Genomic DNA, 55,944 nt, shown 5'->3' with positions numbered 1-55,944 from the left:
GCAGTTTGCTGATCGTGTTCAGTCTGTTGGCCGTCTGTGCCGACTGCCTGTTCTGGCCATCGCTGCTCAAGGCCATCCGCAATCTGGGTGACGATCAGGAGCAAGGCCGGTTGTTCGGCCTGCTGGAAGGCGGGCGCGGCGTGGTTGATACGCTGGTGGCCTTTTCCGCACTGGGCGTGTTCGTCGCCATGGGCTCGGGGGAAGCCGGCCTGAAATCGGCGATCCTGTTCTACTCGGTCATCGACATTCTGGCTGGCACCCTGACCTGGGTCCTGCTCAAGGGCGGTAACGCGCAATCGGCCACCAAGCCGAAAAACGGTCTGGCAAACCTGATGGAGGCTATCAAGGTACCCGGTATCTGGTTGGTCAGCCTCAATGTGTTCATGGTCTACATCGTCTACTGCGGCCTGACCTATTTCATCCCCTACCTCAAGGAAATGTACGGGTTGCCAGTAGCGTTGGTAGGCGCCTACGGCATCATCAATCAATACTTCCTGAAAATCCTCGGCGGGCCTGCCGGCGGTTTCATTGCCGACAAGCAGTTCAAGAGCACCAGCCGTTACCTGAAGTGGGCATTTCTGGCGCTATTGCCGCTGATGGCCGTGATCATGCTGATTCCTAAAAGCCCGGGCTTCATCTATGCGGGGATGGCGGCCACCCTATCCTTCGCGCTGATTGTTTTCTCGATGCGCGGCGTGTTCTGGGCACCCATGGGCGAAGTCGGCATTCCCCAGCACATCACCGGCTCGGCCTTCGGCATCGGTTGCCTGATCGGCTATGCCCCCGGCATGTTTGCCTACGTCATCTATGGCGCGATCCTCGACCACTTCCCTGGTCAACAGGGCTACAACTATGTGTTCATTCTGATGAGCGTGCTGGCCATTGCAGGCTTCATGGTGTCCAGCCTTCTCTATCAAGCGGTACGCAAAAAATCCGTGCTCTCTGGCGGGGCCGACGCGGTACAAGCCTGATCGTCGTCACGGTTTACAGGAGGAGTCGTCCATCATGCCGACTCCTCCTCCGCCCACTCGACGAAATGCATTTTCATCCTGGAACGACGCGGCTGGAACCTCGGAAATGGCCAAATCCATTGATTGATAGTGACCGTTTTCGATCTGCAAGCGACGTCCAGAGCATTCTGCGTCGGTGACTGCGTCATAACCTGACACTCGGAACGAAACGCACTACTCCTTGCTTGCGCGGCCGGAGTGCCGCCTCGCCATGGACTCGCTCCAATTCGGAGCAAAAGCTGCAGCTCGGTGCATAGCGCGCCTTTTTTTGTTTCACGATGACTCCAGCCTGGTAGTTCGCTGGACTGCGCCGTAGCTAGATACAGCAGGTTTATCAATAACTTACGCGCGTCCATCATATGCCGGTGCTTTCTGAAACTTGACCCGGTTTTCCCTCGCGCCGCTCCTATCTGGCTCCTGGAATCCGGGTTGTTCCGAGGAGTCATCATGGCAAAGATCAAGCTCACTAAGACCGCCGTGGAGTCGGCCCAACCCCAGGCCAAGGATGTTGAACTGCGGGATACCGTGGTGCCCGGCTTCCTGTGCAAGATTACCCCGACCGGCCGCCGGGTGTTCATGCTCCAGTACCGCACGAACTCCGGCCAGCCCCGCAAGCCCTCGCTGGGGCTGTACGGGGAGCTGACCGTCGAACAGGCACGAGTCAAGGCACAGGACTGGCTGGCCGAGGTTCGCCGGGGCGGCGACCCCGGCGGCGCCAAGGCCGAGGCGCGCAAGGCGCCCACGATGGCCGAGTTGTGCAAGAAGTTCATGGAGGACTACTCCAAGAAGCGCAACAAGCCCAGCACGCAGGACGGCTATCAGGGCGTCATAGACCGCAACATCATCCCGCTGCTGGGCCGCAAGAAGGTGCATGACGTGAAGCGGCCCGACATTGCCGGGCTGATGGAGAAACTGGCCTACAAGCCGACCGAGGCGAACAAGACCTTCGGCGTGCTGCGCAAGATGTTCAACCTGGCCGAAGTGTGGGGCTACCGCCCGGACGGCACGAACCCGTGCCGCCACGTCCCCATGTACCCGCCGGGCAAGGAAACCCGGCTCATCGTGGACGAGGAAATGGTGCGGATCTTCCGCCAGTTGGAGAAGCTGGAGGCGGAGGGGCTGGAGAACTACGTCATCCCGCTGGCGATCCGGCTGCAATTCGAGTTCGCCGCCCGGCGCTCCGAAATCTGCCCGCTCGAATGGAGCTGGCTGGACTTCGAGAACCGGCGCGTGGTGTGGCCCGACAGCAAGGTCGGCGGCATTTCCAAGCCCATGAGCGAGGAAGCCTATCGGCTGCTTTCGACGGCGCCGCGCCGGGAGGGCTGCCCCTACGTCCTGCCATCGCCGAACGACCCGGCCAAGCACCTGACCTTTGGCGAGCACTATGGCGGCTGGTGCCGGGTGCTCAAGGCCGCCGGCGTCCCGCACGTCGGCACGCACGGCATCCGCCATCGCTCGACGACCGACATTGCCAATTCGGGCGTGCCGACCAAAGTGGGCATGAAGCTGACGGGCCACAAGACCGTAGCGATGTTCATGCACTACGTCCACACCGAGGACAAGCCGGTGCGCGATGCGGCCGAACTGGTGGCCAGCCGGCGCCAGGCCATCACGGGCGCGCGCCAGCTTGCGGAGGCGGCGGCATGAACACGCGCCGGTCATCCGCAGCATCGTCCGCAGCGCCTTCGGCGCTGCTGGGCGACATTCGGGCACTGATCGAGGCGGCGCGCAAGCGCGCCGCCTCGACGGTGAATAGCGAGCTGACGATGCTCTATTGGCGCATCGGCCAGCGCATCCGCACGCAGGTCTTGGACGGGCGCCGGGGCGCTTATGGCAAGGAAGTCCTGCCCACCCTGGCGGCGCAGTTGGTGAAGGAGTACGGCGGCAGCTTTGCCGAGCAGAACCTGCGCCGCATGGTGCAGTTCGCGGCCACCTTCCCCGACGAGCAGATTCTCGTATCACTGATACGAGAATTGAGCTGGACGCACTTCATCGCCCTGATCCCGCTGAAAGACCCGCTCCAGCGGGACTACTACGCACAGATGGCGAGCGCCGAACGCTGGAGCGTGCGGACGCTGCGCGAGCGCATCGACTCGATGTTGTACGAGCGCACGGCGCTGTCTCAAAAGCCGGGCGAGACGATCGCACAGGAGTTGGCGAAGATGCGCGATGCGCAGCGCATGTCGCCCGCCCTGATCATGCGCGACCCCTACATCCTCGACTTCCTGGGGCTGCGGGACACTTGGCAAGAAGGCGACTTGGAGGCGGCGATCATCCGCGAAATGGAGTCGTTCTTGTTGGAGCTGGGCGCGGGTTTCAGCTTCGTGGCCCGGCAGAAGCGCATCCAGATCGACGGCGAGGATTTCCACCTCGACCTGCTGTTTTACAACCGCAAGCTGCGGCGGCTGGTGGCAGTGGAGTTGAAGGTCGGCGAGTTCAAGGCAGCTTTCAAGGGACAGATGGAGCTTTATCTTCGCTGGCTGGACAAGCACGAACGGGAGCCGGAGGAAGCCTCGCCTCTGGGGATCATCCTTTGCACCGGCAAGAAGCGCGAGCAGATCGAATTGCTGGAGTTGGACAAGTCGGGCATCCACGTCGCCGAGTACCTGACCGCCTTGCCGCCGAGGGGCGTGCTAGTGGAGCGGCTGCAACAAGCAACGCAACGGGCGCAGTTGCAGATCGAGCAGCGCAAGACCGACAACGAGTAGTCCTGTCTCAAGCAGTCGGGCGTCCCGGCGTGCCGCCGTCGCGCTGTCGTGCTGCGCATCGAGCCTCGCTGCGCGAGTCTCGCCCCTGTCGGGCTTCCATCACTGACGCCTCCGGCCCGGCTCGCTGATCCGCGCCTGCGCGCTTCGCTTGCCAAAAACCCGCGTGCGTGGGGTGGTGTGAGGGGGCGGTCTTGCTGTGTCCCTTCACCGTATCACGGCGTTCTCGCCGTGCAAGGGCTGCGCGCGCCTTGCGCGCTTGCGTCCTGGCGGCCGTCTGCGACCCCTGACTGCTGCGCTGCGCCGTGAGGGCGACGGTTCCGGGCAATTCCGCCCTTGCAACCGGAGAACCGTCATGAACGACAAATCACACGTTTCCCTCGAACAGCACGTTTGCCTGGTCTGCGGCACGGCGTTCGACACCGGCGCGATCCTGCTGGACAAGCGCCTGCGCGCGAGCATGGAGCGCCACACGGCGACCGGCTGGGGCCTGTGCCCCGAGCATCAGAAGCTGGCCGACGATGGCTTTGTCGCGCTGATCGAATGCGATCCGCAGCGCAGCGGCTCGCAGGCTGGCGGGCGCATGAAGCCCGAGCAGGCATACCGGACGGGCCGGCTGGCCCATCTGCGGCGCACGGTGTTCGCGCAGGTGTTCAACGTGCCGATCGCGGACGAGCAGGCTTGCGTGTTCGTTGAGCCTGGCGTGATCGAGCAGTTGCAGTCGATGACAGCGCCGGCGGCGGGCTGATTGCGTCGTGCGGCCTTCGGTGCGTCGCTCCTTCGCGGGCGGCGCACTTTTTCATATCCCCCCAGGGGGGATACAATTGCCACATGAACGCGACACACAAGCACTCAACCCATCCCGATCTCGTGAAGCGGCTGAAACGCGCCGATGGTCATCTTCGGCACGTCATAGGGATGATCGAAAGTGGCGAATCCTGTCTCGACATCGCCCGCCAGCTCGCGGCGGTGGAAAGCGCGGTGACGGCCGCAAAGCGCGTCCTGATCCACGACCACATCGACCATTGCCTGGCCCATGACGAAGACTCCGTTTTGACCGAAATGAAGGCACTGACCAAACTGCTCTGAGGCCCGCCGATGCTCTCCGTCCTGAAGAACCGTACCTATCGTCACCTGTTCGCCGCTCAGGTGATTGCGCTTGTCGGCACCGGCCTGATGACGGTGGCCCTTGGCCTGCTTGCCTACGATCTGGCCGGGGCGAATGCCGGCGCGGTACTCGGGACGGCACTCGCAATCAAGATGCTGGCCTATGTCGGAGTCGCCCCGGTCGCGCAGGCGTTCGCCGACCGGCTGCCGCGACGGTCGTTGCTCGTTGCCCTTGACCTAGTACGAGCATCCGTTGCGCTCTGCTTGCCCTTTGTCAGCGAAATCTGGCAAATCTATCTGCTGATCTTCGTCTTGCAGGCGGCGTCCGCAGGCTTCACGCCGACCTTTCAAGCCACTATCCCGGACATCCTTCCCGACGAAGACGAGTACACGAAAGCACTGTCGCTTTCCCGGCTGGCCTACGATTTGGAAAGCCTGATCTCCCCGATGCTGGCCGCCGCGCTACTGACGGTCATCAGCTTCCACAACCTGTTTGCCGGAACGGTTCTCGGCTTCCTCGTGTCAGCCGCGCTTGTGGTCAGCGTGAGGCTTCCCACAACCGTTCCCGGCCCGCGTCGTGGCATATGGGATCGCACTACGCGGGGCACGCGCATTTACCTCGCCACGCCGCGCCTTCGGGGTCTGCTGGCGATCAGCCTCGCTGTGGCAGCAGCGGGGTCAATGGTGATCGTGAACACGGTGGTCATCGTGAAGGCACGCTTCGGGCTGGGCGAATCCGAGGTAGCGTGGGCGCTGGCGGCCTTCGGAGGCGGGTCGATGGTTGCGGCCTTCGCGCTGCCTCGCCTGCTCGACAAGATTGCTGATCGACCTGTCATGATTGCGGGAGCGGCGATGCTGGTTGTGGGAACGGCAGCCGGGGCAATGATTCCGACCTATGCCATTCTGGTGGTGATCTGGTTGGTGGTCGGCTTCGGCTACAGCGTGGCGCAAACACCTTCCGGCCGGCTGTTGCGCCGCTCCGCTCATCCCGAGGATCGCCCCGCGGTCTTTGCCGCGCAATTCGCCCTGTCCCATGCGTGTTGGCTCATTTGCTATCCCTTGGCCGGTCGCTTCGGCGCTGCCTTTGGGCTGCAATCGACCTTCATCATCATGTCGCTGATTGGTCTTGTCGGAGTGGGACTGGCGCTGTGGCTCTGGCCCGCTAGTGATTCTTCCGACATCGCCCACGATCACCCTGATCTACCGCCAGATCATCCTCACTTGCGCGAACATGCAGACCGAGGCGGGCATCGTCATCCCATGATCGTTGACGATCTGCACCGGGACTGGGCGCGCATTTAAGAACTGCCCGCCTTTCACATCGCTGATGCCTCCGGCCCGGATTGCTATTCGGGCCTGCGCGCTTCGCTTGCCAAAAACCCCGTGCGTGGAGGTGCGAGGGAGGCCGTCTTGCTGTCCCCTTCATCGTGCCACGGCGTTCTCGCCGTCAAGGGCTGCGCGCCGATGGCGCTTGCGTCCTGGCGGCCGTCGTTGACCCCTGACTGCTTGCGCTGCGCCGTGCCCCGGAAGGGTCGGGCAATTCCGCCCGGCAACCTTTCAGGAGTTCACCATGAACAACGCACTCATCACTGACGAGCAGCGCATCGTGCTGCTGGCCAACGGCCGCGAATCCTTGGAAAACGCGGACTTCGATCCGGCGCCCGTGGTCAAGCTGTTCACGCCGGACGCCGGCGCGACCTGGCTGCTGACCGAGATTGATCCCGACGACCACGACCACGCCTTTGGTCTATGCGACCTGGGCCTGGGGGCACCGGAAATCGGCTGGGTCAGCCTGGGCGAGCTGGCGACGGTGCGCGGCGGGCTGGGCCTGCCGATCGAGCGCGACCTGTCTTTCCGGGCCGAGAAGCGATTGAGCGCCTACGCGCGCGATGCGCGGCTGGCCGGACGAATCGTTGTCTGACCCGGCCCTGGGAGCGCCGCAAGGCGCTCCTCAATGCCATGAGCAGCCACCACGACTACATCATCGAAATCACGGCGCAGCACGATGCGCTCAAGCCGTTCGCACCGGAGAACGGACAACCCTTGCGCTTCAAGATCGGCGACGCGGTGATCTACACCAACGAATACGGCGCACAGTTCCGGCACCGCGTCACCGGGTTCTACCGGCCCACCGGGCTGTCGGGTCTGTACGCGCGCGGTGCGCGCTACCTGCTGGACTCGTCATCGCCGTGGATGCCGGCTGCGGAATCCAGCCTGCGCCCTGACGACTCGGCGTGATGCCTTCGCGCGCCTTCCGGGGCGCTGCGCGCTTCGCTTGCCTCCAGGGGAAAGCCCTGCGGGCTATCCCCGCCGCGCAATGCTTGGCGCCCCTCAAAGACCGCCGAACCGGCTGCGCCGGATCGGCCAGACCACGGCAGTCGCTGTCGAACCTGTTTCCCGATGACTGGCGCATGAGCTTGTGCATCGAGCCTTGAAGTCCGGACGTCCCCGGCCAAGAAACATGGCCGGTCGCGCTGTCGTGCGCGTAGCGCATCGAGCCGCCTGCGGCGTCTCGCCCCATTCGGGCTTCCATCGTTCCCTCGCTCCGCTCGGCTGACGCCTCCGGCCCGGATTCCTAGATCCGGGCCTGCGCGCTTCGCTTGCCGTGCGATCGGCGTGTTGAGGGGCCGTTGCCATGTCCAGCCGTCTCCCCTGACTTCATCACCTTGTCCGCGACTGTAGCCCGCGCCCGTGCGCCGTCAAGGCGCGCAGGGCCGTGTCCTCGCTTCGCTGCGGGCCGCACCAACCCTGCGCTTGCCTCCTTGACGGCCCCCGTCCGCGCGCTCCTGACCGTCGCGGGCGATGAACTCAGGAAAGACGGTGGCAACAGGGCCAACCGGGTTCCTCGTGCCGACCGCACCAAACAGCCGAAAGGCTGGGCTCCGAATCTAGGAATCCGGTGTGCGGTGAACAGCAAACCCTTTTTTCTTTGTCAGGAGAAATGCCATGCAACTCGCATCCCGCTTCGCTTCCCGTTCCCCGGTGCTGCGTTCGGAACGTCCCTTGTCCGATGACCAAATCCGGGCAGTGGCCCCGTCCATCTTCGCGGAGGCACCACACGAAAGCCGCTCCGAGCGGTACAGCTACATCCCCACCGCGACCGTGCTGCAAGAACTGCGCGGGGAAGGCTTCGAGCCTTTCATGGTGACGCAAACCCGCGTGCGCCACGACGACCGCCGCGACTACACCAAGCACATGATCCGGCTGCGCCACGCCAGCCAGATCAACGGCCGCGAGGCCAACGAAATCATCCTGCTGAACTCCCATGACGGCACCAGTAGCTATCAGATGCTGGCCGGGATGTTCCGCTTCGTTTGCAGCAATGGCCTTGTCTGCGGCGACACCGTGGCCGACGTGCGCGTGCCGCACAAGGGCGACGTAGCCGGGCACGTCATCGAAGGCGCTTACGAAGTCCTGCACGGCTTCGACCGGGCGCAGGAATCCCGCGATGCCATGCGCGCCATCACGCTCGACGCCGGGGAATCGGAAGTGTTCGCCCGCGCTGCGCTGGCGTTGAAGTACGACGAGGACAAGCCCGCGCCCATCACGGAATCGCAAATCCTGATGCCGCGCCGCCACGACGATGACCGCCGCGACCTGTGGAGCGTGTTCAACCGCACGCAGGAGAACTTGACCAAAGGCGGCTTGTCCGCCCGCGCCGCGAATGGCCGCCGCCAGACCACCCGGCCCGTGCAGGGCATCGACCAAAGCGTGCGCCTGAATCGCGCCCTGTGGCTGCTGGCCGATGGCCTGCGCCAGTTGAAAGCCTGAATCCCCACGCGGCAGGGGCAGGCAGCAGCCCTTGCCGCTTCTCTCGCTGCTGCATCCCTAACCGCAAGGAGTTATCACCATGAACGCCGTACTCAAAACCGAAATCGCCGCCATCGAAACCGCCGCACCGCTGGAAATGGCCGACCCGTCCAAGAACCTGATTCTGGTTCCGCTGTCGCAGTTGCTGCCGCGCCGCTCCAAGCGCAACGCCCGCAAGATGCCGCGCCTGTCCATCCCCGAACTGGCCGCGAGCATTGCCCGCATCGGCCTGCTGCAAAACCTGATCGTCATCCTTTCCGCCGATGGCGAGGCTTACGAAGTGGTGGCCGGTGATCGCCGCCTGACCGCCTTGAAGCTGCTGGCGAAGAAGAAGCGCATCCCCGCCGACTACGAAGTGCCGTGCCTGCTGGTGCCCGATGCTTCGGCCCGCACCGTCAGCCTCGCGGAAAACCTGATGCGCGAGCAGATGCACCCCGCCGACCAGTTCGAGGCGTTCGCCGCGCTGGTCAAGGAAGGCCGGCCCATCGAGGACATTGCCGCCGACTTCGGCGTGTCCCCGCTGGTGGTGCAGCGCCGCTTGAAGCTGGCCCACATCGCGCCGCGCCTGATGGCCGACTATCGCGCCGGAACCGTCACGCTGGAACAGTTGATGGCCTTGACCATCACCGACGACCACGCCGCGCAGGAAGCCGCGTTCTATGGTGCGCCGGAATGGCAGCGCAGCCCGTCCAAGCTGCGCGAGCGCCTGACCGAGCGCGAAATCGACGCCACGCACGCGCTGGTGCGCTTCGTCGGGCTGGACACCTACCGGCAGGCAGGCGGCGGCATCCGCCGTGACCTGTTCGCGGAAGGCGATGCCGGAACCTACCTCACCGATACCGCAGTGCTGGAAACGCTGGTGCGCGACAAGCTGGCAACGCTGGCCGAGGACGTGCGCGCCGAGGGGTGGGCATGGGTGGAGGCCGTGCCGCATCTGGCCTACGAGGAACGGCAGGCGTTCCAGAACGCCCCGCGCCATCGTCGCGAGCCGACCACCCGTGAGGCCCGCCGCATCGCCTCGCTGGAAACCCGCCTCGAAAAGATCGACGGCGAACTGGAAGAAGCCTGCGACGCCGAGGACGAAGCCAAAGCCGAGAAGCTGGAACAGCGGCGCGATCAGGTGGTCGGGGAACTGCAAGACGCGGAGGACGCCTTACAGGGCTACACCCCCGAAGTGCGCGAGGTGGCCGGTGCCATCGTCACCATCGACCGCAACGGCGAAGCCGCCATTCATCGCGGCCTGCTGCGCGAAGCCGAGGCCAAGGCGCTGCGCACGCTGGAAAAGCTGCGGCGCGGTTTCGACAGCACCGAAGGCGAATCCGCCAACGACGAGCACGAGGACGCCGACGCGCCCAAGGCCGCAAGCCTGGCCGATGGCTCGGGCTGGATGCCCGCCATCTTCAAGGCCGCTGGCCCGCAGGATGCCGCGCAGGAAGAAGGCTCGGAGCAGGACGCCACGGAGGATGCCGAGGCAATGGCGGATGAACCCGCCGAGGCGCTGGCCGCTTGACCCGCGCCGAAGGCAAGCGCCCCGGCCTCGACCGGGGCGCTTCGCTGGAAGGAGAAGCCCCCATGACCCGCACCACCATTAGCCGCCCGCGCATGGCGGCGATCTACGCCGCTGGCACGGTACGCGCCCGCCGTTGGAACGGCGATGGCGACGTGCGCGGCTACCGCCCGCCCTCGGGCTGGACGGCCTGCGCCGACCTCACCGACATTCACCCCATCACGGGCCGCGCCTTGCCGCCTGCCGTGTGGTGGCTCATCGAGACGAAGGAATAACCGCGATCAGCACCGCAAAAATCCGGGCGCGGCAGTGGCCGCGCCCGGTGTTCAAGGCCACCAGCCGAATCGGCACGCCGCCGCCCTCGCGGCAGCTCAGACGGCGGCGTTGACGTGACCGGGCTTCCCGCCCGGTAATGGCAGGCCCGTATGGGTCTGCAAGCCGTAGCGCCCGCCGTGCGCGGGAATCACCAGCGGTTTTCGGCTTGCCGCGTGCATACCTCGCAGCGTAGGGCCGCGCCCATTTCATCAGAGGCATGTCCGCGTTTCCTGCTTAGAAATCTGGAACGGCCTGGGCGTGTCGGCGCATAGCGCCGCCGGGCTTTCGGGCTACGCCCCGTGCCGTCTTTGCCGTCACGGCCATTCGGCTTCAATCCCTCACGCCTTCGCGCCTGCGGCGCTGCGCGCTTCGCTTGCCTCCAGGGGAAAGCCCTGCGAGCTATCCCCGCCGCGCGATGCTTGGCGCCCCTCGATGCTGCCGAACCGGCTGCGCCGGATCGGCCCGCCCAACGTCCCGCCGCGATGGACGGGACGCTGGCGAACACGCTGGCGCTTGCTGCGGCAGGTTGTGCAGGTGCGTGCCGTCCTCAACGCTGGCGGTTCCTGCCCATCACGTCACGAAGGACGGTTCACGGACAACCCGCCCGGTATCGCTATGGAGCTTCCACGCCACGCCTCAAGACCGGCGCCGCAAGGTATGGCGGGGGCGTTCTCGCCTGTCGTTGCGGGGTTGACCTGGCCCGCGTCAGCGGGCGAGCCGGAGAAGCCTTCGGGCGGGGATGCCGAGTCGGCCCCATCTCCTTTCGGAGCGGTTCGGCCCAAGGCGTCCTTGTCTCGTTGTGAATCCTGGCGGGGGCGCGGCTGCGCCTCGGGCTTCATGGCTGCAACCGTCCGGCGAAAACAATTTCCCCGCCGCTGCGCGGCTTCCTCGCGCAGCAAATTCTTTTCGCCTCCCGGCTCTCCACTGCGTTTCGACCGCAAGCGGTGCAGCCAGCCCGTCCCCCGCCGGCCGGATCACAACAAGGACGCGATGGGCGCGAACCTTGTTCAACCGAAAGGAGAAATCATCATGGCCAACATCGGCACCTTCACCGCAGACAAAGACGGCTTCACCGGCACGCTGCGCACCCTGACGCTCAACGTCAAGGTCAAGCTGGTTCCCAACGACAAGGGCAGCAGCGAGAACGCCCCCGACTTCCGCCTCCAGGCCGCCGGCCACGACATCGGCGCGGCGTGGAACAAGACCAGCGAGGCCGGGCGGGAATACAAGTCCGTGACCCTCGACGATCCTTCGTTCCCGGCTCCGGTCTATGCCCGCCTGATCGAAGGCGAGGACGGTACGCACGACCTGATCTGGTCGCGCAGCAAGCCCCAGGCGGCGTGACCGCCGCAGCGCCCCGCCCATCGCGGCGGGGCGCTGTGCTGCTGTTCGCAGCACATCACCACGTCACGCGCGCGGCTTCGCCGCGCCGCGCTCCTTCAGCACCGCCTCCAGCTCCCGGCGCACCTGCGCCAGCAGCTCGTCGGCCTTGTGCGGGCTGTCGCCCGCGTAGGCCAGCGTCAGCAGCGTGAGCGGGTGGATCTCCATCACCTCGCACAGCTCGGCCAGCTTATGCAGGGTCGGGCTTTTCAGGTCGCGTTCGAGGGTGCTCATATAGGTGCGGCTGGACACGTCAGAGAAGGCTTCCTGGCTCAAGCCACGCGCCTTCCTGACTGTCTTCAACGCCTTCGCCAATGAGTTCCCAGCCGCCACCTATGGTTTCCCTCGAAAAACCAAGATGACAGCCCATTGCGCCCTATAGGGCTACAATCTATAGTGTTCATTTGGTGTTCTACGTTTTCGTGCCTTTACGGAAATCCGCATTTGCTGGTTCCAGCAAAGCCACGCAAGCGCATCCGTGCTTGCACACGAAGGCGTAAATCCGGTTTGGCGGTTCTGCGCTTGGGCGTGAAACCGCATCCGTGCATCATTGGATTTGTGGGATTGCCAACCATGCCCCAGCCACTCGCCACCGTCCCGGAGCGCGCGCAACTGCTCGCCAACGGCGAGGCTCGTGCCGCTGGCCAGGCCATCGACCCGGTGCCCGTGGTGCGGCTGTTCACGCCGGACGCGCATGTGACCTGGCTGCTGGCCGCACTCGATCCCGCCGATGGCGACACCGCCTGGGGCCTCATCGACCTGGGAATCGGAATGCCGGCGCAAGGAACCGTCAAGCTGTCCGAGCTGGCTGGCATCGTCGGGCCGCATCAGCAGCCCGTGATGCGCGACCGCTACTTCCGGCCCACGCGCACGCTGTCGGAATACACCCGGCTGGCCGAGCGCGACGGGGCTATCCCGGACTGAACACAGCCTACTGTGACTTTTTCAGTCTGGTGTCATACCGGGCAGGTCTCAATCGAGATTCTTGCGGCGTAGCCGCGCCAGTCTGATCCAAACGGACATGATGCCTGACGCGGACTGCGGCAGGCTGGCCTGTACGGCGTCCCACGGGAGGGACGCTGCCGCCGCAGCATTGAGACGAATACCGCAACGCATCGGAGCCAGTCGGACTTGACAGCCCAACTATTCCCTTAACCCATTTCGTTCTGATGACACCGATGTAGCACGTAGTTCTTCTGTCGCGGCCAGTCCTGTTCGCAGGGAGGTTGCGTCATGGTCGATCGCAGCGCCGAGCACTGGTATCCGACTGCCGCGTATCTGTACGTGCTGCACTTGGACGACCTTGGGACGGCCTGGGAATATCTGCGCAGAAACCCCGATTACCGGCTCGACTGGCTGCGCCATCATCGCCGGCCGAAAGCCGCGCAGCAGGCGGCGCATCGCTGGGGCTTGCGCCTGCTGGAAGATCCGGCGTTGGATGCGCGCGACGCTCATCCAGCCTGGTTGCCCGGCCATGTGGCCGTGGTGCAGCTCTATCCCGACGCCGATCCGCCGCAGTATGCTCCCGCGTTCACGTTTTGGCGCATTGCCGGGCACAAGCAACTGCTCCATGACGGCAAAGGGCTGGCGCTGATGGCGCACAGCCCAGGTCATTGCCTGCGCTTCGCGCTGGCGCCCGGCCTGGAAGACGGGATGGCTGTCGCCTATGCCCGCCGCGGCGGCGCCGCCGCACCTGCGCGCAACCGTGCGCTCGGCGCGGCCCTGGCTTCTGCGAAGCCCAGGCCGGCACCCGCCGCGCTGCTTGAGCTACACACCTTGCAGGCGCTCGACGCAACCCTAGCGGGTGCGTCCTTGCGCGAGGTGGCCGAAGGCTTGTTCGGCGGCGATGCCGCAGCCGATTGGTACAGCGACGGCGGCCTGCGCTCCAAGGTACGCCGCTTGGTACGGCGCGGCGATGCGCTGATGCGCGGCGGCTATCGCCGCCTAGCACAGCTTCCGCCGCTTGAGAAGGGTCGTTTTGAGGACGACGCAAAACGGCCCTGAGCAGGACAGCTTGGTTTTCTGAGACTGCCTCCATCCGGTTGCGCTGTGTGGCCGGAGCTTTGAAAGCTATGGAGGTTCACACCATGCGTCCCGCTCCTTTGCGGCCTGCCGCCACTGTCTCGACCGCTGCCGCGCAGCCCCAACGCTATCTCACCAACGACGAAGCCGCCGAGTACCTGCGGCTGTCGCCGCGCACGCTGGAAAAGCAGCGCGTGATCGGTGGTGGTCCGCGCTTTCGCAAGTTCGGCCGGCGCGTCATGTACGCCGTGGCCGACCTCGATGCCTGGGCCGCCGACCGCAGCTTCGAGACGACTTCCGATCCCGAGTACGCCGAGCACCACTCGGCCGACAGCCGTGCGCGCTGATCGGCGGCGCGCGGCAGGCCATCACCATGTCCAGCTCCGCGCTGCCGTTCCGGCAGCGGTCGTTGCAGGAGCGCGAACAGCTCGACCTGTTCCGCGCCTTGCCCGGCGACATGGCGCCGCGCGACAGCCAGGACTTGATGGCCTATCCGTTCTTCTCGCTCGGCAAGTCCAAGCGGGTCAAACCCATCGACTTCCGCGCGGGCAACGTGACGATCCGCGTAGAGGGCACGCAGGAGCACGGCATCGCCACGATTTGGGATGCGGACGTGCTGATATGGGCGGCCTCGCAGATCGTGGAAGCGAAGGACGCGGGCCTGCGCCCGTCGCGGCTGATGCGCGCGACGCCCCACGAGATCCTGCGCTTCATCGGACGCGGCAAGTCGCTGCGCGACTACCAGCGCCTCAAGGCCGCGCTGGATCGCCTGCAATCGACCACGGTGGCCACGTCCATCCGCGAGACAACAGGCCGGCGCCTGCACCGCTTTTCGTGGATCAACGAATGGAAGGAACTGGCCGATGCCAGCGGCACGCCGCTGGGCATCGAGCTGATCCTGCCGGACTGGTTCTTTGCCGGCGTGCTCGACGCTGCGCTGGTGCTGACCATCGACCCGGCGTATTTCCGGCTCACCGGCGGCATCGAGCGGTGGCTGTACCGCCTGGTGCGCAAGCACGGCGGCAAGCAGGCATACGGCTGGCAGTTCGACTTTCGCTATCTGCACCAGAAGTCCGGCAGCACCGCGAAGCCCTACGACTTCGCCTGCGATCTGCGCGCGCTCGTCGCGCGGCAGTCGCTGCCCGGTTACGTCCTGGGCATCGAGCGGATGCCCGACAACGGCATGGAACTGCTGACGTTCCGGCCCGTGCCGCAGACGGCACGGGGATAACTCCGGGAAAGCCTGTGAATGGTGTCGTGCTATCAGGCGTGCGGGGTATCGTGCTATCAGGCGTGGGACTATCGTGCTATCAGGCGTGCCGATCGGCCGCAAACCCGCGCCAGCACTGGGCTTGCGCGTCCTCTAACTTCCCTAACTTAGTTTCTCTAACTTTTAGTAGGGAAACGCCGCTGCGGTGGACAACCACCCCGCGGCCACAAACGCAGCAGCAAAAGCCCGGCTTTCCAGCATGGAGGGCCAGGCCATGATCGTCGCACTGCTCAACCAGAAAGGCGGCGTCGGCAAGACCACGCTCGCCACGCACATCGCCGGCGAGTTGGCGATGCGCGGCCAGCACGTCGTCCTGCTGGACGCTGACCCGCAGGGCTCATCGCTGGACTGGACGCAGCGCAGAAGCCAGCAAGGCTTGCCACGGCTGTTCAGCGCCGTGGGCCTCGCACGCGAAACGCTGCACCAAGAGGCGCCGGAACTCGCCAGGCGGGCCGATCACGTCATCATCGACGGCCCGCCGCGCATCGCCGCCTTGGCGCGCTCCGCGCTGCTGGCGGCCGAGCGCGTGCTGATCCCGGTGCAGCCCAGCCCCTACGACTTGTGGGCCAGCGCCGAGATGGTGGCGGTGATCCGCGAGGCGCAGGTATTTCGGCCTGCGCTGCGCGCGGCCTTCGTCATCAATCGGCGCGTCAGTACCACCGTGATCGGGCGCGAAGCACGCCAGGCACTCGCCGACCAGCCGCTTCCTGCGCTGCGCGCGGAAGTGCATCAGCGCATCGTGTTCGCCGATAGCGTGGCCGCTGGCCGGCTTGCACGCGAGACGGCACCCGACAGCGCCGCCGCACGCAAAATCACTGCGCTGGTGGACGAATTGCTGCGGTGGCCGACATGACCGCGAAGCCGCCATCGAACAGCAAGCGCACGGCAAAGCGCGTCGGCATCGGCGCGCGTCCGCCCGCGAATCCGCACGCCGAGGCGTGGATTCGCCAGGGCGACGCCGATGCGCTGGGCAAGGGCGACCTCTACACCGCCCGTCTGACTCTCGACATCACGCCCGCGATGCGGGCACGCATCAAGGTGTCGGCCTTCACGCAAGGCGTGACCGTGGCCGACCTGCTGCGTGGCCTGTTGGAGCGGGAGTTTCCAGAGCACCGCAGGGAGAACGCACCATGACTGCATCCGCTTCGCCTGCCGCTGGCGCGGCTACGGCTGCACTTGCCGGCCAGCCTGCCAGCGCGCCGCTGACGCGCGTGGCGCTGGCCTACATCGAACCACGCTTCAAGCTCTACCTGCGCTTCGGCGAACCTGCGCGCACGCACCAGCTCGACCGCTGGCGCCGTTGCGCGGTGTTCCTGCCGGGCGCCATGTTGTGCCGTATCCGCTGGCAGGCCAACGACTACGGCACTGTGCGTTGGCAGCTCATGGTGATGCAGGCTTGCACGCCGCTGGATGCAGCGCAGCGCATCCCCGGCGTGCAGCCCGGGGGCGCGCTTGCTGCTCCACGCCGAAGGGGAGAACCAGGTGCGCGCGGTGCTGGAGTGCATCGACGCCATCGAGGCGCTGGGCATCGCGCCCGCCGCTGTCTCGCCCGCGTACTGGCGCACGCTCGCCAACCGGCTCGCTGCACGCCTGCCGCTGCCCGAATACACCGCCGAGCGGCACGCTGCCTGGCTAACCGGGAGGACGCTGCCATGACGCTTCCATCCGCCGTTGCCAGCGCAACCGGCATCCCGCCGCATCCTCGCTCGCGCCTGCGCGCTCGCCTCGTGTTGGCGGGCCTGTCCGCCTGCGGCCTCGCTGCGCTCGCCTGGGCGTCCTTCGTGCATCCGCTGCCGCGCCTGATCTACAACCCGTCCGACAGCGTGGCGGTCGGCTGGTATCGCGTCGATCCGCAAGGCCACGGCACCGACTCGCCGCCACGTCCCTTGTCCGTGGGCAGCATCGTCCTGACCACGCTGCCGCCAGACGCCGCCGCGCTGGCCGCGCAGCGCGGCTACCTGCCGGCGCGCGTGCCGCTGCTCAAGCGCGTGGGCGCCGTCGCGCCGCAGGAGGTGTGCAGCACTGGCCGCGTCGTCCGCATCGACGGCGTGCCTTCGGCCGCCGTGCTGCCTGCCGACCGCTGGGGCCGGCCGCTGCCATCCTGGCAGCAATGCCGCCGCCTCGAATCCGGCGAACTGTTCCTCTTGAGTGTGACCAACCCGGCGTCGTTCGACAGCCGGTATTTCGGGCCGGTCAGCGCATCCGCCGTGATCGGGGTCGCGCATCCAGTCTGGCTGGAATCCCGCCCATGATGGCCGCCGACTCGCTGCACGTTGCCGTGCATCTTGTCGTGCCATCGGGCGTGTCGCTCTGCTGGCCGTCGCCGTGTCGTCGCGCGTGCAGTGCGGGTGCATTCGCACCGCACTTCGCGCTGCCTTCGGCGCAGCCGTCCAACGTGCAGGCGTCTTGCCTCGAACGCGCCCGGCCTATGGCCGTCGCCGCGTTCGCCGGCGCGCTGGCTGCTCGCGCAGCAGCACCGCCGGGCCGCCGCTGCCCGGAGCGCCAGCGAGGGGCAAAGGCGGAAGGCAAGACAAAAGGACGCGGCACCGGGCCGCGTCGAAAGCCAGTCTGCACATGGGGTGGCGCGGCACGGAGCGGCTTCGCCGCCGTGCCGCTTGGGGCGCGAGGCCCGCGCCAATGCAGGGCTGTCCGCGTGCTTCACACGACCGGACACGCCAGAGCTTGCAGGGAGCGCAGCCATGACCGACCGCCGCGACGATGATTTCCGCATCCGCCCCAGCGCACCGAAGAACCGGGGCCAGAGCTTCGTTTCCAAGGTGCTCAAGCAGGCAGGCAAGGCCAGTAGCGGCAAGTCGTCGGTGCGCCGTCCTGGCGCTGCCAGCGGCTCCGGGAGGGGCAACGGCCAGCGGCCCGGCTCGCGCCTGGGGCGCGGCCACACGGCCGCGCGCTTCGCCGGAGCGAAGCTGACGCCCATGTCGCGGCGCGTGACCATCAAGACGCTGCTGGTCAACCAGCGCCAGGCCAGCCCGCAGTCGCTCGCCAAGCACCTGCGCTACATCGAGCGCGACGGCGTGGGCCGCGATGGCGAGCCGGGCCAAGCCTACGGGCCGCAGACCGATGCCGCCGACCTCGACGCTTTCAAGGAACGCTGCGCCGACGACCGACACCATTTCCGCTTCATCCTCTCACCCGAGGATGGCCCGGAACTCGAAGACCTGCGCACCTACACGCGGCACCTCATGGGCCGCATGGAGGCCGACCTGGGCACGGGCCTCGATTGGGTGGCGGTCAACCACTGGAATACCGACAACCCGCACACGCACATCGTCGTGCGCGGGCGCGATGACACCGGCAAAGACCTCATCATCGCGGGCGACTACATCGCCGATGGCTTCCGCCATCGTGCGGCCGAACTGGCGACCGAGTGGCTGGGGCCACGCACCGAGCTGGAGATCCAGCAGACCTTGCAGCGCGAGGTGGAACAGGAGCGGTGGACGAGCCTGGATCGCACGCTCAAGCGCGAGCTGGGCGACGATGGCCTGGTGCATGTCGAACGGCTCAACGAGCCGAGGTTGCAACGCCAGCGCCTGCTGCTGATCGGCCGGCTGCAACGCTTGCAGCGTCTGGGCCTGGCCGACGAAACGCAGCCGGGCACCTGGGCGGTCCATACCGACGCCGAAAAGACCCTGCGCGCCCTGGGCGAGCGTGGCGACATCATCCGCACCATGCAGCGGGCCATGAGCGGCCAGCCGCGCGAGCTGGCGGTGTTCGAGCCGGGCGAGGATGGCCGAACCATCCTCGGCCGCGTGGCCGCGAAGGGGCTGGCCGACGAACTGCGCGACCGGGGCTATCTGGTCATCGACGGGGTGGATGGCAAGGCCCACTACGTCGCGCTCAACGCCCGCGACGAGCTGGCGAACTACCCAGCCGGTGCCGTGGTGGAGGTGAAGGGATCGGCCGACGTGCGCGCCGCCGACAAGAACATCGCCGCACTGGCGAGCGGTGGCCTGTACCGCACCGATCATCACCTCGCCATCGCGCAGGGTCAGGCCGTACCGGGCCGCGATCCGCAGGAAGTCGTCGCGGCCCACGTCCGCCGGCTGGAAGCCCTGCGCCGCGCTGGCATCGTGGAGCGCGTGGCCGAGGGACTATGGAAGGTGCCGGACGACTTGGCCGAACAGGGCCGCCGCTACGACGCGCAGCGCCTGGGCGGCGTGGCCGTGGAACTGAAATCGCACCTGCCCATCGAGCGGCAGGCCCGCGTTATCGGGGCCACCTGGCTTGACCAGCAGTTGATCGGCGGCGGCTCGGGCCTGGGCGACCTGGGCTTTGGCGGCGAGGCCAAGCAGGCAATGCAGCAGCGCGCCGACTTCCTGGCCGAACAGGGGCTGGCCGAGCGGCGTGGGCAGCGCGTGATCCTCGCGCGCAACCTGCTGGGCACGCTGCGCAATCGGGAGCTGGCGCAGGCCGCCAAGGACATTGCGGCCGAAACCGGCTTGGAACATCGGCCTGCGGGTGACGGTCAGCGCGTGGCCGGTATCTACCGGCGCAGCGTCATGCTCGCCAGTGGGCGCTACGCCATGCTCGATGACGGCAAGGGGTTCAGTCTGGTGCCGTGGCGGCCGGTGGTCGAGCAGCGGCTGGGCCAGCAGCTTGCCGCTACGGTGCGCGGCGGCGGCGTGTCCTGGGAGATAGGACGGCAGCGTGGGCCTGCCGTTGGTTAACTTCCTACGATAGCAGTGTCCGGCACGGGGTCGCACAATAAACCGATTGACGGTCGGTTTTTTGTGGTGGATACTCTTGAGTTCGAGTCAAAGCTCGGAGCCGACAACATTGACCAACCACAGCGTACCAACACTTGGCGATCTGGAAATCGCCGTGCTCGAAGACATCTGGCGCTTCGGCCCGTCCGACACCAAGGCGGTGTACGCGCGCATTGGGCAGTCTCGCTCGATTTCCTTGAACACCGTGCAATCCACGCTAGAACGTCTGTTTCGCAAGGCCATGCTCCAGCGCGAAAAGATCAGCCATGCCTACGAATACTCGGCACGAGTATCTCGCCGGGAACTGATCCAGAAGCTGGTCGAGTCCACGGTGCGTCGTGTCGCAGGCCCGCAGCCGGATGCGTTGTTGAGCGCCTTTGTCGATCTTGCTGCAAGGGCGGATGATGACCAGCTCAAGAGGCTGGAGGAGTTGATTGCCCGTCGTCGCGCTGAATTGGATCAGCCGTGATGACGAGTTATGGCCCACTACTTCAGTTCGCATTGCTATCCGGCTTCGTGCTGGCAGTAACGCTTACCCTGCTGATTGGAGCCTGCGAGCGCCCATTACGCCGTGCGCTGTCGGGAAAGACCCCCTATCAGCGAGCAAGAGTGTCTTGGTGGATGCTGGTAACACCCGCATTGGCGGGTATTGCCTATACGGCCATGACCATCGCCATGCCGTCGATGTTTGATGATTCGGCCAGATTTGCCGCTGCCTGCTCTGCGCACGCTGACACGCTGCTGCACCTGTGCGTTTGGCACCCGAGCGGCAATGGGCAAAGTGCCTGGCTATGGGGAGCATTGGCATTGTTGGCGGGATACGCGGTTTGGCTGGCTTTACGGGCCGCAGTTGGCCTTTGGCGTGCTCGTCGAACCCTTGCCTCGATGGTGCGCCTGAGCTGGCGTCCGGGGCATCCAGACAAACTTCGCGTGCTTGATGTCGATCAGCCTATGGCGCTGGCTTGTGGCGTCGGGAATGGCCACATCCTGCTTTCAACCTCGTTGATGCGGCGACTCGACCCAACGCAATTGCGCGTGGTGCTGGCGCACGAACAGGCTCATATCGCCAATCGAGATGTGCTGCATCGCCTGATCGCTGTCGTCTTGTCGAGCATCCAGTTGCCGGGCACTCGTCGCCGGCTGTTGCGCGATCTGGAACTCGCCTTGGAACAGCGTTGTGATTTCGCTGCTGCAAACGAAGTGGGATGCCCTGTCGCCGTAGCCGAAACCATCGTTGCAGTAGAAAAGATATTTCGGCAACACGCCAAGAAACAGATGCCTTTGGCTATGGCGTTCTTTTCCGATTTCGTCCCTGAGCGTGTCGAGGCGTTGCTGTCGTCCAAGCACTCGTCTGTCTCATACCTGGGGCCGATGCTGGGCATTCTTGTTCTGGCGTTTTGCAGCCTATCTACCGGCTGGCTGCATTCCGTGACCGAATCTCTCATCACTGTGATGACGAGGTAAGTCCATATGCGCGCGTGCTGTGTTTTTTTGCCTGAAAAACCGATGGATGATCGGTTTTATGACGACTCCACTCAGGCGTGTGCGAGCAGCCATGACGCGGAATCGTTTGCTCGCCACCTGTCGTCGTCGTGAGGATTTTCATGAATTTGATCCGCTTAGTAGCCTTGGTGTTTGTCGGAGCCTGCGGTACATCCGCAGCCCTGGCCGCCGAACCCCTGCGATTGGAGGAGGCAGTCTCCCGAGCACTGGCCGCCCACCCATCCATCGCCGCCGAAACGGCGCAGCTCCAGGCCGTCCGAGCGCGCACACAGCGCGAAGCCCTGCCACCGCCTTACACCATTGGCGGCGAGGTTGAGAACGTCGCTGGGAACGGCAACCTGCGAGGTATCCGCTCGGCTGAAACGACATTGCGCATCGGTCGGGTCATAGAACTCGGCGGCAAGCGTGAGGCTCGCCAAACGCTAGGACAAGCCGAGCTGAGAGAACAAGAGCACCAGGCCACCAAAACGCGGATAGACCTGGCTAGTTCAACGACGGCCCGCTTCATTGAAGTGCTCGCCAGGCAACAGCGATTGACCTATGCCGAGGAACGCATCAAGCAAGCGGAACGCACGCGGCAAGAGGTTGCTGCGTGGGTAAAAGCCGCACGCAATCCTGATTCAGATTTGCAGGCTGCCGATATTGCAGTCGCTGAGGCCCAACTGAATCGGGAGAGTGCTGAACACGAACTGGCAAGCGCCAAGATGACTTTGGCCGCAAGCTGGGGGGCAACGATCCCCGACTTCGGCGAGGTCGTCGGCGACCTCCAAACCTTGCCGACCGTGGCGCCATTCGAGACGCTGGCCGCCCGTTTGCCCATGACGCCGGAACTGTGGGCTTCGCGTTTGCGGGCCGACACCATCGGCGCCCGCCGCCGGCTCGCGGAGGCCGAAGCCAAACCCAACATCGACGTCAGCTTGGGCATTCGGCGTTTGGAAGCCTACAAGGATCACGGCGTAGTGATGTCGATCTCGGTGCCGCTGGGCAGCCCGACGCGCTCTGGATACGCGGTATCCCAGGCCAATGCGGAGCTTGCTGCGCTTGAAGCGAGGCGTGACGCCGAACGTTTTGAGCGCCATCAGGCGCTGTTCGACAAGTATCAAGAACTCACGCGCGCACGGACAGAGGCTGAGTCGCTACGCGCACGAATGCTGCCTATGGCTGAAAGCGCCCTGGCAACGACTCGTCGCGGCTTCGAGCAAGGCCGATTCTCCTATTTGTCGTTGGCTCAAGCGCAGCGAACGCTATTCGACCTGCGTGCGCGAGCTGTGGAAGCCGCCACCCGCTATCACCTTCTGCTGGTCGAGGTGGAACGCCTCACCGCCACCGTTGAGGACACCGCACCATGATTCGCATTCTTTCCCTGCTGCTCCTTTGTGTACTTGCCGCCGCATGCAGCCCTGGCGGCGACAAGCCCAAAGAGGCGGCCAGTGCCCAAGCCAGCGGAAGCTATGAGCGCGGCCCAAACAATGGGCGGCTACTCCGCGACGGTGACTTCGCTTTGGAGGTCACCATCTACGAAACCAACGCCCCCCCGCATTACAGGCTCTACGCCTATCGTGACGGCAAGCCAGTTGCCCCCGCTGATGTTGCCGCAACGATCAAGCTCTCCCGTTTGGATGGCGAGGTCAACCAATTCACGTTCAGGCCAGAAGGCAACTATCTGGTCGGCAGCGGTGAAGTGACCGAGCCGCATTCTTTCGATGTCGCCGTGACCGCCGAACACGCCGGAAAGAAGTCCACTTGGTCTTATGAATCCTATGAGGGTCGCGTAAGCATTCCGGCTGGTATCGCCAAGGATGCTGGCATCAAGACCGAATCAGCGGGGCCGGCAGTCATCCGAGACGTTGTGCGGCTGATGGGAACCGTTGTTCTGGATGCCGACAGACACGCAGCGGTTCGCGCACGCTTCCCTGGCATCGTGCGGTCAGTGAACGTGCAACAGGGCGAGCGAGTCCGCCGCGGCCAGACGCTGGCCATCGTGGAGGGCAACGACAGCATGCGCACCTACCCGATTACCGCACCGTTCGACGGCGTGGTGCTCGCACGCAACACGAACGTCGGTGATGTGGCTGAAGCAGGTGCGCTGTTCGAGTTGGCTGACCCGTCCTACGTATGGATCGACCTGCGCGCCATCGGCACCGATGCCGAAGCCCTACAGCCAGGGCAGCCGGTACGAATCCGGTCAGCCACCGGGAAGACCGAAGCCAGCGGAAAGATCCAGCGATTGTTGCCGGTGGCTGGCAGCGGCCAAAGCGTCATTGCCCGCGTCAGCATCCCGAACCCGGAGGGGCGCTGGCGCCCTGGCATGACCGTGGCGGCCGAGGTCACAGTAGGCACGCGCAAGGTATCACTGGCGGTAAAGGAGTCCGGGTTGCAGAGATTCCGAGACTTCACCGTGGTTTTCGCACAGGTTGGCGAGACATACGAAGTCCGAATGCTCGAACTTGGCGAGCGCGATGGTGAATACGCCGAAGTGACTAACGGACTCAAGCCCGGCACAAACTACGTGGCCGAGCAAAGTTTCCTGATACGCCAAGACATCGAAAAGTCTGGCGCAAGCCACGATCACTGAGGGCGCGGATATGCTCGAACGTATCATTCGCGCGTCCATCGCGCATCGCTGGCTCGTGCTTCTATTGGTGCTGGCCCTGTCCGGGCTGGGCATCTGGAACTACAGCCGCTTACCGATCGACGCGATACCGGACATTACCAACGTCCAGGTACAGATCAATACTGAGGCGCCGGGCTACTCGCCAATGGAGGCTGAGCAGCGCGTCACTTTTCCGGTTGAGACGGCGCTAGCTGGCCTCGCCCGGTTGGAATACACCCGCTCGATTTCCCGCTACGGCCTGTCGCAAGTCACTGCGGTCTTTGAGGACGGTACTGATATTTACTTTGCCCGCCAGCAGGTCGCCGAACGCTTGCAGCAGGCATCTTCGCAACTTCCGGCGGGCCTGAATCCTTCTCTCGGGCCGGTGGCAACCGGCCTGGGCGAGATATTCATGTATACCTTGGAACCCGAAAAGGGCTACGAGGAAATATGGACACCGACGGCGCTGCGCACATTGCAAGACTGGTCGGTGCGTCCGCAGCTCCGCAATCTGAAAGGCGTCACCGAGGTCAACACCATCGGCGGTTACGTGCGTCAGTTCCACATCACACCCGATCCGGTCAAGCTACTGGCCTACGAGTTGACGATGAACGACGTGCTGAACGCCGTTGCGCGGAACAACGCCAACGTCGGTGCCGGCTACATCGAACGTCACGGCGAGCAGTACCTGATCCGCATCCCCGGACAGGTAGGCGACATCGAGCGACTGCGGAAGATTGTCGTGGCAACGCGCGATGGGCTGCCACTCCGAATGTCCGACGTGGCGGAAGTTCTGGAAGGTAGCGAACTGCGAACCGGCGCGGCCACAAAAGACGGCAAGGAGGTCGTGCTGGGAACAGCATTCATGCTGATTGGCGAGAACAGCCGAGCGGTTGCACAGCGCACGGTAGAAAAGCTCGCTGAAATCGACGCGACACTTCCCGAGGGAGTCCGAGCGCACGCGGTTTATGACCGCACTCAACTCGTTGATCGCACCATCGCAACCGTGCAGAAGAATCTTCTGGAAGGCGCGTTGCTGGTGATTGCCGTGCTGTTCATGTTGCTAGGCAACCTGCGCGCAGCCCTGATAACCGCAGCGGTCATTCCGCTCGCCATGCTGCTGACGATCACCGGCATGGTGCAAAACCGAATCTCGGCCAACCTGATGAGCTTGGGCGCACTGGATTTCGGCCTGATTGTCGATGGCGCGGTCATCATCGTGGAGAACTGCTTACGCAGGTTCAGCGAACGACAGCACCAGCTCGGTCGGCTGTTGACCCGCGATGAGCGTTTCTCGCTGGTTTCGAGCGCCAGTGCAGAGGTCATCAAGCCTGCCCTGTTCGGATTGTTCATCATCACGGCGGTTTACCTTCCAATATTCGCGCTATCGGGTGTGGAAGGAAAGATGTTCCATCCGATGGCTCTTACCGTCGTGATCGCATTGACTGGTGCGATGGTGTTGTCCCTGACTTTCGTGCCCGCTGCGGTCGCGTTGTTTGTCACCGGCAAGGTTTCCGAGAAGGAAACCAAGGTGATGCGGGGCATCAGCCGCTTCTATGCGCCACTTCTCCAGAAGGCAATCAGGCTGAGAGTCGCCGTCGTCGCGGCGGCAGCGGTGTTGGTAGTGCTGTCTGGTTTGCTTGCAACGCGCCTTGGCACCGAGTTCATCCCTAATCTGGATGAAGGCGACATCGCCTTGCACGCGATGCGGATTCCCGGAACGAGTCTGACCCAGGCGATTGGCATGCAGCGCCAGTTGGAAGCGCGGATCAAGGAGTTTCCAGAGGTTGAGGAAGTCTTTGCCAAGATCGGTACTGCCGAGGTTGCGACTGATCCCATGCCGCCTTCGGTAGCTGACACTTTCATCATGCTCAAGGATCGCAGCGAATGGCCCGATCCGCGCAAACCGAGAGCCGTATTGCTTGCCGAGCTGGAAAAGGCGGTGAACACCATTCCCGGCAACAACTACGAGTTCACTCAGCCCGTGCAGATGCGCATGAATGAGTTGATCGCGGGTGTTCGAGCCGAGGTGGCGATCAAGGTGTATGGCGATGACATGGAGCAACTGGCCCAACTAGGCTCCAAGCTTGAAGCCGTGGCCGAGAGTATCGAGGGATCTGCTGACGTGGCGCTCGAACAGATTACGGGCCTGCCGCTGATGACGATCACGCCGAACGTGGATGCACTGTCTCGATACGGTCTGGCGATCGCTGACATACAGCAGACGGTGGCAATCGCTCTTGGTGGTGCCGTCGCTGGTCAGGTGTTTGAGGGCGATCGCCGCTTCGATATTGTGGTTCGGTTGCCCGAAGCGCAGCGCCAAGACCCTAAAGCACTGGCGACACTACCCATTCCCGTCCCGAGCGGCACTGCTGCCGCACCGGGCCAAGCCGGTTACGTACCGCTTGGCCAGCTTGCGTCAATCGAAGTGGCACCCGGCCCCAATCAGATCAGCCGCGAGAACGGTAAACGCCGGATCGTCATTACCAGCAATGTGCGCGGACGCGATTTAGGGTCGTTCGTGGAAGAACTGCGTGAGCGCGTAAGCCGCGAAATCACACTGCCAGAGGGCTATTGGGTCAATTACGGAGGCACGTTCGAGCAACTCATTTCGGCGAGCCAACGGCTGTCCGTCGTCGTGCCGGCTGTACTGGTTCTGATCTTCGGCCTTCTGTTCATGGCCTTCGGCTCGGGCCGGGACGCCACAGTCGTCTTTAGCGGCGTGCCATTGGCACTGACAGGCGGCGTTGCCGCATTGTGGCTACGCGATATTCCGCTTTCGATTTCGGCAGGGGTTGGATTCATCGCCCTATCCGGTGTGGCGGTGCTCAACGGCCTGGTGATGGTGAGCTTCATTCGCAAGCTGCACCACGAAGGCACGCCGATTCACGATGCCATCGTGAACGGCGCGATGACGCGGCTACGCCCGGTACTGATGACTGCGCTGGTTGCAAGCCTTGGTTTCGTCCCGATGGCCGTCAACGTCGGAACGGGTGCGGAAGTGCAACGACCCCTTGCAACCGTCGTCATTGGCGGCATTGTTTCCTCGACGCTGTTGACGTTACTGGTGCTGCCGGCCCTGTATCGCCTCATCCATCGGCGCACCGATAGCCAGGACACCGCGCCGGCGTAAGCAAGACGCCAATTTCAACGGTTCGCATGGCGCGGCGAACGAGAAAGACGCTTGCCGCACCCGAACCACATGGATTCTTAGGTGAGTAATTGAGGTATGAAATTCATGCGTGAAAGATCACTTGAAGTAATGCCGGATCGCCATCGACCGACCTGGCAACGGACTTCCCTGTTTCTTATGGCGACGACTATCCTGCTGTTCGCGTGCGCGAATCAGGCACTCGCCCATGCCGTTGCCGAGGGCGATAAGGGCTACATCCAGGAAATATCCGGCGTCAACCTCATCCCTTTTATGTATCTAGGGGCGAAACATATGGCGACGGGATACGACCATATCCTGTTCCTGCTTGGCGTAATCTTCTTCCTGTACCGGATGAAGCATATCGCCCTGTATGTGACGCTATTTGCCATCGGCCACTCAACCACGATGCTGCTTGGCGTGTATTTCAACGTCGGGATAAACAGCTACATCATCGACGCGATCATCGGTCTTTCGGTGGTTTACAAGGCGCTCGACAACATCGGCGCATTTCAGCGTTGGCTCGGCTTCCAGCCCAACACGAAAGTCGCAACAGTCGTATTCGGACTCTTTCACGGATTCGGCCTGTCAACCAAGATCATCGAATACAACATCTCGCCCGATGGCCTGATTCCAAATCTTTTGGCATTCAATGTCGGCGTTGAAATCGGGCAGTTGATCGCGCTCGGCACTATTCTGATCGCAATGAGCTACTGGCGCCGAACAGCTAGTTTCTGGCGCCATGCGTACACCGCCAACGTAGCGATGATGTGTGCCGGTTTCATCCTGATCGGCTATCAGCTCACCGGCTATTTCGTTTCCTGAATCAAACACGGAGAAAATTCCATGTACAACGTATCCAAGCCAACCCTCGACGACCTTCCATCGTCGAAACAACTGCTGCGCTCGACGCTCATTGCACTCGTCGCCGCCATCGCAATTTTGGTCGGCATCGTCCTTCCCTCCGAGTACGCGATCGACCCAACAGGGATTGGTCGCGTCCTCGGCCTGACGGAAATGGGGGAGATCAAGACGCAATTGGCCGAAGAAGCCGCTGCGGATGCCGCGAAGGATGCAGCCATGCCCGCTGCCGCGACGACAGGGAATGCAGGCACCGCCGCGCCTGCACAAGCACAGAACGCCGCGCAGGCGGAGAACGGCGCCGCCTGGCGCGATGAAATGCGCGTCGCACTCAAGCCCGGCCAAGGGGCGGAGGTGAAGTTGAGTATGAAGGCCGGCGAGCAGGTCGAGTTCAGTTGGGTTGCCGAAGGGGGCGTTGTGAACTTCGATACCCACGGCGATGGTGGCGGCCAGTCCATCAGTTATGAAAAGGGTCGCGCGGTGCCCGCTAGCAATGGCGTGATCCAGGCTGCCTTTAGTGGAAATCACGGTTGGTTCTGGCGGAACCGTGGCGACGCTGACGTGACGGTGATTGTTCGCACTCGCGGTCAATACATGGAAATGAAGCGCGTCTTGTGATTGGCAAATTGGTTACGGGCACATGCCCATGCACTCCGGCTCCCCCCCCCCATGCCAATTGCATGGCAGGAAGCCGAAGTTTCCCGCCCTGCCACATAGGCCGGGCCTCATCCCAGGAGATATTGAAAAATGAACATTCGTCCGGTTTTGATTGCAGCTCTAGCCAGCGCCTCGCTCGCTTCGCCATTCGTGATGGCCCATACCGGCGGGCATGACGACGATGCGAAGGCGATACCGAAGACATGCGAGCAATTGGCAGATACGAAGCGGTATATCAGTGACGTGGCTTATCCCGAAGTAAAGAAGCTGAAAGAGCAATGCGACGCCGCGAAGAAGAAGCCAAACGCGGCGCAATCTTCTGCGGAACGCCGCCCGTCCAACGGCGGCAACTGATTGTTTAGGGCGTAGCCGCGACTCACAGGTCGCGGCTACCGCCTGCGATGCGCACTCGTGGGAGCTATTCGTCTATGGAGTTGAGACATCTAAAATACTTTCTCGCCGTGGCGGAGGAGCTTCACTTCGCTAGAGCTTCGGAGAAGCTGCACATTGAACAATCTCCACTTTCTCGCGCCATTAAGGAGCTAGAGGAGGAGCTAGGTGTTGTACTGTTTGCCCGTACCACACGCAGCACTCGCCTAACACGTGCAGGTAAGTTGTTTCTGGAGCATGTCCGCCGGGTATTTGCTGTTCTGCAACAAGCGCGCGACAGCGTAAAAGCAGCGGCCAATGGATTTCACGGTCAGTTGCGGGTGGCCTTATCGGACGGCATTACACCGTCGCGCCTTCCGGCGGTGCTCGCTTTGTGCCGACAGGAAGAACCTGAAGTCGAGATTCGCTTCTCCGAAGTGCCGTTGTCGCAACAAATCAAGGGGCTACACGACGATCTTTATGACGTAGGATTCGCGCAATCAGACGAAGTGGGCGAAGGCATCGTCGCTATACCCGTCTGGAGCGATGCGCTCATGGTGGCTGTACCTGCTCGACATCCTCTGCTGGTGCATAAGCGCATTCCGTTGGAGGAACTGCTCCGCTACCCTCTGGTTCTGTGCGATCCACAGGTTTGCGAAAGCCACGCGAAACACGTTGATCGGGTACTGCGCCGTGCGGACATGGAACCCCTGATCGCGGAGCGCGTGGCCTCCTGCGATTTGATGATGGCGCTTGTATCGGCCGGCTTCGCGCTTGGGCTTACGGGTGCAGCACACATTACAGCTAGCAGACAACCGGGCGTGGTGGCCCGCCCCTTGGCATCACGTGTCCCACCCCTGACAACCTATCTGCTGCACCCTATAGGCGAACCATCGGAGGTTCTGGCTCGATTCATTGAGCGCGTACAGGCCATCGAATCTCTGGAATCTCCCAGGCCCATGCTGGGCCGCAATCTTGATCCCCCGGAGGAACCTGCGCCATGACGAAGATCATCCATTTCTTGCTGGTGCCGGTGTTGACCGCCTGCGGCCAATCCGAAACGCCTCAGAAGGCCAACACATCGGAAGCGAATATCCCAACGGTGGAGGAACTGGCAGCCAATCCCGAACGGTTGAAGGAACTACGCCAACAGTGCAAGACGGATCGGCCCAAGCGGGGTGACGTGCTCTGCAATCGGGTGGCCGGGGCCACGCGCAAACGGTTCTATGGCGACGGCGAAACGCCCTACACGCCGCCGAAGGAATCGCCCAAGTTCTGATCGTTGGCAGTTCGCCGCATCGGCTTCAATTTTCTGTTCGACACGCCGCAATGCGCTATCGCTTGCGGCGTTTTTCTTTGATTCGACGCCGCGCGAATTCTGTCTTTTTGCTCGACCTTTCTGCTCGAAACGGTCTTTGACCGGCACTGACCTGGCACCGATCCTGACGCTAGCGGCACGTCCTTGTGCCGCGCTTTCCATGAGGAAGAAGCGCAGGGGAAATCGGAGGCCAGGTAATGCAAGGGACGAACGTGCTGTTCGGTCAGATCGCCGTGGTATTCGGCATCGTGATCGCCGGCGTGTGGGGCGCCACACAATGGACAGCAGCCGCCCTTGGTTATCAGCTACGCCTTGGCTCGCCCTGGTTCGATCTTCTTGGCACACCGATCTACCACCCGTGGAAGCTGTTTGAGTGGTGGTTCTTCTTCGATGCCTACGCGCCGCGCGTGTTCGATACCGGCGGCGCCATCGCGGGTGGCAGCGGCCTGCTGGCGGTGGTGGTCGCCATCGGCATGTCGATCTGGCGCTCACGGCAATCGCGCCTGGTCACGACCTACGGCTCGGCGCGCTGGGCGAACGCGGATGACATTCGCAAGGCGGGTCTGACGCAGCCGGCCGGCGTATTCCTCGGCCAGCACGACCGCCAGTACCTGCGGCATGAAGGCCCGGAACACGTCCTGACCTTCGCTCCCACACGCTCGGGCAAAGGTGTCGGCCTGGTGGTGCCGACGCTGCTTTCCTGGCCTGCGTCCGCCGTCATCCACGACATCAAAGGCGAGAACTGGCAGATCACTGCCGGCTGGCGTAGCCGCTTCAGCCACTGCCTGCTGTTCAACCCCACCGATGCAAAGTCGGCGACCTACAACCCACTGCTGGAGGTGCGGCGCGGCGCGCATGAGGTGCGCGACGTGCAGAACATCGCGGACATTCTGGTCGATCCCGAAGGTGCGCTGGAGAAGCGCAACCATTGGGAAAAGACCAGCCATGCGCTGTTGGTCGGCGCCATCCTGCATGTGCTCTACGCGGGCGAAGACAAGACGCTGCGCGGCGTCGCCAACTTCCTGTCCGACCCGGCCAGCCCCTTCGAGCTGACCTTGCACCGGATGATGACCACGCCGCACCTCGGCGATGGGCCGCATCCTGTCGTCGCTTCGGCGGCGCGCGAAGTGCTCAACAAGTCGGACAACGAGCGTTCCGGCGTGTTGAGCACCGCCATGTCGTTCCTCGGCCTGTACCGCGACCCCACGGTGGCCGAAGTCACATCGCGCTGCGACTGGCGCATTGCCGACCTGATCGCGGCAGAGCATCCGGTGTCGCTGTATTTGGTGGTGCCGCCCTCGGACATATCGCGGACGAAGCCGCTCATCCGCCTGATCCTCAACCAGATCGGCCGGCGCCTCACCGAATCGCTCGATGGCTCCGATGGCATCGAGCGCCGCCACAAGCTGCTACTGATGCTCGATGAGTTCCCCGCGCTGGGACGACTCGACTTCTTTGAGACGGCCTTGGCCTTCATGGCGGGCTACGGCATCCGCAGCTTCCTCATCGCGCAGTCGCTCAACCAGATCGACAAAGCCTACGGCCAGAACCATTCGATTCTCGACAACTGCCATGTGCGCGTGACGTTCGCCACGAACGACGAGCGCACGGCCAAGCGCATTTCCGAGACGCTGGGCACGGCCACCGAACTGCGCGCCCAGCGCAACTACGCGGGCCACCGGCTCGCGCCGTGGCTGGGCCACCTGATGGTGTCGCGCCAGGAAACCGCGCGCCCGCTGCTGACGCCGGGCGAAGTCATGCAGCTTCCGCCCGACGAGGCCGTGGTGATGGTGTCCAGCGTGGCGCCGATCAAGGCCAAGAAGCTGCGCTACTACGCGGACGCCAATTTCAAGCGTCGCGTGCTGCCGCCGCCCGCGCTGGCGGACGGGCAGTACGCCGACGCGCCGCCGTCGCGGCCCGACGACTGGAGCGGGCTGGCGATTCCTGCCGTGCCCGCTGCACTGGCCGCCGCATCCGCCGATGGCCTGGAGAACTTGGGTTCGACCGACGACGGCGGCCCGCGCCGTCAGCCCGAACTCTCCGAAACCGTCGCCTACGACCCCGAGCTGGCCGCTCCCGCGGCCGACCTTGGGCTGCTCGATGACGACGACGACCTGCCGCTTCCCCTTCCTCGCCAGCTCGATCCAGCCATGCAGCGCACGGCCCGGCTGGCTTCCCTCGACCCCAACGACGGAATCGAGCTATGAGCCACTACCGCCTCAACCTGTTCATCCAGCCGGAGCACGCCAAGCGGCTCGATGAGCTGGCCGCCAAGAAAGGCGTGTCCAAGTCGTCCATCGTCGCGGCGGCGCTCGCATCGTGGCTTTCGCCCGATGCTGCCGACCAGCGCGAGGCGGCCATTGCCAAGCGGCTTGATCGCCTGTCGCGCCAAGCCGAGCGCATGGAGCGCGACCAGAACATCGCCATCGAAACGCTGGCGCTGTTCATCCGCTACTACCTGACCGTGAGCACGCCAGTTCCCGAGGCGCACCAAGACGCGGCACGCGCGCAGGGCAAAGCGCGCTTCGAGCAGTTCACCGAGCAGCTTGGCCGCCACCTGCTGCGGGGCCGCAGCCTGGTGCGCGACGTGGTGGAGGAACTGCATCCCGACCCGATGCGGATGGAAGACGCGGCGGCAGCCGCGCAAGCGCAGGAGCGTGCGTCATGAGCGCCATTCCGCAGTCCATGAGTGCCACGTCGCTCGACCGCCGCATCCAGATGCTGCGCACGGCGATGGGGCCACTAATCGCCGCTGCGCTCGAAGACCCGGACGTGGTGGAGGTGATGCTGAATCCCGATCGCACCCTTTGGGTGGATCGGCTTTCCAGTGGGCGTGCGCCGATGGGCGTGGAACTGCCCGAGGCGGATGGCGAGCGAATCATCCGCCTGGTCGCGGCCCACGTCGGCGCGGAAGTCCATCGCGGCCAGCCGCTGCTGTCCGCCGAGTTGCCCGAGACGGGCGAACGCTTCGAGGGCATCTTGCCGCCGGCAGCGCCAGGGCCGGCCTTCGCGCTGCGCAAGCGCGCCATCGGTGTGATTCCGCTGGAGCGGTACGTCATCGACGGGATGATGACCAGCGCGCAGGCGGGCTTTCTCGTTCGTGCCGTGCGCGAGCGGCAGAACGTGTTGATTGCCGGCGCCACCAGCAGCGGCAAGACCACGCTCGCCAATGCTTTGCTCGCCGAAATCGCCGCCACCGGCGACCGCGTGCTGGTGCTCGAAGACACGGTGGAACTGCAATGCGCGGCCCGCGACCACGTTCCGCTGCGCACCCGCGCGGGCGTGGTGTCGATGACCGAACTGGTGCGCTCGTCCATGCGCTTGCGCCCTGATCGCGTCGTCGTCGGCGAGGTGCGCGGTGCCGAGGCGCTGGATCTCATCAAGGTGTGGGGCACGGGCCACCCCGGCGGCATCGCCACGATCCACGCCGGCTCCGCGCTCGGCGCGCTGCTGCGCCTGGAGCAACTGATTCTCGAAGTGGCGGTGAATCCGCCCCGTGCGCTGATCGCCGAGGCGGTCAACGTGGTGATCCACATCGCCGGACGCGGGCGCAAGCGCCGCATCGAGAGCATCGCCCGCGTCGTCGGCTTCGACGGCGTGGGCTACCAACTGGCGGACGCGCTGGAAACGCCGTTTCCCGAGCTGCCGCCACGTCCCGATGCCGCACCCGCTGCGGCGACATCCCCATCCCCTGACTCACTTGGAGAACTGCCATGACGCAGATGACCATTCCTGCTTTCCGTTTTTCTGCAAATCCGGCTTTGCGTCTTGCGCAGCTGCGCTGCCTGGCCCGCCCTGCGGGGCAAGGGCTGTTGCTGGCCGCGCTGCTGCTGTTCCTGGCCGGAACCGCGCAGGCCGCCGGTTCCTCGATGCCGTGGGAAGGCCCGCTGCAATCCATCCTCGAATCCATCCAGGGGCCGGTGGCGCGCATCGTCGCGGTCATCATCATCATCGCCACGGGCCTCGCGCTCGCGTTCGGTGACACGTCCGGCGGATTCCGCAAGCTGATCCAGATCGTGTTCGGTCTGTCCATCGCCTTCGCGGCGTCGAGCTTCTTCCTGTCGTTCTTCAGCTTCTCCGGCGGGGCCGTCGTATGAGTGCCCCGGACACCTTCGCGGACGGCTTCGAGGTGCCGCTGCATCGCTCGCTGACCGAGCCGATTCTGCTGGGCGGTGCGCCGCGCACCGTGGCGATCGCCAACGGCACGCTGGCCGCCGCTGTCGGCCTGGGCCTGCAACTGTGGATTCCCGGCGTGGTGCTCTGGATCGTCGGCCATTCGCTGGCGGTGTGGGGTGCGCGCGTCGATCCGCAGTTCATGCAGGTCTTCGCCCGGCACATCAAGCACCGCCCGCTGCTGGACGTGTGAGGGGAGGACGCCGCGATGCTGAACCTCGCCGAATACCGCCAGCGCCCGGCCTTGCTTGCCGACTGGCTGCCCTGGGCCGGGCTGGTCGCACCGGGCGTCGTCTTGAACAAGGACGGCAGTTTCCAGCGCACGGCCCGGTTTCGCGGGCCTGACCTCGACAGCGCGACGCAAGGCGAGCTAATCGCCACGTCGGCGCGGTTGAACAACGCGCTGCGTCGCATGGGATCGGGCTGGGCGCTGTTCATCGAGGCCGAGCGCCGCGCCGCCGCCGACTATCCGCGCTCGGAGTTTCCCGAGCCGCTTTCGTGGCTGGTGGAGGAAGAACGCCGGGCCGCCTTCGAGGAATCGGGCAATCACTTCGAGAGCGGCTATCACCTGACGCTGCTTTACCTGTCGCCGGAAGAATCCCGCGCCCGTGCAGCCACGATGCTCTACGAGAACACGCCGACGACCGGCGTGGACTGGCGCGGGCGGCTGCAAGCCTTCGTCGCGGAAACGGATCGCGTCTTTGACCTGCTCGACGGCGTGATGCCGGAGATCGCCTGGCTCGATGACAGCCAGACGCTGACCTACCTGCACGCGACCATCTCGACGCGGCGCTATCGCGTGGGCGTGCCCGAAGTGCCGTTCCACATCGACGCGCTGCTGACCGACTCGCCGCTGGTCGGTGGCCTGGCGCCCATGCTGGGCAACCAGCACCTGCGCGTGGTGTCGGTGCGAGGTTTCCCGACCTCGACCTGGCCGGGGATTCTGGATGACCTCAACCGCCTTGGCTTTGCGTACCGCTGGAGCACGCGCTTTCTCTGCCTCGACAAAGCCGAGGCGGAGAAAGAACTTTCCCGCCTGCGCCGCCAGTGGTTCGCCAAGCGCAAGAACGTCATCGCGCTGCTGCGCGAAGCGATCTTCCAGCAGGAAAGCCCGCTGGTCGATACCGACGCCAACAACAAGGCCGCCGATGCGGACGCTGCCTTGCAGGAGTTGGGCAGCGATCAAGTCGCCTTCGGCTACCTGACGGCGACCGTCACCGTCATGGACGAGGACGCCGCCGTGGCGGACGAGAAGCTGCGCATGGTGGAGCGCGTCATCCAGGGCCGGGGCTTCGTGACCATTCCCGAAGCGCTCAACGCCGTGGATGCGTGGCTGTCGTCCATTCCGGGCAACGCCTACGCCAACGTGCGCCAGCCCATCGTCTCGACACTGAATCTGGCCCACATGATGCCGGTGTCGGCGGTATGGGCGGGGCCGGAGAAGAACGACCACCTCGACGGCCCGCCGCTGATCGTCACGCGCACCGATGGCGCGACGCCGTTCCGGCTGGTGACGCACATCGGCGACGTGGGCCACACGCTGGTCGCAGGCCCGACCGGCATGGGCAAGTCGGTTCTGCTCGCCACGCTGGCGATGCAATTCCGCCGCTATCGCGGTTCGCGCATCTTCGCCTTCGACATGGGCCGCTCGATGCGGGCCACGATCCTGGGCCTGGGCGGCGAGCACTACGACCTGGGCACGGATGGCGAAATCGCCTTCCAGCCACTGGCACGCATCGACCGCGAGGGCTACCGCACCTGGGCCGCCGAATGGATCGAAGGCCGCTTGCTGCACGAAGGCGTGGCGGTCGGCCCCGACGAGAAGGCGGCTATCTGGTCGGCGCTGGGAAGTCTCGCCGGGGCGCCGGTGGAGCAGCGCACGATGACGGGGCTTTCCGTGCTGTTGCAATCGAACACGCTGCGGCAGGCGCTGTCGCCTTATGTGCTCGGCGGTGCCCACGGCAAGCTGCTGGACGCCGACCACGACCGGCTGGGCACGGCCGACGTGCAGTGCTTCGAGATGGAGGAGCTGATGCACAGCAAGGCCGCCGTCATGGCCGTGCTGCATTACCTCTTTGCGCGTTTTGATGAACGCTTCGACGGGGCGCCCACGCTGCTGATCCTCGACGAAGCATGGCTGTTCCTCGATGACCCGGTGTTTGCCGCGCGTATCCGCCAGTGGCTCAAGACACTGCGCAAGAAGAACGTCAGCGTCATATTCGCCACGCAGAGCCTTGCCGACATCAAGGATTCGAGCATCGCACCCGCGATCATCGAAAGCTGCGCGAGTCGGATTTTCTTGCCCAACCCGCAGGCGACCGAGCCGCAGATTCGCACGATCTACGAGGGCTTCGGCCTCAACAGGCGGCAGATCGAAATCGTCGCCACCGCGCAGCCCAAGCGCGACTACTACTACCAATCCCGCCTCGGCAACCGCCTGTTCGACCTCGACCTGGGGCCGGCGGCGCTGGCCTTCGCGGGCGCTTCCACGCCGCAAGACCAGCGCGACATTGACCGCGTGCTGCTGGACGCCGGCGTGCCCGGTTTCGCGGGTGCCTGGCTTCGCCACCGCGGCCTCGATTGGGCGGCCGACCTGCTGCCCTCGTTCCCCGGCCTCGCGCCGGGTGCTCGCTGACCAACCCCTGGAGAACCTGCCATGAAGAAGCGCCTTGTCGCGGCCGCCATCGCGGCCATGCTTTGCACCGCCACCGCCCATGCGCAATGGGTCGTGGTCGATCCCACCAACCTCGTGCAGAACACGCTGACCGCGATCCGCACGCTGGAGCAGATCAACAACCAGATCCAGCAGCTTCAGAACGAAGCGCAGATGCTGATGAACCAGGCGCGCAACCTCGCCAGCCTGCCGTCCAGCGTGGTCGGCCAGTTGCGCGCCAATTTGGCGACCACCGAGCGGCTGATCGACCAGGCCCGAGGATTGGCCTACGACGTGACGAATCTGGATCGGGAGTTCGCGCGCCTGTATCCCGAGCAGTACGCCGCCACCGTCAGCGGCGACCAGATGTACCGCGACGCGCAGGAGCGTTGGAGGAACACGCTCCACGGCTTGCAGACCACCATGCAGATGCAGGCCCAGGTGTCGCAGAACCTGGGCGAAGACGAAAGCGTGCTGGCCGACCTCGTGGGCAAGAGCCAGTCGGCGCAAGGCGCCTTGCAGGCGATGCAGGCCATGAACCAGTTGCTCGCCTTGCAGGCCAAGCAGTCGATCCAGTCGCAGCGGCTCCAGATCACGCAAGACCGGGCCGCCTCGCTGGAACTGGCGCGGCAGGCGGCTGCCACGGAGCGCGCCCGCGAGGTGCGGCGGCGCTTCCTGGGCGACGGCACGCCGTACACGCCGCAGCCCGTGAACTTCTACGGCAACTGACGGGAGGCCGCCATGCGATGCGTCCTCGTCCTGTGTGTCGCGCTGCTGGCCGCTTGCGGCGAGCAGCCGGCCGACCACCTTGCCGATGCCCTGGCCGCCGATCCCGTGCGGCTCAAGGCATTGCGCGCGCAATGCGCGGCCGACCGGCAGGCCACGGGCGAGGATGCTTGCCGTGCCGCCGCCGAAGCCTTCCGGCGGCGCTTCTTCTCCGGCCAGGCCGGGCCGGATGAGTACCAGACGCTGGCCGACCTGCCGCCGATCCCGCCGAGCTTCGAGGAGCCGGCCGATGGCATGGCGCCGGCCGATCCCGCCGAACCGGAGGACACGCCATGAATGACGTGACCATCATCGACCAGTTCCTCAACACCTTTGCCGCTTATATCGACTCGGGTTTCGGGCTGCTGCGGGGCGAAGTGGCGTTCCTCACGGCCACGCTAATCGTCATCGACATGACGATCGCCGGCCTGTATTGGGCCATGAGCCATGCCACCGGCCAGGGCGAGGACGTGATCGCCAAGCTGCTGCGCAAGGTGCTCTACGTCGGTGCCTTCGCTTACATCATCAACAACTTCAACTGGCTGGCCAGCATCGTGTTCCGCTCGTTTGCGGGATTGGGCATCACCGCCACCGGCTCGGCCATCACGATGGAGAACTTCTTGCAGCCGGGCCGGCTGGCGAAAACCGGCATCGACGCCGGGGCGCCGATTCTGGAGCAGATCGGCGAGATGGCGGGCTTTCCCGAAGTGTTCGTGAACCTCGACCCCATCGTGGTGATGTTCCTCGCGTGGCTGGTCGTGGTCCTGTGCTTCTTCGTGCTGGCGATCCAACTGTTCATCACGCTGATCGAGTTCAAGCTGACCACGCTCGCCGGATTCGTGCTGGTGCCATTCGCGCTCTGGAACAAGACCGCGTTCCTCGCCGAAAAGGTCTTAGGCAACGTGGTGGCCTCCGGCGTCAAGGTTCTGGTGCTGGCCGTGATCGTCGGGATCGGCTCGGGCTTGTTCGCTCAGTTCCAAGTCCATCCCGCCGAGCCGTCCATCGACCACGCGCTGGTCATCATGCTGGCCTCACTCACGCTGCTGGCGCTGGGGATCTTCGGCCCCGGCATTGCCACGGGCCTCGTGTCCGGTGCGCCGCAACTCGGCGCGGGCGCAATGGCCGGTGCTGCTGTCGGCGCTGCCGGCACGGCCGTCGCCATTGGCGCCGCTGCGACGGGCGTAGGCGGTGCCGTGGCCGCTGGCGCGCGCATGGCCCCGGCTGCCGCCAAGCTGGCCGGCGCTGGTGCGCGTGCCGCCACGTCGGCGGCTGGTAGTGCGAAATCGGCGTTCCAGGCCGGCTCCGCCGCCGCAGGTGGTGGTGCGAAAGGCGCAATGGCGGGCCTGGGCAACGTCGCCAAGACCGGCGCGCAGGCAGCCGGGCGAGGCGCTGCATCCCGCGCTTCCGCTGCCGGGCAACGCATGGCCGCTCCCTTCCGCGCTGGCTGGAATGGCGCTGCTGCCGATAGCGGCGCGGGCGCGGCATCCGGTCAGGGTGCCGCAGGCGAGGCCGCATCCGGCGCCGCTACGGCGCAGACACAGGAACAGCCCGCTTGGGCCAAGCGCCTGCATCGCCGCCAGCAACTCACCCATGCCGCGACCACCACCGCCCACGCGCTGCGCGGTGGCGATGGCGGCGGCTCCGGCCAAGGGCCAAGCCTGCGCGATTCCGATTCATAAGGAGAACTGACCATGCGATTCAAGAAACCGCAGGTGCGCTATGCCGACACGCCGCAGCCTGCCACGCCGTACCAAGCTGCCGGCCAGGTGTGGGACGACCGTATCGGCTCGCCGCGTGTGCAGGCGAAGAACTGGCGGCTGATGGCCTTCGGGTGCCTCACGCTCGCACTTCTGATGGCCGGCGGCCTGGTGTGGCGCTCGGCGCAGTCCATCGTGACGCCTTACGTGGTGGAGGTGGACAACGCGGGCCAGGTGCGCGCCGTGGGCGAAGCCGCCACGCCGTACCGGCCCAACGATGCGCAGACCGCGCACCACATCGCGCGCTTCGTGACGCTGGTGCGCTCGCTGTCCATCGACCCCATTGTCGTCCGCCAGAACTGGCTGGACGCCTACGACTACACGACCGACAAGGGCGCGGCCGTGCTCAACGACTACGCACGGGTCAACGACCCGTTCGCGCGCATCGGCAAGGAGTCGGTGACGGTGCAGATTGCCAGCGTGACCCGTGCCAGCGACACGTCTTTCAACGTGCGCTGGACGGAGCGGCGCTACGTCAACGGCGCCGCCGCAGGCACTGAACGCTGGAACGCCGTGATTTCCATCGTGCAGCAGACGCCACGCACCGAGGAACGCCTGCGCAAGAACCCTCTCGGCATTTACGTCAATGGCCTGTCGTGGAGCCGCGAACTGGATTCTTCCGAAGGAGTAAAACCATGAACCTGTCTTTCCGCTTTTTCGCTTTGCCGTTGATGCTCGCTGCCCTTGCGGGCTGCGCCACGCAGGGCAAGCCACCGCCGACCATCTCGCTCGATGAGCAGCCGGTGCAGGCCCAGCCGCTACCCGAGCCACCCGCGCCGGTGGAGGTGGTGGCCGTGCCCGAGGTGCTGCCGATGCCGGCGCAGTTGAAGCCATTGCCCGAAGCCGAGGACGCCAAGCCCACGCCGGAGCCAGCCGACGAGAAGGTGCGCGTCTCACGGGCCAATGCCGAGGCGCGCGTCGCACCCACGCGCGAGGGATACGTCAACGCGATTCAGGTGTGGCCGTTCACCGATGGCGCGCTCTACCAAGTCTATGCAGCCGTAGGCCGCGTGACCGTGATTTCGCTCCAGCCGAGCGAGGAGCTGGTGACGGTGGCCGCTGGTGATACCGTGCGCTGGATCGTGGGCGATACGTCGAGCGGCAGCGGTGCTGACCTGCGCGTCAATGTGCTGGTCAAGCCGATCCGCTCGGGCCTCAAGACCAATCTCGTCATCACCACCAACCGCAGGACGTACCTGCTGGAGTTGGCTTCGACGGAAAAGACGTGGATGGCGTCGGCTTCTTGGGAGTATCCGCGTGACCGGATGCTGGCCTTGCAGCGCCAAGCGCAGGCGGCCAGCGCCGCCGCGCCGGTGGACTCCGGCTTGTCGCTGGAGAACCTGCGCTTTCGCTACGCGGTCAGCGGCAGCACCCCGCCGTGGAAGCCGCTGCGCGCGTTCGACGACGGCGCGAAGGTCTATATCCAGTTCCCGCCCGGTATCGCGCAAGGCGAGTTGCCGCCGCTGTTCGTGATCGGGCCGGAAGGCGACGGGCAACTGGTCAACTACCGCTTCCGCTCGCCGTACTACATCGTGGATCGGCTGTTCGGCGCCGCCGAACTGCGCCTGGGCGGGGACAAGGGTGACGTGGTGCGAATTGAGCGCACGGACGGCGTTGCGCGGAGGAACTGACCATGAGCCAGGACGACACCCCCGACCTCGCCACGCCACAGGCGGGCAAGGTCGCGCCGGAGGCGGTGGCGCTGCGCGCCCAGCCGCGCCCAGTCACTCGCCTGAATCGGCGCACGCTGGCCATCCTCGTCGGCGGCCTGTCCGTCGCCGTGCTCGGGGCCACGATCTGGTCGCTGCAACCGCAGCGGCGCGGCGCGGGCGAGCAGACCGAGCTTTACAACGTCGATCGTGTCTCGAAGTCCGAAGGGTTGGACGGCCTGCCGGCGGACTACTCGAAGCTGACGCCGAAAGTGCCCGAGCTGGGGCGGCCGCTACCGGGCGACCTCGGCCCGGCCATCGTGAACTCGCAGCAGCCGGCCGTGGCCGCTTACGCGGCCCCTGGCCACGATCCCAACGACGCCTTGCGCAAGGAGGCGGAAGCCGCTGCGGCTTCGTCGGTGTTCTTCCGCTCGGGCGGCCAAGGGCAGGCGGCCGCCACGATAGCGCAGGCGGCGCCGGGTGCGCCCGGCGGTGCAAGCGCACTCGCGGCCTTCGACCCGCTCGCTGCCGGGCCGGCCTCGACGGCGGCCCAGCCCGCCGACCCGACTGCCGTGCAGAACCGGCAAGACCAGAAAGAGGCGTTCCTGAAAGCCGGCTCTACGGAAACCCGCAATTCCGGCAATCTGGCGCTGCCGGCGTCGCCCTATCAGGTGATGGCCGGAACCGTGATCGCCGGGGCGCTGGTGACAGGCATCAAGTCCGATCTTCCGGGCGATGTGATCGCCACCGTCACAGAGCCGGTCTATGACACGGCCACGGGCAAGTTCCTGCTGATCCCGCAGGGGTCGCGCATCCTGGGCAAGTACAACAGCCAGGTCAGCTATGGGCAGAGCCGCGTGCAGGTGGTGTGGAACCGGGTCATCCTGCCGGATACCTCATCGCTGACGCTCGACAACCTTGTGGGCACCGATCCAGCGGGCTACGCCGGCCTGGAGGACGACGTGGACTGGCATTGGAAGCGCATCGTCTCGGGCGCGGTGCTGACGACGCTGCTGGGCGTGGGCGCCGAACTGGCCGCGCCGGAGAACCGCCAGGACGGCAACCGCATCGTCATCGCCGGGCGTGATAGCGCCCAGGACAGCATCAATCAAGTCGGACAGGAGATCACCCGGCGCAACATGAACATCCAGCCGACGCTGACCACGCGGCCCGGCCTGCCGGTGCGGATCATCGTCAACCGGGATCTGGTGCTGCGGCCGTACCAGCCCCTGTTCTTTAACCGGGGAGCTTCGCAATGACCACGACCAAGAAGCTGCGGCTCGGGCCTCTGCCCAAGACCGAGAGTGTCAAGCTGACCTTCGCCTGCCCGGCAAGCCTGAAAGCCGACCTCGACCGCTACGCCTCGCTGCACGCGCAGGCGTATGGCGAGGTGGTCGATGCAGAGAAATTGATCCCGCACATGCTGGAGGCGTTCATGGCGGGGGATCGGGGATTCAGGAAGGGCACGGCGACCCGGAGCGCGCCATCGAAGCCGACATGATGGCGTCACATACCAACGGCATCCATCGAACGCGCAGCCACCGGCTGCGCGTTCTTCATTCTGGATGCCGCCAAGCCTCTTGGGCTATGATGACGCGACAGGCCCGCCGTTCCTCGGCAATCCAGCACGACACGGTGCGATGCGGCTTTCTCTCCCGACGCTCTTATGTGGCTCCTAGCCGACGAAGCCGCGGTTCTGCAAAGCGGCCCCGAAAAGAGCTAACCTACTGTCCCATATACGGTTTCAAGCCCTGCGTGATTTGCGCGAAAGACTTGACACCGGCACTTTTTTGAGGCGCGCCTGTCCCCCCTCCCGACCGTTCCCGCACGGCTGCATGCGGCGCAATCAGCGAATGCAGCAATAAAACCCAAGAGTTTCAAGGTGTTACCGCCAGCCCGTTGCCACTCCAGAACTGTGCCTGGCTTTCGGCACCTTCATTGCAATGGCCTCTTGCGTGCACAACGCACAGCAATTGATCGGATTCGAGACTCACCGCAGACAAAACACCCACCGACCCGCAAGGCCGCACCCTGAAACACGTAGATGAACCGCAATGAAGCTGCCGGCAACGGTGGCAAGGAGTGGGTATGTCCCGGGCATTTTTCAATGAAATGTATGATACGAACGGAAGTTGCCGCCCGCATTACCAGGAGTTCGCCCGCTGGTTGGCAAACACCCCGCTGGAATTGCTGGAGCAACGCCGACGCGAAGCTGACCTGCTGTTTCACCGCGCCGGTATCACCTTCACCTTGTACGGTGACAAAGAGGATACCGAGCGCCTGATCCCCTTTGACATCATCCCGCGCAGCATTCGCGCCAGCGAATGGCGCATGGTCGAGCGCGGCTGTATCCAGCGGGTTCAGGCGTTGAACCTGTTCCTGCAGGACATCTACCACGACCAGCGCATCCTCAAGGCCGGCATCATCCCGCCGGAACAAGTGCTGGCCAACGAAGGCTACCAGATCGCCATGCAGGGCCTGGGCCTGCACCGCGGGCTCTATGCCCATATCGCTGGCGTCGACCTGGTCCGTGACGGGGATGGCAGCTACTTCGTACTGGAGGACAACCTGCGCACCCCCAGCGGGGTCAGCTACATGCTCGAAGACCGCAAGATGATGATGCGGCTGTTCCCCGAGCTGTTCGCCGCACAGCGTATCGCTCCCATCGACCACTACCCCAACCTGCTGCTGGACACGCTCAAGAGCGCAAGCCCACTGGACAACCCCACTGCCGTGTTGCTCACCCCTGGCCGCTTCAACAGTGCCTATTTCGAGCACGCCTTCCTGGCCCGGGAAATGGGCATCGAACTGGTCGAGGGTGCGGACCTGTTCATCCGTGACGAGCACGTCTACATGCGTACTACCGCTGGTCCAAAACAGGTGGATGTGATCTATCGCCGCCTGGACGACGACTACCTCGACCCGCTGTCGTTCAACCCTGACTCGATGCTGGGCGTGCCGGGACTGATTTCGGTGTACCGCGCTGGCAACGTGGTGCTGGCCAATGCGGTAGGCACCGGGGTGGCAGACGACAAGTCGATCTACCCCTATGTCGACGACATGATCCGCTTCTATCTGAGCGAAGAGCCGGTCCTGAACAACGTCCCGACCTGGCAGTGCCGCAGGCCTGCAGAGCTTTCCCATGTCCTGGCCCACCTGCCCGAGCTGGTGGTCAAGGAAACCCAGGGCTCCGGTGGCTACGGCATGTTGGTCGGGCCTGCGGCGACCAGCGCACAGATCGAGGACTTCCGCGCCCGCATCAAGGCCCGCCCGCACGCCTACATCGCTCAACCTACCCTGTGCCTTTCCACATGCCCGACCTTCGTCGACAGCGGCATCGCGCCGCGCCACATCGACTTGCGCCCGTTCGTGCTGTCCGGCAGTGAAACCCGACTGGTGCCAGGCGGCCTTACCCGCGTGGCCCTTCAGGAAGGTTCGCTGGTGGTCAACTCGTCGCAAGGCGGCGGTACCAAGGACACCTGGGTGGTGGAGGACTGAACCATGCTTTCGAGAACTGCTTCCGACCTTTACTGGATGTCGCGCTACCTGGAGCGTGCAGAGAACCTTGCGCGCATGCTCGAGGTCAGTTATTCGCTGTCGCTGATGCCCCAGGCTGGCCGCAGCGACGGCCATGCCGAGCTGGCCATGTCACTGCTGGCATCCGGAACGCTGGACGACTACCGCCGCCGGCACACCGAGCTGGACACCGAGCGCATGCTGCACTTCTTCGCCCTCGATGCGACCAACCCCGGCAGCATCTATTGCTGCCTGCAGGCGGCCAGGACCAATGCCCACGCAGTGCGTGGCCGCATCACTGCCGACATGTGGGAGAACATCAACGCTACCTGGATCGAGATGCGCAACATTGCCAGCAATGGCCTCGGCCGTTATGGCATCAGCCAGTTCTGCGACTGGGTCAAGGAACGCTCGCACCTGTTCCGCGGTGCTACTTCAGGCACCATCATGCGCAACGACGCTTACAGTTTCATCCGCCTGGGGACCTTCCTTGAGCGGGCTGACAACACCCTGCGCCTGCTCGATGCACGCTATGAAATGTTCGGGGAGGCCTCCGAGGAAGTCAGCGATGATTCTGCCCGCGGCTATTACCAATGGAGCGCCTTGCTGCGCGCGCTGACCTCCTACGAAGCCTTCAACGAACTGTATCGTGCCGCACCCAGTGCACGACCGGTGTCCGAGCTGCTATTGCTGCGGGTCGATGTGCCCCGCTCGCTGCATGCCTGCATCGAGGAGCTGGACCAGATCCTTGCCAGCCTGCCGGGCAGCACCGGGCGCGCCGCCCAGCGCATGGCCGCCGAACTCAACGCTCGCCTGCGCTACACCGCGATCGACGAAATACTCGAAGCAGGGTTGCACCCGTGGTTGAGCGACTTCATTGGGCGCATCAATCAACTGGGCCAGGCGGTCCACCACTCCTATCTGGAGGTCGTATGAAACTGTCCATTCGCCACGACACTACCTACAGCTATGCAAGCGATGTGTGCAACAGCATCCAGTTCCTGCGGCTGACGCCACGCAGCAGCGAGCGCCAGCGCATCACTGAATGGCAACTCGACCTGCCCTGCAAGGTCAACGGCCAGATCGACCCGTATGGCAACATCCTGCATGTATTGACCCTGGACAAACCCCATGGCCACCTGGCACTGACCGCCAGCGGCCAGGTAGAAATCGACCCGGATCGCGAGCAAGAGGCCGGCGAACATTCACCCCTGCCCTTCCTGCGCGGCAGCCACCTGACCCAGGCCGATGACACACTCAAGGCCTTCGCCAGCCGACATTGTGGCAAGCACCGTGACCGGGCAGCGCTGATCGGGCTGATGCAAGGTCTGGCCGAGCACATGCCATACAGCCCCGGTGCCACATCGGTGGGCACCACTGCCATCGAAGCGTTCAGCGGCGCTGCCGGGGTGTGCCAGGACCATACCCATGCGTTTCTCGCCTGCGCGCGCAGCCTGGGTATTCCGGCACGCTATGTGTCCGGTTACCTATGTACCGAAGACGAGCAGCACCTGGCCAGCCATGCCTGGGCGGAAGCCTGGGTCGATGACGCCTGGTACAGCTTCGACATCACCAACCGCCTGACCCGGCCAGAACGCCACCTGAAGCTGGCAGTGGGCCTGGACTACCTCGATGCCTGCCCGGTCAGGGGCGTGCGCCGCGGGGGCGGCGCCGAATCGATGCAGGCCAGCGTACACGTGCACCGCCAATGACAGGTGCGGCATCCGTTCATGAAAAAAACAAGGGAAACAGCATGACCTATTGTGTCGCCATGCACCTGGCGGACGGGCTTGTCTTCATCAGCGACTCACGCACCAATGCGGGCATCGACCAGATCGCCAGCTTTGCCAAGCTGTTCGTGTTCGGCGTGCCGGGGGAGCGCCTGATCGTCCTGCAGACCGCCGGCAACCTGGCGACCTCGCAATCGGTGGTGAACCTGCTCCAGCAACGTACGAAGGGCCCCGGCCCCCACCTGTTGAACGTTGCGACGCTCTACGATGCAACGGTACTGGTCGCCGACACCTTGCGCGAGGTGGTCAGCCGTGATCGCAGCAAGCTGTCGGCCGGAATCGACCTGAGCAGTTCGTTCATCGTCGGCGGCCAGATTGCCGGCGGCCCCATGGGCATATACAACGTCTATGCGCAGGGCAATTTCTTCCAGGCCACGCCGGACACCCCGTTCCTGCAACTGGGCGAAAGCAAGTACGGGCGGCCGATTCTCGACCGCAACCTCGGCTACCATATGCCACTCGATGAAGCGTTGCGCTGCGGCCTGATTTCGTTCGACTCGACCATTCGCAGCAACTTGTCGGTGGGCATGCCGTTGGACCTGCTGGTGTATCAGAAGGACAGCCTGGAAACACCGAAACGCCAGCGTATCGCCAGCGACGATGTGTATTACGAGCAGATACGCAGGCAGTGGAGCGACGGGCTCAAAAGACTGTTGGCCGAACTGCCAGCGCCGCCGTACTGATAGGCAGGGCCACTGTGGAAGCGGGCATGCCCGTTCCCACAGTGGCCTTGGTCCTACTCCAGCGGAATAGTCAGGCGATCGATGACGGCGCGGGTTTCTGGCCGTACCCCGCGCCACCAGGCGAAAGCCTCCGCCGCCTGCTCGACCAACATGCCGACACCGTCGGCCAGGCGCACCACCCCCTGCGCCTGGGCCATGCGCAGGAACGGCGTAAGGCCTTTGCCATACGCCAGCTCGTAAGCCAGCTGCGTCGCGCCCAGCACGCCTTCAGGCAGTGGCGGCAGCTCGCCGGTGAGGCTGGCAGAGGTGGCGTTGACCACGATGTCGAAGGACTGTCCCTCCAGCTCCTCATAACGGCTGATGCGCAGCCTTGGATGATCCAGTTCGTTGCGCAGGGCGAGCGCCTTGGCCATGTCACGGTTGGCAAGCACCAGCTCGCTCGGCCCCGCCTGCAGGAACGGCAGCAATGCACCGCGTACCGCACCACCGGCGCCGAGCAACAGTACCCGTCGATTGGCCAGCGGCTCACCGAGGTTTTCCTCGATATCCCGCAGCAAGCCGATGCCGTCGAAGTTTTCGGCAAAGATACGGCCATCCTCGAACTTCAACGCATTGGCCGCCCGCGCCAACTGGGCGCGCTCGCTGCGCTGGTCGGCCAGCTCGAAGGCTCGCAGCTTGAACGGCGCGGTGATGTTCATGCCCAACCCGCCATCACTGCGAAACTGCAGTACCTGAGCCTCGAAGCCCTCGAGCTCGCCCTCCAGCGCGCCATACTCCAGGCACTGGCCGGCAACCTGGGCGAACAGGCCATGAATCAACGGGGACTTGGTGTGGTTGATCGGCCGGCCGATCACTGCATAGCGGTCGCTCATCGTGCATCTCCGTGGGTGAACAGCACACCGTCTGCCTGCATGGCGGTGATTTCTTCAGGGGTGAAACCTAGGCCGGCGGCCACTTCGGCATTGTGCTGACCGAGGTCCGGGGCCACCTGGTGGATCGTGGTGTCGCAGTCGGAAAAGCGGAACGGCAGGTTGGGCAGGCGCAAGGTACCGTAGCGCGGGTGCTGCTGCTCGATGACCATGTTGCGCGCCTGGATCTGCGGGTCAGCCACGACTTCGTCGATGCGCTGCACCTTGGCGCTGGGAATGTCGATGTCATCGAGCAATTGCAGGATATCGGCTACCCGGCGCGCGCCGACCCAGTCACGCACCACGGCCAGGATCGCCTGACGATGGGCGTTGCGGCCATTGAGGCTGTGGTAGCGGCTGTCACTGCCGAACCCAGGCGGGCCACCGTTGGCTTCGAGCATCGCGGCAAAGCGCTTCCAGGCGTCGTCGACCTGGGCAGCGATCACCAGGTCGCCATCGGCGGCGCGAAACACGCCGTACAGGGTGGAGGTCGGCATGTCATGGCCGGTCTGCTCGGGCAGGACGGTACCATCGGACAAGGTGTAGCACTGCACCGCGTATTCATGCATCGACACCAGCGTGTCGTACAAGGCCATGTCGATGTGCTGGCCACGGCCACTGCTCACCCGGCCCAGCAACGCCGCATTGATCGCCGCCACGGCATGAATGCCGGTGTACATGTCGCCAAGGGAAATGCGCAGCAACGGCGGCGCTTCGCCTGGCACGCCGACCATCTGCATGATCCCGCTCTTGGCCTCGGCGATCAGCCCGAAACCGGCGCGGTGGGCATCCGGCCCGGTATGGCCATAGGCGGAGATGGAGCAGTACACCAGACGCGGGTTGCGCGCCGACAGCTCGGCATAGCCCAGGCCCAGTTTGTCCAGGGCGCCGGGGCGATAGTTTTCGATGAACACATCGGCCGAGTCGGTCAGGCGCTGCATGAACGCTTTGCCACGCGGGTCCTTCATGTTCACGCTGACGCCCTGCTTGCCCATGTTCAGCTGCAGGAAGTAACCGCTCTGCTGCTCATCAAGGGTAAATGCATGCTGGCGCCCGGCATCGCCGCTGCCCGGCCGTTCGACCTTGATCACCTCGGCGCCGAGTGCTGCCAGGCAGCGGCCCACATAGGGCCCGGCGAGGAAGTGGCTGTAGTCGATGACGCGGATACCTGCCAATGGCAATGCCTGGCTCATGCCTGCACCCTCCGGGGCACCATCAGCCGGTGCTCGCCACGCTGCACGACTTCGCCGTGCTGGTTGATCAGCTCCGACGGCAAGACCACGATACCCCAGCCCGGTCGGCTGTTGCTCGGGCGCATCGCCCCCACGCGCATGCGCACGTGCAGCACATCGTCGACCTTGATCGGCAGCACGAAGTCCCAGGTCCAGCCCAGCGACATGCCCGGTACAAAGCGGTATTCGCACTGGGTCTTCAGGCCGTCGGCGATCGACAGGCCGAACAGGCCGTGGGCAACCAGGCAGCCGAAATGACTGGCGTTGGCGTAGGCCTCGTCGACATGCACCGGGGTGTGGTCGCCGGTGAGGTCTGCGTAGGCCAGGATACGTTCGCGGGTCACCGTGTAGGTGGGGCTGATGCATTCATCGCCTTCGCGGGCATCGTCCCAGTATCTTTCCACTACGCTCATGCCACCACCTCTGCACGTGGGTCGATGGCCAGTGCCTGGGCGACGCATTTCGCCGGCGATGCCTGAATGAACTCGACCGCAAGGCCGTCAGGCAGGCGCAGCCAGTTGCGGCCCTGGGGCATTTCGCTCACGCCGAAACGCTGTGCGGCGGCCAGGGTAGCTTCGAGGTCCTCGCACATGATGCCCAGGTGCGCCATGCGCCCTTCCGGGCCGGCAAAGTCCGGTTGGTGGATGAACTGCAGGCCACCAAGGGTCCAGTACTGTGCAGGCTGCTCGACGTCACCCTGTATTTCACGCATGGTCATGCCACACACCTCGCTGAAAAAGCGGATGTGCCACTGGATGTCGCGCACCCAGAACGCAACGTGTTCAAGGTAGGCTTTCGGCTGGCTCATGGATTACTCCCCTTCTGCTGATCGGCCATGGCGCGTTCGATGCCCTTGATGCAGGCCACCAGGGTCGCGTTGACCGGCGTGGCCACGCCATGGCGCTGGCCCCAGCGCACGACGGAGCCATTGATGAAATCGATCTCGGTGACCGAACCCTTTTCCAGGCTTTGCAGCATCGAGGTACGGAAGCTTGCCGGCAGGCCTTCGGCGGCCAGCCGCCATGCAGAATCCGGGCTGGTGAGGCTCAGGCGGATGCCTGCTCGTTCAGCGACGGCAATGGCTTCAGCCACCGCTGCCTTGGCGGTGCTTTCCAGCAGCGGCTCGCTGTACAACTGGCCATAACCGAGCCTGGTGATGCCGCTGAGCGCGCCTGTCGCGACGTTGACCAGCAGCTTGTCCCACATGGTGCCGAGAATGTTGTCACTGACCGTGGTGGCGAGCCCGGCACCATTGAAGACCTCGGCGATGGCCTGCACACGCAGCGTCCTCTGGCCGTCGAGCTCGCCGATGAAAGTCTGCTTGCCCGCAACACCGGCGCGGATCGAACCCGGCGCCAGCAGCACGCCACCGACGTAGGTCTTGCCAGCCAGCACCCGCTCACGGCCCACGGCCTCGGCCAGGATGTCTTCATGGCCAAGACCGTTCTGCAGTGACAGCACCAGCGTCTGCGGCCCGATCAGCGCCTTGGCCCCGGCAATCGCCTCGCCGGTGTGGAATGACTTGACCAGCACCACCACCAGGTCGGCCACGCCCACGGTTGCCGCGGCGCAGGCTGCCTTCACCCGGACCTGCCGCTCGCCGCGTTCGTCCTGCACCCGCAGCCCGTGCAGGTTCATCGCCTCGACATGTGCATGGCCACGGTTCAACAGCCAGGTTTCGTGCCCCGCTTCGCTCAAGGCCGCACCAATGGCACAACCCAGGGCGCCGGCGCCCAGAATGCAGATTTTCAAATCGCTGACCTCCTGTGGTTTGCGACTACCTTATGCAGCGAGCCTTATTTCGGCTATACAATGGACTCAATACACTTATTGGATTTCGCAATAATGAGTGCGCTCGACGCTTTGCCCGACCCCAAGCTGCTGCAACTGTTCGATGTGCTGTACCAATGCCGCAGCGTCACTCGCAGTGCTGAACAGCTCGGCCAGAGCCAACCTACCGTGAGCATCTGGTTGGGGCGCTTGCGTGAAGAGTTGAACGACCCACTGTTCGTGCGTACGCCAGGCGGCATGGCGCCAACCCCGCGGGCAGACCAGCTGATCGGGCCATGCCGCGAGGTGCTGGAATCGCTGCGGCGCCTGACTACCTGGGAGCCGCAGTTCGTTCCGGCCACGGCGCAGCGGCGCTTTCGCCTGTGCGTCAGTGATGCCAGCCATATCACCCTGCTGCCCAGCATCCTCAACCACCTGCGCACCCACGCGCCGGGTATTCGCCTGGAAGCTGCACGCATCGATGGCAATACCGAGAGCGCGCTGGAGTCGGGCGAGGCGGACCTGGCCATCGGCTTCGTGCCCTGGCTGGGTGCGGGGATGTATCAGCAAGTGTTGTTCGAGCAGGACTGGGTCTGCCTGAGCAACCCGCTACACCCGCGTTTGAGCAACGGCATGAGCGTGGCGGGTTACCAGGCCGAGGGGCATGTACAAATCAGTGCCGGGACCGGGCAGAAGTTACTGGAGGCCGGCCTGGCGCGGGCCGGCATCGAACGCAGGATCATGCTGGAGCTGCCGGCGTTTCTGGGGTTGGGGATGATTGTCGGGTCGACCGACCTGGTGGCTACGTTGCCACGGCACATCGGCCAGACACTCGCCGACATGCATGGTTTGCACGTGCACGATTGCCCGTTTGCAGTGGATGGTTTCACGGTCAAGCAGCACTGGCACGCACGGTACCAGCAAGACAGCGGGAATCGCTGGATCAGGGAGGTGGTGCGGGGCTTGTTTCAAACAGGGGCCGGTTAGCACACACGGCGAAACCTTCGCTCGCCGAGCTTCCTTCCCTGGAAGCATCGGTGTACGGATCAAGCAGCAGGCTTGAGCACCACCTTCGTCCAGCCATCATCCCGCGCATCAAAATGCTTGTAGGCGCTTCAAAGAAGACGTTTGCAACCACTCAAACTCTACAGCGCTGGTTTGTCACTCCGCGCCTCGAGATTGGCTTTGAGCTGTTCGCTCATCGGCATGTTCAAATTCATCCCTTTTGGAGGAATCGGTGATTGAAACCATTTGGTGTATAGCCTTGCGAATTCACCCGACTTCATGAGACGGGTTATGGTGCCATCGACCAATTCCTTGAATTCAGGATCATCTTTTCGAAGCATGCAGCCATAGGGTTCTACTTGCAGCGCATCACCCACGACTTCGAGCGAGTCGGGATTTTTGGAGTTCGCCATGAGGCCAAACAGGAGGACATCGTCCAGGGCAAGCGCCACGGCACGATCATTCTCAACCAGCGCCAAGGAGTCATCATAGTCTTTGCCCAGGACGACCTGTACGTCTAGATTGTGGTCGGCACTGTATTGACGGAGGACCTTCTCGTTCGTGCTACCGGCGGTGCTGGCAACAGTCTTCCTTGCAAGATCGGCGTAGCTCTTTATGCCGGAGGTCTTCTTGGTTAATAGGCGTGTGCCGGTGTAGAAATGGCTGATTGCAAAAGCCACGTCCTTCCCACGCACGGCGTTGTTAGTGGTGGAACCGCACTCCAGATCGTATGTGCCGTTGACCAGTAACGGAATGCGGGTTTGCGAAGACACAGGAATGTAAACCACTTCCAAGTTCGGCTTCTTGAGCTTTCTACGCACATCAGCAACGATGGCATCGGTCAAATCGACGGAGAAACCGACCGCTTTGCCGGGACTAATCAAGTAGCTGAAAGGTACCGACGCCTCCCGGTAAGACACGGTGATTTTGTTGCTATCGGCAACCTTTTCGAGGGTCTGCGCGTTGGCATGAAATGCGATGGCAGAAGCGGCCAGGATTGTCGCTGCCACGAAATATGAGGTTTTCATAGGGCTCCCTTGAAAGCATGAAAAAGACAAAAACTCATCAAAAACACACTGACACACGTGAAGGTGAGCGCAAATTTCCGGCGTGGCAACGAAAGGTCTTGGTAATAAAAAAAGTACGCCCATGGAGGGTAAATACTTTGCGCCAGATCAAAAACTGATCATCTTGCGACATCGCGCGAATACCATCGGGATGTTCGCTGCGCGTGCATCTTACGGAGAGGCCTGATCGGCGGGTCGTGCTTCCGCGCGTCAGCTTCAGACTGCACGCTGCCGATTGGAGTATTGGGGTTGCGAAAGCGAGGGAAGATGTTCGCTGCCACTTAGGTGCTTCTAAAGCCTGGGGCTTGACGTATCGATCAGCATGGACGCCGAGCGAGGGTTCCGCGTAGCAGTTTGCAAGGCCAGTGCTCCCCATGAGCAATGTCGCGTACGCGAAGCTTGGTCAGATCACAGGCCCGTAGCTTGCTTGGGCGGATCTCCATCTGTCGAAAGCCAGAGAGCCCACAGCGATCTTCGGAGTGGGCTCCTTTCCATGCAGAATATTAAGCTTCGATCGCAGCGCCCCTAATGTCCAGGAGCTCACTGTCAGGCGGAGGTATGGACCGCGCATCAGTTGTCAGAACACCCATTCCCCCCAATGCGGTACTCCATGATATGCCGTTCGCCTTTGGAGTCGTCGTAAGTCAGTTGCATCGGCACAACATCGCAGACATCGGGCACCGGCGTAACAGCCACAACGTGCGCGATATCCAGGTTCTGGGAGTAGCGATAGGGTTCAACCGTAATTTGTGCAGTTTGAGTACCTTGGTCATCGGCCATAGCAACAGAACCAAGGCAGCCTAGGAACAAAACGAGTAACAGTTTCATGGTAATCACCTGTACTGAGGGCGTAAGAAGGCCTGAGCATCCAATCGGTGCTCGGTCGTCATAAACGATTGGGTGTGGCCCGGCGCAGTCAGGCGCCGGGCTGAGCTACATCAGAAGGGCTTGGTAGGCAGGTACTTGCCGTCCAGAGTGATCACAGCGCGATGGCCACCGTCCGGATCTTCGACCTTCTTGATGTCCAGCTTGAAGTTGATGGCACTGATGATGCCGTCGCCGAACTTCTCGTGGACCAGAGCTTTGAGGGTGGTTCCATACACCGAGATCATTTCGTAAAAGCGGTAGATGGTAGGGTCGCTCGGCACTCCGTCGAAGAAGCTGCCGCGGATCGGCATCGATTGCAGCAGTGCAACTTGATCAGCATCGAGGTCGAGCTTATCGCCTACGACCTTCGCGGCGCTTTCAGGCAGCGGATGTTGGCCAAGCAAGGCAGCGGTGACAAAGGCCTCGGACAGGCCGGTACCGTCAACGATCTGCGCAAAGGACAGGTCCTTGCGAGCCTTGGCCAGAATGATAACTTCGGTCAGTTCCTGGCGGGCGGTGCGGGTGGCTTGAGTCTGGATCATGGTGAATCTCCTGGGTAAGTAAAGGTGCAGGTACAGGTTTCAGGCGACGTGCCTGGCTTGCTGGGAAACGGCGTGGACTTCCGGGTTTTCCGCGAGAGACACGAAGGTGCCGGTACTGCCATCAAAGGCGTCGATACGTCCGGTCTCGATGTCATAGATCCAGCCATGCAGGGTCACGCGGCCTTCTTCGAGAGCCAGGCGAACGGATGGGTGGGTCTGTATGTTGGCCAGTTGCGCGATCACGTTCTCGCGCACCATGGAGGCGACTTTGCTGCGCTTATCCAGGTGATGACGGGCCTCATTAACTACCTTGGCCGAGTCGGCGTACCGCAACCAGCCGGCCACAGCGGGCATGTGATCCAGACATTTGCAGGTGGCGATGGCGGTCATCGCGCCGCAGTCGGAGTGGCCGCAGATCACGATGTCTGCAACGTTAAGTCCGGCGACCGCGTATTCGACCGAAGCCGAAACGCCACCCGGCTCTGGCCCATAAGACGGCACGATATTGCCGGCGTTGCGGATTACAAACAGATCGCCTGGCTCGCGTTGGGTGACCAATTCAGGCACCAGCCGGCTATCAGAGCAGGAGATGAAGAGAGCCTTCGGCGCCTGCTGATTGGCAAGGTCCTTGAACAGTTTGACCCGCTCAGGAAAAGCGTTTTTTTGAAACTTCAGAAATCCGTCAATGATCGCTTTCATGGTTGCTGTCTCAATGTCGCTGGGTGTGAGACAAAGATTAAGCAGTGCATGACATAAGGTAAAAGTCTCATTTATTATGAGCCGGATTCGATTATCTTATGGGCTTAGACATGCTCGCTCGACATATCCAGTACTTTCTAGCCGTTGCGGAGCACCTCAGTTTCACGAAAGCTGCAGCGGCGCTGCATGTCTCTCAGCCGGCCCTTTCGCAGCAAGTAAGGCACTTGGAAGAGAGCCTGGGAGCCCAGTTGTTTGACCGATCAGGCCGCACGACGCGTTTGACTGACGCGGGGGATGTCTATCTTCTCTATGCGCGCCGTGCGCATCAGGAATTGCAGGAAGCCAAAAGGGCTATACATGATGTCAGCGACCTCAGCCGTGGCTCATTGCGTGTTGCCGTAACGCCGACGTTTACGAGCTATCTGGTGGGGCCACTCATTGCGGATTCCACGGTCATCTGGCCACCCATTCCATAAGCATCTGACCACCGATTCCACGGTGATCCGGCCACCCATTCCACGCGTATCCGACCACTGATTCCACGGTCATCCGGCCACTCAACCGGG

The 55,944-nt window shown here is 64.0% G+C and carries 56 protein-coding genes and 5 pseudogenes (1 of these 61 only partly in view); 50 read left to right on the top strand and 11 right to left on the bottom strand.

Annotated elements, in window-relative coordinates:
- The 12 genes and pseudogenes from WM94_RS22310 to WM94_RS22255 all read left to right on the top strand — a co-directional run.
- Window positions 1-971, top strand: partial view of an MFS transporter gene (locus tag WM94_RS22310; protein ID WP_023660577.1) — the 3' portion only. It extends 295 nt beyond the left edge of the window; only the last 971 of its 1,266 coding nucleotides appear in the window; its start codon lies beyond the left edge, outside the window; the stop codon is at window positions 969-971.
- Between the two features lie 486 nt (window positions 972-1,457).
- Window positions 1,458-2,657 (top strand): site-specific integrase, encoded by a 1,200-nt coding sequence (locus WM94_RS22305; RefSeq protein ID WP_023114164.1) that lies wholly within the window; start codon window positions 1,458-1,460, stop codon window positions 2,655-2,657.
- Window positions 2,654-3,718, top strand: a complete 1,065-nt coding sequence (locus WM94_RS22300; RefSeq protein WP_031637050.1) for a YhcG family protein — start codon at window positions 2,654-2,656, stop codon at window positions 3,716-3,718. Before WM94_RS22305 ends, WM94_RS22300 begins: the two co-directional genes overlap by 4 nt.
- A gap of 352 nt (window positions 3,719-4,070) precedes the next feature.
- Complete coding sequence (locus tag WM94_RS22295) at window positions 4,071-4,463, top strand: hypothetical protein (RefSeq protein ID WP_031637048.1); 393 nt, start codon at window positions 4,071-4,073, stop codon at window positions 4,461-4,463.
- Between the two features lie 83 nt (window positions 4,464-4,546).
- Window positions 4,547-4,804, top strand: a complete 258-nt coding sequence (locus tag WM94_RS22290) for a metal-sensing transcriptional repressor (protein ID WP_003111693.1) — start codon at window positions 4,547-4,549, stop codon at window positions 4,802-4,804.
- 9 nt (window positions 4,805-4,813) lie between these two features.
- Window positions 4,814-6,124 (top strand): MFS transporter, encoded by a 1,311-nt coding sequence (locus WM94_RS22285; protein ID WP_031637045.1) that lies wholly within the window; start codon window positions 4,814-4,816, stop codon window positions 6,122-6,124.
- A gap of 268 nt (window positions 6,125-6,392) precedes the next feature.
- Entirely contained in the window at window positions 6,393-6,743 is a 351-nt protein-coding gene (locus tag WM94_RS22280; RefSeq protein ID WP_031637043.1) for a DUF2958 domain-containing protein, read from the top strand.
- A 38-nt stretch (window positions 6,744-6,781) separates the two neighbouring features.
- Complete coding sequence (locus WM94_RS22275; RefSeq protein WP_031637040.1) at window positions 6,782-7,060, top strand: hypothetical protein; 279 nt, start codon at window positions 6,782-6,784, stop codon at window positions 7,058-7,060.
- Window positions 7,061-7,768: 708 nt separating this feature from the next.
- Window positions 7,769-8,593, top strand: coding sequence for a DUF932 domain-containing protein (locus tag WM94_RS22270; RefSeq protein ID WP_019396530.1), 825 nt, complete (start codon window positions 7,769-7,771; stop codon window positions 8,591-8,593).
- A gap of 79 nt (window positions 8,594-8,672) precedes the next feature.
- Window positions 8,673-10,007, top strand: a pseudogene (locus WM94_RS22265) (ParB/RepB/Spo0J family partition protein); the annotation flags it as partial.
- Window positions 10,008-10,204: 197 nt separating this feature from the next.
- Entirely contained in the window at window positions 10,205-10,414 is a 210-nt protein-coding gene (locus tag WM94_RS22260) for a hypothetical protein (protein WP_031636935.1), read from the top strand.
- 1,069 nt (window positions 10,415-11,483) lie between these two features.
- Window positions 11,484-11,798: a DUF736 domain-containing protein gene (locus WM94_RS22255; RefSeq protein ID WP_023103964.1), complete on the top strand. Its 315-nt coding sequence runs from the start codon at window positions 11,484-11,486 to the stop codon at window positions 11,796-11,798.
- 63 nt (window positions 11,799-11,861) lie between these two features.
- Here the strand turns inward: WM94_RS22255 and WM94_RS22250 are convergent, their stop codons facing one another.
- On the bottom strand, window positions 11,862-12,167 hold the full coding sequence (locus WM94_RS22250) for a helix-turn-helix domain-containing protein (protein WP_023103963.1): 306 nt from the start codon (window positions 12,165-12,167) through the stop codon (window positions 11,862-11,864).
- Window positions 12,168-12,407: 240 nt separating this feature from the next.
- Here WM94_RS22250 and WM94_RS22245 point away from each other — a divergent pair, with 240 nt between their 5' ends.
- The 36 genes and pseudogenes from WM94_RS22245 to WM94_RS22070 all read left to right on the top strand — a co-directional run bounded on the left by WM94_RS22245 (window position 12,408) and on the right by WM94_RS22070 (window position 47,288).
- Window positions 12,408-12,758 carry a DUF2958 domain-containing protein gene (locus tag WM94_RS22245; RefSeq protein ID WP_023103962.1) on the top strand — a complete coding sequence of 117 codons (351 nt, stop codon included), beginning with the start codon at window positions 12,408-12,410 and terminating at the stop codon, window positions 12,756-12,758.
- 309 nt (window positions 12,759-13,067) lie between these two features.
- A complete protein-coding gene (locus WM94_RS22240; RefSeq protein WP_033878703.1) occupies window positions 13,068-13,838 on the top strand; it encodes a DUF2285 domain-containing protein in 771 nt (256 codons plus the stop codon).
- Window positions 13,839-13,921: 83 nt separating this feature from the next.
- Window positions 13,922-14,203, top strand: a complete 282-nt coding sequence (locus WM94_RS22235) for an AlpA family transcriptional regulator (protein WP_003107109.1) — start codon at window positions 13,922-13,924, stop codon at window positions 14,201-14,203.
- Window positions 14,204-14,229: 26 nt separating this feature from the next.
- On the top strand, window positions 14,230-15,087 hold the full coding sequence (locus tag WM94_RS22230; RefSeq protein ID WP_033967809.1) for a replication initiator protein A: 858 nt from the start codon (window positions 14,230-14,232) through the stop codon (window positions 15,085-15,087).
- A 253-nt stretch (window positions 15,088-15,340) separates the two neighbouring features.
- Window positions 15,341-15,979, top strand: a complete 639-nt coding sequence (parA, locus tag WM94_RS22225) for a ParA family partition ATPase (RefSeq protein WP_033967811.1) — start codon at window positions 15,341-15,343, stop codon at window positions 15,977-15,979.
- Window positions 15,976-16,260 (top strand): hypothetical protein, encoded by a 285-nt coding sequence (locus WM94_RS22220; RefSeq protein ID WP_023114175.1) that lies wholly within the window; start codon window positions 15,976-15,978, stop codon window positions 16,258-16,260. Before parA ends, WM94_RS22220 begins: the two co-directional genes overlap by 4 nt.
- Window positions 16,257-16,782 (top strand): annotated as a pseudogene (locus tag WM94_RS22215) (DUF2840 domain-containing protein). The gene WM94_RS22220 and the pseudogene WM94_RS22215 overlap by 4 nt, the downstream one beginning before the upstream one ends.
- Window positions 16,779-17,378, top strand: coding sequence for a S26 family signal peptidase (locus WM94_RS22210; protein ID WP_023114176.1), 600 nt, complete (start codon window positions 16,779-16,781; stop codon window positions 17,376-17,378). The pseudogene WM94_RS22215 and the gene WM94_RS22210 overlap by 4 nt, the downstream one beginning before the upstream one ends.
- A gap of 447 nt (window positions 17,379-17,825) precedes the next feature.
- Window positions 17,826-19,811: a relaxase/mobilization nuclease and DUF3363 domain-containing protein gene (locus WM94_RS22205; protein ID WP_023114177.1), complete on the top strand. Its 1,986-nt coding sequence runs from the start codon at window positions 17,826-17,828 to the stop codon at window positions 19,809-19,811.
- A 109-nt stretch (window positions 19,812-19,920) separates the two neighbouring features.
- Window positions 19,921-20,319, top strand: coding sequence for a BlaI/MecI/CopY family transcriptional regulator (locus WM94_RS22200; RefSeq protein WP_023114178.1), 399 nt, complete (start codon window positions 19,921-19,923; stop codon window positions 20,317-20,319).
- Window positions 20,319-21,314: a M56 family metallopeptidase gene (locus WM94_RS22195; RefSeq protein ID WP_031636929.1), complete on the top strand. Its 996-nt coding sequence runs from the start codon at window positions 20,319-20,321 to the stop codon at window positions 21,312-21,314. The genes WM94_RS22200 and WM94_RS22195 overlap by 1 nt, the downstream gene beginning before the upstream one ends.
- Window positions 21,315-21,454: 140 nt before the next feature.
- Window positions 21,455-22,702, top strand: a complete 1,248-nt coding sequence (locus WM94_RS22190) for a TolC family protein (protein WP_031636928.1) — start codon at window positions 21,455-21,457, stop codon at window positions 22,700-22,702.
- Complete coding sequence (locus tag WM94_RS22185) at window positions 22,699-23,928, top strand: efflux RND transporter periplasmic adaptor subunit (RefSeq protein WP_031636927.1); 1,230 nt, start codon at window positions 22,699-22,701, stop codon at window positions 23,926-23,928. Before WM94_RS22190 ends, WM94_RS22185 begins: the two co-directional genes overlap by 4 nt.
- Window positions 23,929-23,938: 10 nt before the next feature.
- Window positions 23,939-27,079 (top strand): efflux RND transporter permease subunit, encoded by a 3,141-nt coding sequence (locus WM94_RS22180; RefSeq protein ID WP_033880256.1) that lies wholly within the window; start codon window positions 23,939-23,941, stop codon window positions 27,077-27,079.
- 177 nt (window positions 27,080-27,256) lie between these two features.
- Complete coding sequence (locus tag WM94_RS22175) at window positions 27,257-27,922, top strand: HupE/UreJ family protein (RefSeq protein WP_049879081.1); 666 nt, start codon at window positions 27,257-27,259, stop codon at window positions 27,920-27,922.
- Between the two features lie 21 nt (window positions 27,923-27,943).
- Complete coding sequence (locus WM94_RS22170; protein WP_023114184.1) at window positions 27,944-28,576, top strand: hypothetical protein; 633 nt, start codon at window positions 27,944-27,946, stop codon at window positions 28,574-28,576.
- A gap of 129 nt (window positions 28,577-28,705) precedes the next feature.
- Window positions 28,706-28,969 carry a hypothetical protein gene (locus WM94_RS22165; RefSeq protein WP_023114185.1) on the top strand — a complete coding sequence of 88 codons (264 nt, stop codon included), beginning with the start codon at window positions 28,706-28,708 and terminating at the stop codon, window positions 28,967-28,969.
- 74 nt (window positions 28,970-29,043) lie between these two features.
- The gene (locus WM94_RS22160) at window positions 29,044-29,988 is read left to right on the top strand and encodes a LysR family transcriptional regulator (RefSeq protein WP_023114186.1); all 945 of its coding nucleotides are present in this window, start codon (window positions 29,044-29,046) and stop codon (window positions 29,986-29,988) included.
- Window positions 29,985-30,263 (top strand): lipoprotein, encoded by a 279-nt coding sequence (locus tag WM94_RS22155; RefSeq protein ID WP_031636913.1) that lies wholly within the window; start codon window positions 29,985-29,987, stop codon window positions 30,261-30,263. The genes WM94_RS22160 and WM94_RS22155 overlap by 4 nt, the downstream gene beginning before the upstream one ends.
- Window positions 30,264-30,499: 236 nt before the next feature.
- Window positions 30,500-32,509 (top strand): conjugal transfer protein TraG, encoded by a 2,010-nt coding sequence (locus WM94_RS22150; RefSeq protein ID WP_031636910.1) that lies wholly within the window; start codon window positions 30,500-30,502, stop codon window positions 32,507-32,509.
- Window positions 32,506-32,970 (top strand): ribbon-helix-helix protein, CopG family, encoded by a 465-nt coding sequence (locus tag WM94_RS22145; RefSeq protein ID WP_003111089.1) that lies wholly within the window; start codon window positions 32,506-32,508, stop codon window positions 32,968-32,970. The genes WM94_RS22150 and WM94_RS22145 overlap by 4 nt, the downstream gene beginning before the upstream one ends.
- Window positions 32,967-34,019: a P-type conjugative transfer ATPase TrbB gene (gene trbB / locus WM94_RS22140; RefSeq protein ID WP_031636909.1), complete on the top strand. Its 1,053-nt coding sequence runs from the start codon at window positions 32,967-32,969 to the stop codon at window positions 34,017-34,019. Before WM94_RS22145 ends, trbB begins: the two co-directional genes overlap by 4 nt.
- Window positions 34,016-34,399 (top strand): TrbC/VirB2 family protein, encoded by a 384-nt coding sequence (locus WM94_RS22135; protein WP_031636907.1) that lies wholly within the window; start codon window positions 34,016-34,018, stop codon window positions 34,397-34,399. The genes trbB and WM94_RS22135 overlap by 4 nt, the downstream gene beginning before the upstream one ends.
- Window positions 34,396-34,668, top strand: a complete 273-nt coding sequence (locus WM94_RS22130; protein WP_003103993.1) for a VirB3 family type IV secretion system protein — start codon at window positions 34,396-34,398, stop codon at window positions 34,666-34,668. The genes WM94_RS22135 and WM94_RS22130 overlap by 4 nt, the downstream gene beginning before the upstream one ends.
- Before the next feature lie 15 nt (window positions 34,669-34,683).
- Window positions 34,684-37,135 (top strand): annotated as a pseudogene (gene trbE / locus WM94_RS22125) (conjugal transfer protein TrbE).
- Entirely contained in the window at window positions 37,132-37,857 is a 726-nt protein-coding gene (gene trbJ, locus WM94_RS22120; RefSeq protein WP_033967813.1) for a P-type conjugative transfer protein TrbJ, read from the top strand. The pseudogene trbE and the gene trbJ overlap by 4 nt, the downstream one beginning before the upstream one ends.
- A 12-nt stretch (window positions 37,858-37,869) precedes the next feature.
- Complete coding sequence (locus WM94_RS22115; RefSeq protein ID WP_023114198.1) at window positions 37,870-38,190, top strand: hypothetical protein; 321 nt, start codon at window positions 37,870-37,872, stop codon at window positions 38,188-38,190.
- Window positions 38,187-39,572 carry a P-type conjugative transfer protein TrbL gene (gene trbL, locus WM94_RS22110; protein ID WP_023114199.1) on the top strand — a complete coding sequence of 462 codons (1,386 nt, stop codon included), beginning with the start codon at window positions 38,187-38,189 and terminating at the stop codon, window positions 39,570-39,572. The genes WM94_RS22115 and trbL overlap by 4 nt, the downstream gene beginning before the upstream one ends.
- A gap of 12 nt (window positions 39,573-39,584) precedes the next feature.
- Complete coding sequence (gene trbF / locus WM94_RS22105) at window positions 39,585-40,289, top strand: conjugal transfer protein TrbF (protein WP_023114200.1); 705 nt, start codon at window positions 39,585-39,587, stop codon at window positions 40,287-40,289.
- The gene (gene trbG / locus WM94_RS22100) at window positions 40,286-41,281 is read left to right on the top strand and encodes a P-type conjugative transfer protein TrbG (protein ID WP_033967817.1); all 996 of its coding nucleotides are present in this window, start codon (window positions 40,286-40,288) and stop codon (window positions 41,279-41,281) included. The genes trbF and trbG overlap by 4 nt, the downstream gene beginning before the upstream one ends.
- A gap of 2 nt (window positions 41,282-41,283) precedes the next feature.
- The gene (locus WM94_RS22095) at window positions 41,284-42,558 is read left to right on the top strand and encodes a TrbI/VirB10 family protein (protein ID WP_031636881.1); all 1,275 of its coding nucleotides are present in this window, start codon (window positions 41,284-41,286) and stop codon (window positions 42,556-42,558) included.
- On the top strand, window positions 42,555-42,800 hold the full coding sequence (locus WM94_RS22090) for a DUF2274 domain-containing protein (protein WP_031636880.1): 246 nt from the start codon (window positions 42,555-42,557) through the stop codon (window positions 42,798-42,800). The genes WM94_RS22095 and WM94_RS22090 overlap by 4 nt, the downstream gene beginning before the upstream one ends.
- 587 nt (window positions 42,801-43,387) lie before the next feature.
- Entirely contained in the window at window positions 43,388-44,797 is a 1,410-nt protein-coding gene (locus WM94_RS22085) for a circularly permuted type 2 ATP-grasp protein (RefSeq protein ID WP_015270106.1), read from the top strand.
- A gap of 3 nt (window positions 44,798-44,800) precedes the next feature.
- Window positions 44,801-45,751, top strand: coding sequence for an alpha-E domain-containing protein (locus WM94_RS22080; protein WP_015270105.1), 951 nt, complete (start codon window positions 44,801-44,803; stop codon window positions 45,749-45,751).
- Window positions 45,748-46,527: a transglutaminase family protein gene (locus WM94_RS22075; protein ID WP_023660575.1), complete on the top strand. Its 780-nt coding sequence runs from the start codon at window positions 45,748-45,750 to the stop codon at window positions 46,525-46,527. Before WM94_RS22080 ends, WM94_RS22075 begins: the two co-directional genes overlap by 4 nt.
- A 41-nt stretch (window positions 46,528-46,568) precedes the next feature.
- Window positions 46,569-47,288: a proteasome-type protease gene (locus WM94_RS22070; protein WP_015270103.1), complete on the top strand. Its 720-nt coding sequence runs from the start codon at window positions 46,569-46,571 to the stop codon at window positions 47,286-47,288.
- Window positions 47,289-47,341: 53 nt separating this feature from the next.
- Here the strand turns inward: WM94_RS22070 and aroE are convergent, their stop codons facing one another.
- Genes aroE through WM94_RS22045 form a run of 5 tightly spaced genes read right to left on the bottom strand, consistent with a single transcriptional unit; the run spans window position 47,342 to window position 51,180 of the window.
- Window positions 47,342-48,160 (bottom strand): shikimate dehydrogenase, encoded by an 819-nt coding sequence (gene aroE / locus WM94_RS22065; RefSeq protein WP_054573807.1) that lies wholly within the window; start codon window positions 48,158-48,160, stop codon window positions 47,342-47,344.
- Window positions 48,157-49,389 carry a CaiB/BaiF CoA-transferase family protein gene (locus WM94_RS22060; RefSeq protein WP_061552113.1) on the bottom strand — a complete coding sequence of 411 codons (1,233 nt, stop codon included), beginning with the start codon at window positions 49,387-49,389 and terminating at the stop codon, window positions 48,157-48,159. Before WM94_RS22060 ends, aroE begins: the two co-directional genes overlap by 4 nt.
- Window positions 49,386-49,841, bottom strand: coding sequence for a MaoC family dehydratase (locus tag WM94_RS22055; RefSeq protein ID WP_003256790.1), 456 nt, complete (start codon window positions 49,839-49,841; stop codon window positions 49,386-49,388). Before WM94_RS22055 ends, WM94_RS22060 begins: the two co-directional genes overlap by 4 nt.
- Window positions 49,838-50,236 carry a VOC family protein gene (locus WM94_RS22050; RefSeq protein ID WP_015270100.1) on the bottom strand — a complete coding sequence of 133 codons (399 nt, stop codon included), beginning with the start codon at window positions 50,234-50,236 and terminating at the stop codon, window positions 49,838-49,840. Before WM94_RS22050 ends, WM94_RS22055 begins: the two co-directional genes overlap by 4 nt.
- Window positions 50,233-51,180 carry a ketopantoate reductase family protein gene (locus WM94_RS22045; protein ID WP_061302402.1) on the bottom strand — a complete coding sequence of 316 codons (948 nt, stop codon included), beginning with the start codon at window positions 51,178-51,180 and terminating at the stop codon, window positions 50,233-50,235. The genes WM94_RS22050 and WM94_RS22045 overlap by 4 nt, the downstream gene beginning before the upstream one ends.
- 93 nt (window positions 51,181-51,273) lie before the next feature.
- On the opposite strand from WM94_RS22045, the gene WM94_RS22040 reads away from it, so the two are divergent.
- Window positions 51,274-52,185 (top strand): LysR family transcriptional regulator, encoded by a 912-nt coding sequence (locus WM94_RS22040; protein WP_061552112.1) that lies wholly within the window; start codon window positions 51,274-51,276, stop codon window positions 52,183-52,185.
- 158 nt (window positions 52,186-52,343) lie between these two features.
- Here WM94_RS22040 and WM94_RS22035 read toward each other — a convergent pair whose 3' ends face one another.
- The 5 genes and pseudogenes from WM94_RS22035 to WM94_RS22020 form a co-directional block, all read right to left on the bottom strand.
- The gene (locus WM94_RS22035) at window positions 52,344-53,231 is read right to left on the bottom strand and encodes a transporter substrate-binding domain-containing protein (protein WP_061552111.1); all 888 of its coding nucleotides are present in this window, start codon (window positions 53,229-53,231) and stop codon (window positions 52,344-52,346) included.
- A 404-nt stretch (window positions 53,232-53,635) separates the two neighbouring features.
- Window positions 53,636-53,698, bottom strand: a pseudogene (locus tag WM94_RS30900) (integrase); the annotation flags it as partial.
- 142 nt (window positions 53,699-53,840) lie between these two features.
- Window positions 53,841-54,098, bottom strand: coding sequence for a DUF2790 domain-containing protein (locus WM94_RS22030; protein WP_061552110.1), 258 nt, complete (start codon window positions 54,096-54,098; stop codon window positions 53,841-53,843).
- 110 nt (window positions 54,099-54,208) lie between these two features.
- Window positions 54,209-54,679 carry a cyanase gene (gene cynS / locus WM94_RS22025; protein WP_003256785.1) on the bottom strand — a complete coding sequence of 157 codons (471 nt, stop codon included), beginning with the start codon at window positions 54,677-54,679 and terminating at the stop codon, window positions 54,209-54,211.
- Between the two features lie 39 nt (window positions 54,680-54,718).
- Window positions 54,719-55,378 carry a carbonic anhydrase gene (locus WM94_RS22020; protein WP_061552109.1) on the bottom strand — a complete coding sequence of 220 codons (660 nt, stop codon included), beginning with the start codon at window positions 55,376-55,378 and terminating at the stop codon, window positions 54,719-54,721.
- Between the two features lie 110 nt (window positions 55,379-55,488).
- Between WM94_RS22020 and WM94_RS22015 the strand changes: the two are divergent.
- Window positions 55,489-55,818: pseudogene (locus WM94_RS22015) on the top strand (LysR family transcriptional regulator); the annotation flags it as partial.
- Between the last annotated feature and the right edge of the window lie 126 nt (window positions 55,819-55,944).

Source organism: Pseudomonas sp. ABFPK (genome assembly GCF_001586765.1).
GTDB classification, from domain to species: domain Bacteria; phylum Pseudomonadota; class Gammaproteobacteria; order Pseudomonadales; family Pseudomonadaceae; genus Aquipseudomonas; species Aquipseudomonas asiatica.
This window is presented reverse-complemented; position numbering and strand designations above follow the sequence as displayed.

Excerpts from the sequence above, each read along its gene's own strand:
- trbJ (WP_033967813.1), top strand. The coding sequence starts at position 37,132 with ATGAAGAAGCGCCTTGTCGCGGCCGCCATCGCGGCCATGCTTTGCACC.
- WM94_RS22195 (WP_031636929.1), top strand. The coding sequence starts at position 20,319 with ATGACGAGTTATGGCCCACTACTTCAGTTCGCATTGCTATCCGGCTTC.
- WM94_RS22245 (WP_023103962.1), top strand. The coding sequence starts at position 12,408 with ATGCCCCAGCCACTCGCCACCGTCCCGGAGCGCGCGCAACTGCTCGCC.
- WM94_RS22170 (WP_023114184.1), top strand. The coding sequence starts at position 27,944 with ATGTACAACGTATCCAAGCCAACCCTCGACGACCTTCCATCGTCGAAA.
- aroE (WP_054573807.1), bottom strand. The coding sequence starts at position 48,160 with ATGAGCGACCGCTATGCAGTGATCGGCCGGCCGATCAACCACACCAAG.
- WM94_RS22060 (WP_061552113.1), bottom strand. The coding sequence starts at position 49,389 with ATGAGCCAGGCATTGCCATTGGCAGGTATCCGCGTCATCGACTACAGC.
- trbG (WP_033967817.1), top strand. The coding sequence starts at position 40,286 with ATGAACCTGTCTTTCCGCTTTTTCGCTTTGCCGTTGATGCTCGCTGCC.
- WM94_RS22070 (WP_015270103.1), top strand. The coding sequence starts at position 46,569 with ATGACCTATTGTGTCGCCATGCACCTGGCGGACGGGCTTGTCTTCATC.
- WM94_RS22300 (WP_031637050.1), top strand. The coding sequence starts at position 2,654 with ATGAACACGCGCCGGTCATCCGCAGCATCGTCCGCAGCGCCTTCGGCG.
- WM94_RS22280 (WP_031637043.1), top strand. The coding sequence starts at position 6,393 with ATGAACAACGCACTCATCACTGACGAGCAGCGCATCGTGCTGCTGGCC.
- WM94_RS22180 (WP_033880256.1), top strand. The coding sequence starts at position 23,939 with ATGCTCGAACGTATCATTCGCGCGTCCATCGCGCATCGCTGGCTCGTG.
- WM94_RS22160 (WP_023114186.1), top strand. The coding sequence starts at position 29,044 with ATGGAGTTGAGACATCTAAAATACTTTCTCGCCGTGGCGGAGGAGCTT.
- WM94_RS22020 (WP_061552109.1), bottom strand. The coding sequence starts at position 55,378 with ATGAAAGCGATCATTGACGGATTTCTGAAGTTTCAAAAAAACGCTTTT.
- WM94_RS22130 (WP_003103993.1), top strand. The coding sequence starts at position 34,396 with ATGAGTGCCCCGGACACCTTCGCGGACGGCTTCGAGGTGCCGCTGCAT.
- WM94_RS22030 (WP_061552110.1), bottom strand. The coding sequence starts at position 54,098 with ATGAAACTGTTACTCGTTTTGTTCCTAGGCTGCCTTGGTTCTGTTGCT.
- WM94_RS22230 (WP_033967809.1), top strand. The coding sequence starts at position 14,230 with ATGTCCAGCTCCGCGCTGCCGTTCCGGCAGCGGTCGTTGCAGGAGCGC.
- WM94_RS22035 (WP_061552111.1), bottom strand. The coding sequence starts at position 53,231 with ATGAAAACCTCATATTTCGTGGCAGCGACAATCCTGGCCGCTTCTGCC.
- WM94_RS22155 (WP_031636913.1), top strand. The coding sequence starts at position 29,985 with ATGACGAAGATCATCCATTTCTTGCTGGTGCCGGTGTTGACCGCCTGC.
- WM94_RS22270 (WP_019396530.1), top strand. The coding sequence starts at position 7,769 with ATGCAACTCGCATCCCGCTTCGCTTCCCGTTCCCCGGTGCTGCGTTCG.
- WM94_RS22295 (WP_031637048.1), top strand. The coding sequence starts at position 4,071 with ATGAACGACAAATCACACGTTTCCCTCGAACAGCACGTTTGCCTGGTC.
- WM94_RS22190 (WP_031636928.1), top strand. The coding sequence starts at position 21,455 with ATGAATTTGATCCGCTTAGTAGCCTTGGTGTTTGTCGGAGCCTGCGGT.
- WM94_RS22145 (WP_003111089.1), top strand. The coding sequence starts at position 32,506 with ATGAGCCACTACCGCCTCAACCTGTTCATCCAGCCGGAGCACGCCAAG.
- WM94_RS22085 (WP_015270106.1), top strand. The coding sequence starts at position 43,388 with ATGTCCCGGGCATTTTTCAATGAAATGTATGATACGAACGGAAGTTGC.
- WM94_RS22220 (WP_023114175.1), top strand. The coding sequence starts at position 15,976 with ATGACCGCGAAGCCGCCATCGAACAGCAAGCGCACGGCAAAGCGCGTC.
- WM94_RS22090 (WP_031636880.1), top strand. The coding sequence starts at position 42,555 with ATGACCACGACCAAGAAGCTGCGGCTCGGGCCTCTGCCCAAGACCGAG.
- WM94_RS22075 (WP_023660575.1), top strand. The coding sequence starts at position 45,748 with ATGAAACTGTCCATTCGCCACGACACTACCTACAGCTATGCAAGCGAT.
- WM94_RS22305 (WP_023114164.1), top strand. The coding sequence starts at position 1,458 with ATGGCAAAGATCAAGCTCACTAAGACCGCCGTGGAGTCGGCCCAACCC.
- WM94_RS22205 (WP_023114177.1), top strand. The coding sequence starts at position 17,826 with ATGACCGACCGCCGCGACGATGATTTCCGCATCCGCCCCAGCGCACCG.
- WM94_RS22165 (WP_023114185.1), top strand. The coding sequence starts at position 28,706 with ATGAACATTCGTCCGGTTTTGATTGCAGCTCTAGCCAGCGCCTCGCTC.
- WM94_RS22095 (WP_031636881.1), top strand. The coding sequence starts at position 41,284 with ATGAGCCAGGACGACACCCCCGACCTCGCCACGCCACAGGCGGGCAAG.
- WM94_RS22235 (WP_003107109.1), top strand. The coding sequence starts at position 13,922 with ATGCGTCCCGCTCCTTTGCGGCCTGCCGCCACTGTCTCGACCGCTGCC.
- WM94_RS22290 (WP_003111693.1), top strand. The coding sequence starts at position 4,547 with ATGAACGCGACACACAAGCACTCAACCCATCCCGATCTCGTGAAGCGG.
- trbL (WP_023114199.1), top strand. The coding sequence starts at position 38,187 with ATGAATGACGTGACCATCATCGACCAGTTCCTCAACACCTTTGCCGCT.
- WM94_RS22185 (WP_031636927.1), top strand. The coding sequence starts at position 22,699 with ATGATTCGCATTCTTTCCCTGCTGCTCCTTTGTGTACTTGCCGCCGCA.
- WM94_RS22210 (WP_023114176.1), top strand. The coding sequence starts at position 16,779 with ATGACGCTTCCATCCGCCGTTGCCAGCGCAACCGGCATCCCGCCGCAT.
- parA (WP_033967811.1), top strand. The coding sequence starts at position 15,341 with ATGATCGTCGCACTGCTCAACCAGAAAGGCGGCGTCGGCAAGACCACG.
- trbF (WP_023114200.1), top strand. The coding sequence starts at position 39,585 with ATGCGATTCAAGAAACCGCAGGTGCGCTATGCCGACACGCCGCAGCCT.
- WM94_RS22255 (WP_023103964.1), top strand. The coding sequence starts at position 11,484 with ATGGCCAACATCGGCACCTTCACCGCAGACAAAGACGGCTTCACCGGC.
- WM94_RS22275 (WP_031637040.1), top strand. The coding sequence starts at position 6,782 with ATGAGCAGCCACCACGACTACATCATCGAAATCACGGCGCAGCACGAT.
- WM94_RS22285 (WP_031637045.1), top strand. The coding sequence starts at position 4,814 with ATGCTCTCCGTCCTGAAGAACCGTACCTATCGTCACCTGTTCGCCGCT.
- WM94_RS22175 (WP_049879081.1), top strand. The coding sequence starts at position 27,257 with ATGGCGACGACTATCCTGCTGTTCGCGTGCGCGAATCAGGCACTCGCC.
- cynS (WP_003256785.1), bottom strand. The coding sequence starts at position 54,679 with ATGATCCAGACTCAAGCCACCCGCACCGCCCGCCAGGAACTGACCGAA.
- WM94_RS22040 (WP_061552112.1), top strand. The coding sequence starts at position 51,274 with ATGAGTGCGCTCGACGCTTTGCCCGACCCCAAGCTGCTGCAACTGTTC.
- WM94_RS22150 (WP_031636910.1), top strand. The coding sequence starts at position 30,500 with ATGCAAGGGACGAACGTGCTGTTCGGTCAGATCGCCGTGGTATTCGGC.
- trbB (WP_031636909.1), top strand. The coding sequence starts at position 32,967 with ATGAGCGCCATTCCGCAGTCCATGAGTGCCACGTCGCTCGACCGCCGC.
- WM94_RS22260 (WP_031636935.1), top strand. The coding sequence starts at position 10,205 with ATGACCCGCACCACCATTAGCCGCCCGCGCATGGCGGCGATCTACGCC.
- WM94_RS22080 (WP_015270105.1), top strand. The coding sequence starts at position 44,801 with ATGCTTTCGAGAACTGCTTCCGACCTTTACTGGATGTCGCGCTACCTG.
- WM94_RS22050 (WP_015270100.1), bottom strand. The coding sequence starts at position 50,236 with ATGAGCCAGCCGAAAGCCTACCTTGAACACGTTGCGTTCTGGGTGCGC.
- WM94_RS22135 (WP_031636907.1), top strand. The coding sequence starts at position 34,016 with ATGACGCAGATGACCATTCCTGCTTTCCGTTTTTCTGCAAATCCGGCT.
- WM94_RS22055 (WP_003256790.1), bottom strand. The coding sequence starts at position 49,841 with ATGAGCGTAGTGGAAAGATACTGGGACGATGCCCGCGAAGGCGATGAA.
- WM94_RS22115 (WP_023114198.1), top strand. The coding sequence starts at position 37,870 with ATGCGATGCGTCCTCGTCCTGTGTGTCGCGCTGCTGGCCGCTTGCGGC.
- WM94_RS22240 (WP_033878703.1), top strand. The coding sequence starts at position 13,068 with ATGGTCGATCGCAGCGCCGAGCACTGGTATCCGACTGCCGCGTATCTG.